Origin of the sequence: Vreelandella arctica, from assembly GCF_037070215.1 — a bacterium.
In the GTDB taxonomy this organism is placed as follows: domain Bacteria; phylum Pseudomonadota; class Gammaproteobacteria; order Pseudomonadales; family Halomonadaceae; genus Vreelandella; species Vreelandella arctica.
The window spans coordinates 1-57,671 of record NZ_JBANSN010000018.1; the positions used below are offsets into that span (position 1 = coordinate 1).

Annotated in this window: 45 protein-coding genes, 2 tRNA genes and 2 pseudogenes (1 of these 49 running past the window's edge); 19 read left to right on the plus strand and 30 right to left on the minus strand. The window is 55.7% G+C overall.

From position 1 onward, the window contains the following. Window positions 1-612: 612 nt before the first annotated feature. The 3 genes and pseudogenes from V8L70_RS15245 to V8L70_RS15255 all read right to left on the minus strand — a co-directional run. Window positions 613-822: pseudogene (locus tag V8L70_RS15245) on the minus strand (tRNA 2-thiocytidine(32) synthetase TtcA); the annotation flags it as partial. 105 nt (window positions 823-927) lie between these two features. Next, complete coding sequence (locus tag V8L70_RS15250; protein WP_336270065.1) at window positions 928-1,581, minus strand: 3'-5' exonuclease family protein; 654 nt, start codon at window positions 1,579-1,581, stop codon at window positions 928-930. Window positions 1,582-1,586: 5 nt separating this feature from the next. Further along, a complete protein-coding gene (locus tag V8L70_RS15255; RefSeq protein WP_336270022.1) occupies window positions 1,587-3,416 on the minus strand; it encodes a DUF294 nucleotidyltransferase-like domain-containing protein in 1,830 nt (609 codons plus the stop codon). Window positions 3,417-4,111: 695 nt separating this feature from the next. On the opposite strand from V8L70_RS15255, the gene V8L70_RS15260 reads away from it, so the two are divergent. From V8L70_RS15260 to V8L70_RS15275, 4 genes are all read left to right on the plus strand, one after another. Further along, window positions 4,112-4,372: a DUF4212 domain-containing protein gene (locus tag V8L70_RS15260; protein WP_007113808.1), complete on the plus strand. Its 261-nt coding sequence runs from the start codon at window positions 4,112-4,114 to the stop codon at window positions 4,370-4,372. A 6-nt stretch (window positions 4,373-4,378) separates the two neighbouring features. Continuing rightward, on the plus strand, window positions 4,379-6,160 hold the full coding sequence (locus tag V8L70_RS15265) for a sodium:solute symporter family protein (protein WP_101147541.1): 1,782 nt from the start codon (window positions 4,379-4,381) through the stop codon (window positions 6,158-6,160). 135 nt (window positions 6,161-6,295) lie between these two features. Further along, window positions 6,296-6,805, plus strand: coding sequence for a hypothetical protein (locus V8L70_RS15270; protein ID WP_101147542.1), 510 nt, complete (start codon window positions 6,296-6,298; stop codon window positions 6,803-6,805). Window positions 6,806-6,944: 139 nt separating this feature from the next. Further along, a complete protein-coding gene (locus V8L70_RS15275; protein WP_101147543.1) occupies window positions 6,945-10,886 on the plus strand; it encodes a hybrid sensor histidine kinase/response regulator in 3,942 nt (1,313 codons plus the stop codon). A gap of 55 nt (window positions 10,887-10,941) precedes the next feature. Here the strand turns inward: V8L70_RS15275 and V8L70_RS15280 are convergent, their stop codons facing one another. The 3 genes from V8L70_RS15280 to V8L70_RS15290 all read right to left on the minus strand — a co-directional run bounded on the left by V8L70_RS15280 (window position 10,942) and on the right by V8L70_RS15290 (window position 14,579). Continuing rightward, window positions 10,942-11,604, minus strand: coding sequence for a response regulator (locus tag V8L70_RS15280; RefSeq protein WP_007113812.1), 663 nt, complete (start codon window positions 11,602-11,604; stop codon window positions 10,942-10,944). A 231-nt stretch (window positions 11,605-11,835) separates the two neighbouring features. Continuing rightward, window positions 11,836-13,785, minus strand: a complete 1,950-nt coding sequence (gene acs, locus V8L70_RS15285) for an acetate--CoA ligase (protein ID WP_101147544.1) — start codon at window positions 13,783-13,785, stop codon at window positions 11,836-11,838. Window positions 13,786-14,030: 245 nt separating this feature from the next. Further along, on the minus strand, window positions 14,031-14,579 hold the full coding sequence (locus tag V8L70_RS15290; protein WP_101147545.1) for a SprT family zinc-dependent metalloprotease: 549 nt from the start codon (window positions 14,577-14,579) through the stop codon (window positions 14,031-14,033). Window positions 14,580-14,650: 71 nt separating this feature from the next. Between V8L70_RS15290 and V8L70_RS15295 the strand changes: the two genes are divergently transcribed. Further along, window positions 14,651-15,310, plus strand: a complete 660-nt coding sequence (locus V8L70_RS15295) for a YecA/YgfB family protein (RefSeq protein WP_008955962.1) — start codon at window positions 14,651-14,653, stop codon at window positions 15,308-15,310. A gap of 15 nt (window positions 15,311-15,325) precedes the next feature. Here the strand turns inward: V8L70_RS15295 and V8L70_RS15300 are convergent. From V8L70_RS15300 to ampD, 7 genes and pseudogenes are all read right to left on the minus strand, one after another. Next, window positions 15,326-16,437, minus strand: a pseudogene (locus tag V8L70_RS15300) (phospholipase D-like domain-containing protein). Window positions 16,438-16,473: 36 nt separating this feature from the next. Beyond that, window positions 16,474-17,217: a class I SAM-dependent methyltransferase gene (locus V8L70_RS15305; protein WP_101147547.1), complete on the minus strand. Its 744-nt coding sequence runs from the start codon at window positions 17,215-17,217 to the stop codon at window positions 16,474-16,476. Then, the gene (tsaB, locus tag V8L70_RS15310; protein ID WP_101147548.1) at window positions 17,214-17,912 is read right to left on the minus strand and encodes a tRNA (adenosine(37)-N6)-threonylcarbamoyltransferase complex dimerization subunit type 1 TsaB; all 699 of its coding nucleotides are present in this window, start codon (window positions 17,910-17,912) and stop codon (window positions 17,214-17,216) included. The genes V8L70_RS15305 and tsaB overlap by 4 nt, the downstream gene beginning before the upstream one ends. A gap of 123 nt (window positions 17,913-18,035) precedes the next feature. Further along, on the minus strand, window positions 18,036-18,689 hold the full coding sequence (gene adk / locus V8L70_RS15315) for an adenylate kinase (RefSeq protein WP_035562174.1): 654 nt from the start codon (window positions 18,687-18,689) through the stop codon (window positions 18,036-18,038). Window positions 18,690-18,943: 254 nt separating this feature from the next. Then, a complete protein-coding gene (gene aceF, locus V8L70_RS15320; protein ID WP_101147549.1) occupies window positions 18,944-20,980 on the minus strand; it encodes a pyruvate dehydrogenase complex dihydrolipoyllysine-residue acetyltransferase in 2,037 nt (678 codons plus the stop codon). Between the two features lie 58 nt (window positions 20,981-21,038). Continuing rightward, window positions 21,039-23,711, minus strand: a complete 2,673-nt coding sequence (gene aceE, locus V8L70_RS15325; RefSeq protein ID WP_336270029.1) for a pyruvate dehydrogenase (acetyl-transferring), homodimeric type — start codon at window positions 23,709-23,711, stop codon at window positions 21,039-21,041. 414 nt (window positions 23,712-24,125) lie between these two features. Then, a complete protein-coding gene (gene ampD, locus V8L70_RS15330) occupies window positions 24,126-24,695 on the minus strand; it encodes a 1,6-anhydro-N-acetylmuramyl-L-alanine amidase AmpD (RefSeq protein WP_336270031.1) in 570 nt (189 codons plus the stop codon). Between the two features lie 93 nt (window positions 24,696-24,788). Here ampD and nadC point away from each other — a divergent pair, with 93 nt between their 5' ends. Continuing rightward, on the plus strand, window positions 24,789-25,643 hold the full coding sequence (nadC, locus tag V8L70_RS15335; RefSeq protein WP_336270032.1) for a carboxylating nicotinate-nucleotide diphosphorylase: 855 nt from the start codon (window positions 24,789-24,791) through the stop codon (window positions 25,641-25,643). Window positions 25,644-25,649: 6 nt separating this feature from the next. Here nadC and V8L70_RS15340 read toward each other — a convergent pair whose 3' ends face one another. Then, window positions 25,650-26,174 carry a GNAT family N-acetyltransferase gene (locus V8L70_RS15340; RefSeq protein WP_176302335.1) on the minus strand — a complete coding sequence of 175 codons (525 nt, stop codon included), beginning with the start codon at window positions 26,172-26,174 and terminating at the stop codon, window positions 25,650-25,652. A 164-nt stretch (window positions 26,175-26,338) separates the two neighbouring features. On the opposite strand from V8L70_RS15340, the gene tsaA reads away from it, so the two are divergent. Further along, a complete protein-coding gene (tsaA, locus tag V8L70_RS15345; RefSeq protein ID WP_336270033.1) occupies window positions 26,339-27,076 on the plus strand; it encodes a tRNA (N6-threonylcarbamoyladenosine(37)-N6)-methyltransferase TrmO in 738 nt (245 codons plus the stop codon). A gap of 15 nt (window positions 27,077-27,091) precedes the next feature. On the opposite strand, the gene purC is transcribed toward tsaA, so the two are convergent. From purC to dapA, 3 genes are all read right to left on the minus strand, one after another. After that, window positions 27,092-27,808, minus strand: a complete 717-nt coding sequence (purC, locus tag V8L70_RS15350; RefSeq protein ID WP_336270035.1) for a phosphoribosylaminoimidazolesuccinocarboxamide synthase — start codon at window positions 27,806-27,808, stop codon at window positions 27,092-27,094. Window positions 27,809-27,840: 32 nt separating this feature from the next. After that, the gene (locus V8L70_RS15355) at window positions 27,841-28,824 is read right to left on the minus strand and encodes an outer membrane protein assembly factor BamC (protein WP_101147551.1); all 984 of its coding nucleotides are present in this window, start codon (window positions 28,822-28,824) and stop codon (window positions 27,841-27,843) included. Window positions 28,825-28,902: 78 nt separating this feature from the next. Continuing rightward, window positions 28,903-29,787, minus strand: coding sequence for a 4-hydroxy-tetrahydrodipicolinate synthase (dapA, locus tag V8L70_RS15360; RefSeq protein ID WP_008955949.1), 885 nt, complete (start codon window positions 29,785-29,787; stop codon window positions 28,903-28,905). Between the two features lie 283 nt (window positions 29,788-30,070). On the opposite strand from dapA, the gene V8L70_RS15365 reads away from it, so the two are divergent. Beyond that, window positions 30,071-30,547: a peroxiredoxin gene (locus V8L70_RS15365; protein ID WP_336270038.1), complete on the plus strand. Its 477-nt coding sequence runs from the start codon at window positions 30,071-30,073 to the stop codon at window positions 30,545-30,547. Window positions 30,548-30,600: 53 nt separating this feature from the next. Here the strand turns inward: V8L70_RS15365 and V8L70_RS15370 are convergent, their stop codons facing one another. Together V8L70_RS15370 and V8L70_RS15375 are read right to left on the minus strand one after the other, a co-directional pair. Next, entirely contained in the window at window positions 30,601-31,701 is a 1,101-nt protein-coding gene (locus V8L70_RS15370) for an AI-2E family transporter (RefSeq protein ID WP_008955947.1), read from the minus strand. Beyond that, window positions 31,698-31,961: a sulfurtransferase TusA family protein gene (locus V8L70_RS15375; RefSeq protein ID WP_008955946.1), complete on the minus strand. Its 264-nt coding sequence runs from the start codon at window positions 31,959-31,961 to the stop codon at window positions 31,698-31,700. The genes V8L70_RS15370 and V8L70_RS15375 overlap by 4 nt, the downstream gene beginning before the upstream one ends. A gap of 218 nt (window positions 31,962-32,179) precedes the next feature. Between V8L70_RS15375 and V8L70_RS15380 the strand changes: the two genes are divergently transcribed. Beyond that, window positions 32,180-33,643, plus strand: coding sequence for a M48 family metalloprotease (locus tag V8L70_RS15380; protein ID WP_101147553.1), 1,464 nt, complete (start codon window positions 32,180-32,182; stop codon window positions 33,641-33,643). 125 nt (window positions 33,644-33,768) lie between these two features. Here the strand turns inward: V8L70_RS15380 and nadA are convergent, their stop codons facing one another. From nadA to purL, 8 genes are all read right to left on the minus strand, one after another. Then, window positions 33,769-34,797, minus strand: coding sequence for a quinolinate synthase NadA (gene nadA, locus V8L70_RS15385; protein WP_336270039.1), 1,029 nt, complete (start codon window positions 34,795-34,797; stop codon window positions 33,769-33,771). 270 nt (window positions 34,798-35,067) lie between these two features. Then, window positions 35,068-35,143, minus strand: a tRNA-Lys gene (locus tag V8L70_RS15390). A gap of 92 nt (window positions 35,144-35,235) precedes the next feature. Further along, a tRNA-Lys gene (locus V8L70_RS15395) sits at window positions 35,236-35,311 on the minus strand. Window positions 35,312-35,458: 147 nt separating this feature from the next. Further along, complete coding sequence (gene rluB, locus V8L70_RS15400) at window positions 35,459-36,334, minus strand: 23S rRNA pseudouridine(2605) synthase RluB (RefSeq protein WP_008957531.1); 876 nt, start codon at window positions 36,332-36,334, stop codon at window positions 35,459-35,461. After that, complete coding sequence (scpB, locus tag V8L70_RS15405; protein ID WP_101147555.1) at window positions 36,321-37,160, minus strand: SMC-Scp complex subunit ScpB; 840 nt, start codon at window positions 37,158-37,160, stop codon at window positions 36,321-36,323. The genes rluB and scpB overlap by 14 nt, the downstream gene beginning before the upstream one ends. Further along, a complete protein-coding gene (locus V8L70_RS15410) occupies window positions 37,157-38,107 on the minus strand; it encodes a segregation and condensation protein A (protein ID WP_101147556.1) in 951 nt (316 codons plus the stop codon). The genes scpB and V8L70_RS15410 overlap by 4 nt, the downstream gene beginning before the upstream one ends. Before the next feature lie 99 nt (window positions 38,108-38,206). Further along, window positions 38,207-40,018, minus strand: a complete 1,812-nt coding sequence (gene radD / locus V8L70_RS15415) for a DNA repair helicase RadD (RefSeq protein ID WP_101147557.1) — start codon at window positions 40,016-40,018, stop codon at window positions 38,207-38,209. Window positions 40,019-40,039: 21 nt separating this feature from the next. Further along, complete coding sequence (purL, locus tag V8L70_RS15420) at window positions 40,040-43,993, minus strand: phosphoribosylformylglycinamidine synthase (RefSeq protein ID WP_336270040.1); 3,954 nt, start codon at window positions 43,991-43,993, stop codon at window positions 40,040-40,042. Between the two features lie 184 nt (window positions 43,994-44,177). On the opposite strand from purL, the gene mltF reads away from it, so the two are divergent. After that, on the plus strand, window positions 44,178-45,641 hold the full coding sequence (mltF, locus tag V8L70_RS15425) for a membrane-bound lytic murein transglycosylase MltF (RefSeq protein ID WP_336270041.1): 1,464 nt from the start codon (window positions 44,178-44,180) through the stop codon (window positions 45,639-45,641). 27 nt (window positions 45,642-45,668) lie between these two features. Here mltF and tadA read toward each other — a convergent pair whose 3' ends face one another. Next, window positions 45,669-46,136: a tRNA adenosine(34) deaminase TadA gene (gene tadA, locus V8L70_RS15430; protein WP_336270042.1), complete on the minus strand. Its 468-nt coding sequence runs from the start codon at window positions 46,134-46,136 to the stop codon at window positions 45,669-45,671. Between the two features lie 133 nt (window positions 46,137-46,269). On the opposite strand from tadA, the gene V8L70_RS15435 reads away from it, so the two are divergent. Continuing rightward, entirely contained in the window at window positions 46,270-47,088 is an 819-nt protein-coding gene (locus tag V8L70_RS15435; protein WP_101147561.1) for an acyl-CoA thioesterase, read from the plus strand. Window positions 47,089-47,159: 71 nt separating this feature from the next. On the opposite strand, the gene V8L70_RS15440 is transcribed toward V8L70_RS15435, so the two are convergent. Together V8L70_RS15440 and rpmE are read right to left on the minus strand one after the other, a co-directional pair. After that, window positions 47,160-48,431, minus strand: a complete 1,272-nt coding sequence (locus V8L70_RS15440; RefSeq protein ID WP_101147562.1) for a malic enzyme-like NAD(P)-binding protein — start codon at window positions 48,429-48,431, stop codon at window positions 47,160-47,162. 338 nt (window positions 48,432-48,769) lie between these two features. Then, window positions 48,770-48,985 carry a 50S ribosomal protein L31 gene (gene rpmE / locus V8L70_RS15445; RefSeq protein WP_035562478.1) on the minus strand — a complete coding sequence of 72 codons (216 nt, stop codon included), beginning with the start codon at window positions 48,983-48,985 and terminating at the stop codon, window positions 48,770-48,772. Window positions 48,986-49,143: 158 nt separating this feature from the next. Between rpmE and V8L70_RS15450 the strand changes: the two genes are divergently transcribed. The 8 genes from V8L70_RS15450 to V8L70_RS15485 form a co-directional block, all read left to right on the plus strand. After that, a complete protein-coding gene (locus tag V8L70_RS15450) occupies window positions 49,144-51,390 on the plus strand; it encodes a primosomal protein N' (RefSeq protein WP_336270044.1) in 2,247 nt (748 codons plus the stop codon). 124 nt (window positions 51,391-51,514) lie between these two features. Then, window positions 51,515-53,200, plus strand: a complete 1,686-nt coding sequence (gene argS, locus V8L70_RS15455; RefSeq protein WP_336270045.1) for an arginine--tRNA ligase — start codon at window positions 51,515-51,517, stop codon at window positions 53,198-53,200. 3 nt (window positions 53,201-53,203) lie between these two features. Then, window positions 53,204-53,938, plus strand: a complete 735-nt coding sequence (locus tag V8L70_RS15460; protein WP_336270048.1) for an SPOR domain-containing protein — start codon at window positions 53,204-53,206, stop codon at window positions 53,936-53,938. A 159-nt stretch (window positions 53,939-54,097) separates the two neighbouring features. Next, window positions 54,098-54,631, plus strand: coding sequence for an ATP-dependent protease subunit HslV (hslV, locus tag V8L70_RS15465; RefSeq protein ID WP_035562093.1), 534 nt, complete (start codon window positions 54,098-54,100; stop codon window positions 54,629-54,631). Between the two features lie 51 nt (window positions 54,632-54,682). Beyond that, window positions 54,683-56,005 carry an ATP-dependent protease ATPase subunit HslU gene (hslU, locus tag V8L70_RS15470; protein ID WP_336270050.1) on the plus strand — a complete coding sequence of 441 codons (1,323 nt, stop codon included), beginning with the start codon at window positions 54,683-54,685 and terminating at the stop codon, window positions 56,003-56,005. Window positions 56,006-56,117: 112 nt separating this feature from the next. Continuing rightward, complete coding sequence (locus V8L70_RS15475; RefSeq protein WP_035562088.1) at window positions 56,118-56,501, plus strand: gamma-butyrobetaine hydroxylase family protein; 384 nt, start codon at window positions 56,118-56,120, stop codon at window positions 56,499-56,501. 161 nt (window positions 56,502-56,662) lie between these two features. Further along, window positions 56,663-57,418, plus strand: a complete 756-nt coding sequence (gene ubiE / locus V8L70_RS15480) for a bifunctional demethylmenaquinone methyltransferase/2-methoxy-6-polyprenyl-1,4-benzoquinol methylase UbiE (protein WP_035562085.1) — start codon at window positions 56,663-56,665, stop codon at window positions 57,416-57,418. A gap of 31 nt (window positions 57,419-57,449) precedes the next feature. Further along, on the plus strand, window positions 57,450-57,671 hold the beginning of the coding sequence (locus tag V8L70_RS15485; protein WP_336270052.1) for a ubiquinone biosynthesis accessory factor UbiJ. 438 nt of this gene lie beyond the right edge of the window; the window shows 222 of its 660 coding nt (coding positions 1-222); its start codon is at window positions 57,450-57,452; the stop codon falls past the right edge of the window.

Genomic DNA, 57,671 nt, shown 5'->3' on the forward strand with positions numbered 1-57,671 from the left:
GCGGAGGACAGCGTCTGCTGTTCAGAGTCAGTAAGGGGAGCAACGAAACGCCTTAACATGGTTCCATCCGTTAGAGATATCAGACTCCAACGTTACACGAAAACTTAAGATCAGGCACTTAGCATTTCGCAGATGCTTATCCTCGACACCAAGAAAAGGTATTACGTGAGGCTCAAGTGGTGCGCTTTTTTGATGGTGGCAAAAATCAAAAAAACTTAAATACTCTGGGTATGAAATTAACCTGCCGTTTGCTACTCGGGCGGTCAGATCTATCGAGCGGTTAGTGAAATAACAAAGCGCAAACAATAGTTCGTTTGAGTATCTCACCGTTGTATTAAACGCCTTTCGAGATAATACGCTATTTATGTAAGCTGCCGCATAGACGTCTAAAGGACAATCGTTCTCGTCTACAATTGATACGAATTGGATGCCACCATAAAGATATTTTTTAAGTCTAATCCTTGACAAAATATGTAATCCTATAAACAGATTACAAAAATCTATTACTCTGACAAGTCTTTGTCAATTAAAACTCTTCAGATAGGCCGAAAAACGGGCTTTTGGGAGATGAAGAGGCAGGAAATAACTTTACAAAAAATATATGGCCTATAATTTGCCGCCGGAGAGACAGACCATGACGCGGTCGCCTTCATTGATCATCTGGTAATCAATAATCGCATTGCCTACTTCTCGGCGTAGGCGCTTTTGCAGCTTGTTAAATTCACGTTTCTGCTTTGCATCAGCCAGCTCTGGCGAGTCTTGCTCTACATCAGCGTGGGCGACTCCGAGGGAAGCCGGGTCAAAATGATCAAGAGATTGCATGGTATAAGCACTGCCGAGGGTGGAAGGCATTCAAGAAAAAGTGGCTACTATTCTAACAACACTCGCCGCCCTGACCCAACTACTCGTATACAGCGCTGCCTATGACTAAGCAGCCTCCGCCATAATGCGCTGCAGGCGCATATAGAGCAGCGCGCTGGAAGTGGCCTCACCTAACACACCCTGCATCCCCATCGCGGGTACTTGCCAGCACGCCAGCGCTTGGGCAAAGCTACTCGGCGCCTCTATCTCCGGATGCAAGCGCCGCAGCTGGCGCTGATGCAGCTTTTCTACGTCGACCTGGGCATTGGGCAGCGCGAAATCCAACCGCTTTCTCAGCAACGCATTTAACGCCCCAATCCGCTGGTCTAACTGCCAGCCGACAATAGGGCGATTGCCAATAAACTCTACTAACGCATTTAAATTGTCGCGGTTTGGCGCCGCCACCTCCCCCGCCTGACACAGCAGGTGATGGCGACGCAGCGATGCATTGCTAGCCTGCCCCTGTGCGCCTAGCGTCAGCACAAAAGCACGGCTAGTACGCACCTGCTGTTGGCTAAGCACCACGGCGGCCAAACTGATCACAGGTGACGTCGGCGTTGGCGTTGATGTGCAGGCAAGCGCTACTAGTTCTTCGCCCATATAGGGCTGAAAGAGCCAGGCGTAAGGAGAATCAGCACAGCGTCGCCGGTCGCTTTCGCGACGCAACAAGGTGCGTAAGGAACCGCTAAAAAGTGCCACGTGTCGATCTAACAGCCGCATTCCGCTCACGAATACTCCAGATGATAACGATGGGAAAGCCGCTGCTTAAAGTCTTTGACGATATGCAAAGCTTCACGTAATAAGTCGCGTTCTAGCGAAGAGAGGCTTTGCACCACGACACGATTGGTGCGGTTCGCCTCTTGCGATGTGCTACTTGCCTCTAGGGCCGTGAGCTGCTGTTTGAGACGCAGCTCGGAAAACAGCGCCAGCGCTTCGCCCAGGTCGTCGGCGAACCGGCGATCCAAGCGGCCATCGGCGGCCAGCGCGTCTAAACGATCCAGTGTTGAGGTCGCTTTGATTCGTCGCTCCAGCGCCATGGTGCGCACGCCGTGGACAATGGGGAAAATGCCGCCTTTCTTGATATCGATACCGTGCTGGGGCTTTTTCAACGACCCAAATAGCGTCAGCGGTGTTGAAAAGCGCAGTGCTGTGCGAGCGAAATAAGAAAGCAGCAGCTCATCACCTGAGCAGCGTTCAAAAAGCTCGTTACGCACGCTTTCAAGTAAACTGGGGTTGCCCGCCACGGCGTGTGCATCAAGCATAATCGCTAACTTCATTAAGCTGTCACCGTCACGCTCATGCGCCCATTTGGCAATATTGGCTTTCCACTGGGACACCGTGGCCACCCACTCGGGGTTCGATACCATGATGTTGCCGGGGCACGGCGGGTAGCCAAGCTGGATTAAGGTATCAGTGAGCGTTTGCATGTGGCTCATAAGATCTGGCCACTGCGCATCGTCGGCTAAAATCAAGCCATTATCTTGATCGGTTTTTAGTATTTGTTCGCCGCGCCCTTCGCTACCCATCACCATCATGCAGCTCTGTTCGCGGTACTTCTCAGCAATAGTGAATTCCCACGCCTTGCTCATGATACGGCCATTCAGCGCGGCGAGTAGATCCATCGCAAAGCGTAGCTTTACGCCTTGAGCCATCAGCGCCTTCACCAGCTCCGGTGTGCGCTGGCTGGCCGCCGACAGTGCTTCCAAACTGCCCGCCTGTTCGACTTGTAGACTCACCACGTAGCTGCGACTGGAGAAATAGCTAAGTACGTCGGTGAGTTCGACGACGCCTTTGAGAACGTTTTGCTTCAGCACCACTACACGCGTCACTTTATGCCGCGTCATCAGTACCAGCACTTCAAATAAGTATTGATCCGGCGCGACGGTGACCAGATTAAAATGGGCGATCTCATCAAGCGGTGATGACAACGCTCTACCGTGCAATACCAATCCATTGAGCAGGTCGGTTTTCGTCACCATGCCTAGCTTGCCTTGAGTCTCGACGAGCAGGCTGTCGGCGTGGCTGTCGTTGAGCTGCTTCACCGCGCTGGCAATATCAGTAGCCGCCGCCATTAACAGCGGCGCACGCATACATTCGCTTACCTTGGCTAACATAAAACCCGCCATGGTGACGCCACCTTCGGCACGCTTTTCAGTCAGTAAGCGTGCTTTATGCGTCAGCGATTGGCGAAAGAAATTACTGAAGTCCGGGTAATGACGGCACAACTGCTGAAACAACGCTTTGGGCAGCAGGTAACACAAGCACTCCTGCTCGGCCTTAAAACGATAGCGGCTTTTACCATTGAGAATGCTGATCGCACCAAATAGGTCCCCGGCCGTGTAATGACCAATACGCGAGGTAGACGAGGGCAGCGTGGGGTCGATTTCTGCCACTTCACCTTTATGTATTAGGTAAACAAACTCGCCCGCCTGTCCGGTCTCTAGGATTATTTCGTCGCGGTCAAAATACGCAAGGTCAATGCCTCGGCGAATGTGGTCACGACCTTCATCGTCAAGAAGCGTGAACGGCAGTTGGGATAGATCCACATCGACCATGGGTATGACCTCATTAAACAGGGCTACGACTAACCAGGCTTTGCCTTAAGACAAACTGGTAGACATAAGAAAAAACAAATAAATATCGTGACTCAATGCTGGCCCACTCCAACGCTTCAGAAAGCAGTTATCGATTATTATATGAAGATGACTATACGGGTATAAAGGATTCACTTCCCAAGTAGCAAGTAGAACCTTGTTATACCTTTAGCTATCACGCTAAAGTCGAAGCGACTTTAGATACGCGACCAAAGTATTGATAGTGACTAACGGTCACTGACCACTAAACGCAGCGCATGTACTTAAAGCAGCCAATAACTGCATTTATTTGCTTACTAGACTATTGTCCTATAGTGCTAAAAACACCTACAAAATCTGCTTAACCAGTGTCTAAAAACACCTATTTTCAACAACATACAGTTATCAAACAGCCACTTCTCTGTTTATTGATACCAAAGTCTGGGATTTATTTTTTAACGATTATTGCCCAGTATTAACAATGAGTCATGCAGGGTAATCGCACGTCACTAACTGACTCGACATTTCATATCGAATAATAAGGTGATGTGCCAAGAGAAGCTGACTCACCACTACTAACAATTGGGTGGCTTTAGACGTGCGATTGCCCTGATGGGTCACACGCTATTCCTCGTGAACTTTCCCAACCTTAAAAATCACAAGTGGAGAGCAACACAATGGCAGACGACAAAACCAATGCTGCTGAATACTGGAAAGCAAACGTCCGGTTAATTTTCGGATGCCTGGCCGTTTGGGCATTTGTTTCTTACGGATGCGCTATCCTGTTTCGCCCACTGCTCGCCGGCATTCCGGTTGGCGGCACTGACCTAGGCTTCTGGTTTGCACAACAGGGCTCTATCTTAACGTTTATCGTGCTGATCTTCTTCTATGCCTGGAAGATGAACAAGCTCGATCAAAAATTTGGCCTTGGGGAGTAAGCCGGTATGAGCCAGTTTGCAATTAACTTACTGTTCGTCGGCGCCTCCTTTGCCTTGTATATAGGCATTGCGATTTGGGCGCGCGCCGGCTCAACAAAAGACTTCTATGTCGCCGGGGGCGGGGTTCACCCCATCACCAACGGCATGGCCACTGCCGCCGACTGGATGTCTGCGGCGTCGTTTATTTCCATGGCGGGTTTGCTGGCCTCCGGTGGCTACGCTAACTCCACCTTCCTGATGGGCTGGACGGGTGGCTACGTTATCCTCGCGATGCTGCTGGCCCCTTACCTGCGTAAGTTTGGTAAGTTCACCGTGCCCGACTTCATCGGTGACCGCTTCTACAGCAACACCGCTCGCCTAGTGGCGATCGTGTGCTTGATTGTAGCGTCGGTGACCTACGTTATCGGTCAAATGACCGGTGCAGGCGTGGCGTTCTCGCGCTTTCTTGAAGTCAGCAACACCTGGGGTATCTGGTTAGCCGCGCTGATCGTTTTCCTCTACGCCGTATTTGGCGGTATGAAGGGCATCACCTACACCCAGGTGGCACAGTATGTGGTGCTTATCATCGCTTACACCATTCCGGCGGTGTTCATCGCGTTCCAACTGACGGGCAATCCGATTCCGATGTTCGGCATGTTCAGCACGCACACTGAATCCGGTGTACCGCTGCTGGAAAAACTGGATGATGTGGTCAATGCGCTTGGTTTCCAAGACTACACCGCCGATGTGGACAATAAACTCAACATGGTGCTGTTCACGCTGTCGTTGATGGTCGGTACTGCCGGTCTTCCCCACGTTATCATTCGCTTCTTCACCGTACCGAAAGTGGCCGATGCGCGCTGGTCCGCTGGTTGGGCGCTGGTCTTCATTGCCTTGCTCTACCTGACCGCACCGGCAGTAGGCTCTATGGCTCGCCTGAACCTGGCGACCACCGTGTATCCAGAGATGGCGGGGCAGGTTGAGAACTACGAAGAGGCTGCGCAAAACCCGATTCTGTACGAAGAGCGCCCAGGTTGGGTTCGCACATGGGAAGAAACCGGCCTGATCAGCTTCAATGATCGCAACAATGACGGCCGTATTCAGATGTATAATGATGCCGCCGACTACTCTGATCGTGGCTGGGAAGGCAACGAACTAACCGTTAATAACGATATCCTGGTACTCGCCAACCCGGAAATCGCCAACCTACCAAGCTGGGTTATTGGTTTGATCGCAGCCGGTGGTATTGCGGCGGCGCTGTCTACCGCGGCAGGCTTGCTGTTGGCGATCTCTTCGGCGATCAGTCACGATTTGATCAAGACCATGATCAATCCGAAGATTTCCGAGAAAGGCGAAATGTTAGCGGCGCGAATCTCCATGGGTGGCGCGATCCTGTTGGCCACCTATCTGGGGCTTAATCCGCCAGGGTTTGCGGCACAGACGGTGGCACTCGCCTTTGGTATCGCTGGCGCATCGCTATTCCCTGCGCTGATGATGGGGATCTTCTCCAAGCGGATGAACAGCCCAGGCGCCGTTGCCGGCATGTTAGCGGGCTTGGTTTGTACCTTGCTGTACATCTTCACCTATCTAGGCTGGTTCTTCATACCGGAGACCAACATGCTGGCCAACACGCCGGATAACTGGTTCTTTGGCATCTCGCCGCTCTCCTTTGGTGCGGTGGGCGCGATGATCAACTTCGCCGTTGCCTTTGCAGTTTCCAGAGTGACCGCGGCACCGCCGCAGGAAATTCAGGATCTGGTGGAAAGCGTTCGCTATCCGAAAGGTGCTGGTATGGCGGTAGATCACTAAGTCATACTCCATCCGGGCGGCTTATCGCACTGTTGTGATGTCGCTTAGGAATTGACCTTACCATCGGGCTTCCTTAGGGAAGCCCGATGGCTTTTATAGATAGCTTTTATAGACGGCTTTTTGAAAGGATATTTTATGATATGGCATTTGATCGCCGCCGTTTTTGCGGGCCTTGCAGCCGCAGGGATTGGGTTGATACTGCGCACCTTGAGCGGCAAACGTTTGCCCAAATGGATAGTGCCGGTGTGTGGCGCGCTGGGTATGCTGGCCTATCAAATTCAGGTGGAGTACAGCTGGTTTGAACACAAGCAGGCGCAGCTTCCTGACTCTGCCACGGTCATTTCAACCGAGAGCAGTACCGCCGTATGGCGCCCATGGACCTTTGCCTTTCCGATGACCACTAAGTTCAGCATGGTCGATAGTGAAAACGTCCGCATAAGCGAGCAGGATGGCGCCCGCTTAGCAGAATTTATCCTTTATCAGTTTGAGCGTCACCACACCGATATTTTGATCACCCAGCCCTATCTGCTCAACTGTGATAACCGTGAGCTAGTGCCGCTGGATCAAGACTCCCGCGAGCCTATTCTCGAAGAGATACGCACGCTGCGAGAAACATCGCCGTTACTCAACAACGTATGCGCATAGATAAAGTTAGCCGGGATAACAACAAGCCTACGTAGTGGTCGTACATGGCCCCCTATTTCGCCTAGAATGAAGCCTTTTTTTATTAGCGTACGTTTAGCGCACATATAAGTGGGTCGCACACTCTGGCGGGGAGAAAAGCATGTTTCACGGCGGGCTACTGGTCGCGGTATCGCTACTTTATATTGCCGTTTTGTTCGGTATTGCGTGGTACGGTGACCGCCGTGCGCGGACTCATGGCGCCTCCCGGCGGCGCCCGATTATCTATAGTTTGGCGCTGGCGATCTACTGCACGTCATGGACCTTTTACGGCGCGGTTGGCCAAGCAGCCACGGCGGGCTGGTCGTTTGCGAGCATTTTCGTCGGCCCGATATTGACGTTTTTGCTGTTCTGGCCGGTGTTGGCCAAAATGATTCGTGTCGCTAAACACCAAAACGTTACTTCGATTGCCGATTTTATTGCCTCCCGTTACGGCAAAACCCAGTCGCTGGCCGCCTTTGCCAGCTTGGTCGCCCTTGTCGGCACCCTGCCTTACATCGCGCTACAGCTAAAAGCGGTTTCTACCACTTTCAGTGTGCTCACCGATGCCTCCGATGTGACCCATACGCCGCTGTTTGGCGATACGGCGTTCTACGTTGCCATTGTGATGGCTATCTTCGCGATTCTCTTTGGTACTCGACATACCGATGCCACCGAACACCACGAAGGTTTGATTCACGCCGTCGCGTTTGAATCGCTGGTCAAACTGCTGGCCTTTGTGGTGCTTGGTGTCTTTGTCACCTGGGGAATGTTTGATGGCCTGGGTGAGTTAATGGGTCACGCCGAAAGCCAGCTTGAACTCCAGCGCCAGCTCGCCAACCAGGATTTTGGCCAGAGCTTCTGGGCGCAAACCCTGCTCGCCATGCTCGCAATTCTGTGCTTGCCACGCCAGTTCCATGTGGCGGTGGTCGAGAATATTCACCCCGACGACGCTACCAAAGCCCGCTGGCTGTTCCCGCTCTATCTATTGGCGATTGCCTTTTTCGTGGTGCCTTTGGCTGCTGCCGGGCTGCTGATATTTTCCGAAAGCGGAGTCGAGCCGGACACCTATGTATTGGCGCTATCCATGGCGTCGGGGCAGCAGTGGCTGACGCTGCTTACCTTTATCGGTGGTTTCTCCGCAGCGACCGGCATGGTGATCGTTGCCGCGGTGGCCGTGTCGATCATGATCTCCAACGAGATTGTAATTCCGGCGCTGTTCCGGCTGCGCTGGTTTGACACCAAGGCCCGGGATTATGGTCGCTTAGTACTGCGCGCGCGGCGTTTAACCATTGTCGCCGTCTTGGCCATGGCCTATGGCTTCTACCAACTGATTGCCGAGTTCACCTCGCTGGCCTCGATCGGCATGCTATCGTTCGCCGCCGCGGCACAGTTTGCCCCGGCGGTGATTGGCGGGCTTTACTGGAAGCGCGGTAATCGACTCGGGGTCATTGTCGGCATGAACGCTGGCTTTGCCATCTGGGTATATAGCCTGTTAATGCCCGCCATGATCAATGCCGGCGTGCTGCCAGCAATGTGGCTAGAAGGTGGCCCGTTAGGGCTTAACTGGTTATCACCCACGGCGCTGTTTGGACTCAACTTGGGCGACAGCTTCACCCACGGCGTCATGCTGTCACTCGGCGTCAACCTGTTCTGCTATATCTTCGTCTCTCAAGTCACTTCGCAGCGGGTGGTTGAGCGTATTCAAGCCTCGCTGTTCGTGGATAGCGTAGAAACTCGCCAGACCTCGGTCAACCGCCCCTGGACGGGCGCGACGACCGTGGGTGATTTAAAAGTGCTTTGCGAGCGCTTCCTCGGTGCCGGCCAAGTGGATCGCGCCTTTGAAGATTACGCCCGTCGTGCAGGCAAGCCCCTGGACAACGGTACCCGCGCCTCCATCGATATTATTCAGTTTACTGAACGTTTTCTGGCCTCGGTGCTCGGCGCTTCATCGGCCCGTATCGTGGTTAACTCGGCGCTGCAGGGGCGCGGTATCGGCATCTCAGACGTGATCTCGATTGTCGATGAGGCCTCCCAGGTATTGGAGTTCAACCGCGCGCTGCTCCAAGCCACCATCGAGAATATTAACCAGGGCATCAGCGTGGTCGACCAGAACCTGCGTTTGGTGGTGTGGAACCAGCGTTACCTGGAGCTTTTCCGCTTCCCTGACCACTTGATTCGTGTTGGCGCGCCCATTGATCGCATCTTCCGCTACAACGCTCACAACGGCGAATATGGCCCAGGTGACCCGGAAGAGCACGTACAGCTACTGCTCGACAATATCCGCGAGGGCCAGCCCCACCGCTACGTGCGCTACCGCCAGGATGGCAGCGTGCTGGAAGTACAGGGCAACCCGATGCCCGGCGGCGGCTTTGTGTATACCTACCAGGATATTACCCAGCAAAAGCGCATCGAAGAGGCGCTAATACGCTCGGAAAACAATATCCGTATCTATACCGATAACGTGCCCGCGCTGATTGCCTACTTCGATAAAGAGTGCCGCTACCTATTTACCAACCGCGCCTACGAACAAGCATTTAATATTGACCGTAACGCGGTGATTGGCCGCCGCTTTCAAGATGTTCTCCAAGTTAAACAGGCGGAAGAGCGGGCCCCTTGGGTGGCCCGCGCGCTGAACGGCGAACGGGTGAGCTTTGAGGTCTCGCTAAGGGTGAACGAGGTGATGCGTTATATGCTGGTCACTTACACCCCCCACTTTGGCGACAGCCAAGCAATTTTGGGCTTTTTTGCCCTTTATCAAGATATTACCGAGCGCCGCCATGCTGAGATCGCCCTCAAAGAAACCAATGAAACCCTTGAGGAGCGCGTGCGCGAACGTACCCAGGCGCTGTCTGAAGCCAATGCGGCGCTGCGCCAGGAGAACCGTGTACGCGCTGAAGCAGAACTCGCTCTGCGCCAAGCCAAGCAGTTGGCGGAAGATGCCAACGCCTCTAAAACACGCTTTCTGGCCGCGGCCAGCCACGACTTGCTGCAGCCGCTTAACGCGGCACGGCTGTTTACCTCCGCACTGATGCAAAACGTTACCACCACCGATACCCAACGTATCGTCGGCCACATCGATAACTCGCTGCAAGCCGCTGAGGAGTTGCTCAGCACTCTGCTAGACATCTCCAAGCTGGACGCAGGCGCCCTGACGCCACGCCGCAGTCACTTTGCCCTGGCGGATATCGTTCGCCCGTTACGCGCCGAGTTTGAGGTGATGGCGGATGATCGCGGATTGGACTTAGAAGTGGTTCCGACCCAGCTGTGGGTCGACTCAGACCCGCAGATGCTGCGCCGAATCGTACAAAACTTCTTATCCAATGCGATTCGCTACACCCAAGAGGGACGCGTACTGCTGGGCTGCCGCCGTCATAATGGCTGGCTCTCGATTGAAGTGTGGGACAGCGGCCCCGGCATTCCCGAATCTAAGCTCACCGAAATTTTTCAGGAGTTTCGCCGTCTGGATCAGGTGTCACGCCATAAAGAGAGCGAGAAAGGCCTGGGGTTGGGGCTGTCGATTGCCGACCGTATGAGCCGCGTGCTGGATCACCCCATTAAAGTGCGCTCGACGGTAGGCAAAGGCGCGGTTTTCTCAGTTAGCGTGCCGATAGTCACCGCCCGTGAGGCGAGCAGCAGCGAGCTAGAACCCCAGGCACGGCGTGGCAGCCATAAGCTTAGCGGTACGCGGATTGTGTGTATCGATAATGAAACGCTGATTTTGGAAGGCATGACCGCCATGCTTACCGGCTGGGGCTGCGAAGTATTTACCGCTACCAGCATCGGTGGGGCCAAATCGATTCTACGCAATATGGATGGCGACCCGGACGCTATTTTGGCGGACTATCACCTGGATAACGAAGTCACCGGTCTAATGGCGCTAGAAGCGCTCAGCGAGCGTTTTGAGGGGGCGGTACCGGGCATTGTCATCACCGCTGATCGTACCGAAGCGGTGGCTGAAGAGATCAAGCGGGCGGGCTATCAACTACTGCTGAAGCCCGTAAAACCCGCGGCGCTGCGGGCGCTATTGACGCGCACATTGCAGGCCAATCGCGCGGCGCGTTAAGCGCCGCGGTTCAGGTGCTAATTACTTAGATGCTAAGTATCAAGAAGACAGGTAGTTAGGAAACGACTTTTGGCGGTTCGACTTCCAGTTTCTGAGCCGCAATAACGGCCTGGGTACGTGAGTGCACGCCCAGTTTACGTAGAATCGCGGTCACATGGGCTTTGATCGTCGCTTCAGAAACGCTCAGTTCATAAGCGATCTGCTTATTCAGCAGGCCTTCGGTCAACATGTTCAACACGCGAAACTGCTGGGGCGTCAGCGACGCAATCGCCTCAGCAAAGCGCGATTCTTCTTCGCTGGTCTCTTCCAGCACGTTGGCCAATGCCTCTGGCAACCACACTTCGCCCTGCAGAATTTCACCGACGGCTTCAGCAATGAGTTGTAGAGACGATGATTTAGGGATAAAACCCGACGCGCCGTAGTCAATAGCACGACGCACCACGTAGGGCTCATCACTACCTGATACCACCGCCACGGGGATATCGGGCATCTGGCCACGCAATTGAATCAAGCCGGAAAAGCCGTGGGCTCCCGGCATGTGCAGATCCAGCAGAATCAAATCAGCGTCTGGGTGGCGGTTAACCACGTCAGTGGTGGCTTCCATGGTATCCGCTTCGACAATTTCCGCCTGGGGGGCCAACTGGCGTAACGCTTGGGTCAGCGCTGCACGAAACAGCGGGTGATCGTCAGCGACGATAAACTTATGAGCTACTGCCATGGATATTCCTCCGGTTCCTCGAGCAGCGGGGTTGTCTGCCGCCGCGACGCTAGGCTCTTACGGTTGTGAAGCATGGTACCCCATGGGCTTCATCATGCCCAAGCATCACATGCACAATTTGTAATAGATAGATCATACCAACAAAAACAACAGTGCCGACCTACACGGGTCGGCACTGTTTTCTAGGTAAACAGCCCTTATTAGGCTAAACAGCCTACTACGGTGTCGCCATTATTGATTGGCGCGATGCTCAATCAGCTCATCGACCACCGACGGGTCCGCCAGCGTGCTGGTATCACCCAAACCATCGCACTCGTTAGCGGCAATCTTGCGCAGGATACGGCGCATGATTTTACCCGAGCGGGTTTTCGGCAAGCCGGGCGCCCATTGAATAACATCTGGCGAGGCAATCGGGCCAATATCCTTGCGTACCCACTGGGTCAGCTCTTTTTTGAGCTCGTCAGACTCCTCAATACCGTCATTCAGGGTGACATAAATATAGATGCCTTGTCCCTTAATATCGTGCGGGAAGCCGACAACGGCTGCTTCAGCAACGGCGCTGTGCGCTACCAAGGACGACTCAATTTCAGCAGTCCCCATCCGGTGTCCGGAAACGTTCAGCACATCATCCACACGGCCAGTGATCCAGTAGTAACCATCTTCATCGCGGCGGCAGCCGTCACCAGTAAAGTACATACCGTCATAGGTTGAGAAGTAGGTCTGGATATAGCGCTCGTGGTCACCCCAAATAGAGCGCGCCTGCCCCGGCCAGGAATCGAGAATCACCAGATTGCCTTCAGTGGCACCTTCCAGTTTATTGCCTTCGTTATCGACCAGCGCGGGCTTGACGCCAAAGAACGGTACGGTCGCAGAACCGGGCTTGAGCGGCGTAGCGCCCGGCAGCGGGGCAATCATGATGCCGCCAGTTTCGGTTTGCCACCAAGTATCTACAATTGGGCACTTTTCGTTGCCGATAACGCGGTAGAACCACTCCCAGGCTTCCGGATTGATCGGCTCACCCACAGAGCCCAACAGACGCAGGCTATCGCGTTTACTGGAGTCCATGACGTTGTCGCCATGGGCCATCAGGGCACGCACCGCGGTGGGCGCAGTATAGAGAATATTGACGTTGTGCTTATCAACGATATCGCCCAGACGGCCATGAGTGGGATAGCTGGGAACACCTTCAAACATGACGGTAGTCGCACCGTTCGCCAAAGGTCCGTAAACGATATAACTATGACCCGTCACCCAGCCCACATCGGCAGTACACCAGTAAACCTCACCCTCTTGGTAGTCGAACACGTACTGATGCGTCATCGCAGCGTAGGTGAGGTAACCGCCGGTGGTGTGTTTCAGACCCTTAGGAGCACCGGTAGAGCCGGAGGTATACAGAATAAACAGCGGATCTTCGGCGCCCATAGCTTCGGTTTCACACTCGCTGGACTGCTTATCTACCAGCTCGTCAAACCACACATCACGGCCATCTTTCCACTCAATTTCACCGCCGGTACGCTTCACCACCAGAACGTTTTTGCACACGTCGGTGCCGTCACGGGTCAGCGCGGCGTCCACGTTCTCTTTTAATGGTACGTGTTTGCCACCACGCACCGATTCATCGGCGGTAATCACCAGCTTGGAGTCGGCGCCAATCACCCGCTGAGCAACAGCATCTGGCGAGAAGCCACCAAAAACGACCGAGTGCACGGCGCCAATGCGCGCACAGGCAAGCATCGCCATGGCAGCTTCGGGAATCATCGGCATATACAGCGTAACCGTGTCGCCTTTACGAATGCCTAGCTCTTTCAGCGCGTTGGCCAGCTGATTCGTACGTGCGTAGAGCTCACGATAAGTAATGTGCTTGGAGTCATCGGGATTATCGCCTTCCCAGATAATCGCCGTTTGATCACCGCGTTTCTCTAGATGACGATCCAGGCAGTTGGCGCTGACGTTAAGCAGCCCATCCTCAAACCAGCGAATATCGACATTATCACGCGCAAAAGAGGTGTTTTTGATTTTAGTGGGCGCTTTAATCCAGTCAAGACGCTTGGCCTGCTCGGCCCAGAAGCCTTCCGGATCGTCCATCGACTGCTGATACATGGCCTCGTACTTAGCTTTATCGGCCCAGGCATTGGCGGCGAAATCGTCGCGCACCGGATAGACGTTGTGTTGATCGCTCATAAAATTGCCTCTGTCCGTGAAAATGCACTCTTCTATAAAGTGCCATCTAAAGAAACTGTAGTCGATACACTAATTGAAGGCATTGTTCGAAGACGCTACTTGAAGACATTGCTGGGTGTTATTGACCATTATCAGGGGTATCGACTGCCATTAATGTTCCCCTAGCATAAACCTCCTCGCCCTGGCTTCCCTTTAGACATTGGTATTAGCATTTTTTATTTAAAAAACAAACATTTATATTTAAATTAAAGCTTATATCCTGGCCTGTAGACCAAGGTCTTAGCACAGTGACGGCAACGGTAACGACGGCCGTTTGCCACTAAAGCATGACGCCTGGGAGTAAATTGATGAATCCGGCAATCGCACTGGTAGCGATAAGGGGCGGGCTGCGCCTGCTGAATATCAAACTGATGGGTCACAGTGGGCACTAAGCCGAAAAGCTCGCGCATCACCGTTTTCCATTCACGGCCATGGGGTTTCAAACGCGGGCCATTATCTAAATGAAAGACCAACCAATGGGCCATTTCATGAGGAATAATGTCCTCAAAAAAAGCCGTGCGGTTTTCACTCAACAACACCGGGTTAAAACGCAAGCCTCCGTGCCCCAGATGCGCCTGCCCGGCCGACGCACCACGCAGGTTAAACCACACCTTTGGCGCTGGCAGCGTAGGGCATACTTCACAACAGCGCAGCCACGCCTGCTCCACGCGAACCCGCGCGGCGTGGTGCAACTCTGTTTCCGTCATGTCGGCCAGTTCAGCAGCTGGCCAAGGGGGCAGTGGAGACGTCTTCATTAGTGATAAACTAGCCGTTATGGTTTCCTAGTGACCGATGATTACCGATTCGCATTGATGAGGCTTTACTCATGGCAGAGCGCAGCGACACGCCCGACACAAACACGCCCCCGCAGCCACTGCTCGAGGATGAGCAACTGGACAGACTGGATGACTTCCTCGACTCTGATCAAGTGGATGAAGACGCCCTTGATCTGATCTCCGCTCATGGCTTTTTAGTGGCGCTTGCCGTCGCCCCTAGCGAAGTGCCGCCCGCCCAGTGGTTGGCAGAGCTTTTTCAGGGCGAGCCACGCTATGCCGACGACGCCGAGCGCGATGAGATTATCACCCTGCTCACGCTGCTGCGTGACAATGCGGTGGCAGTACTTGAACAGGGTGGCTTACCCGAACTCCCCTTTGAGCTAACGCTTGGCGGCGAGCCTGCCGAAGAAACACCGATAGGCGACTGGTGCGCGGGCTTTATGGAAGGCGTCTTCAGCGATGAAAGCGCTTGGTTTCAAGACGATGAAGAGGCCGCCGCCACGCTGCTGCTGCCGTTTATGCTGCTTTCTGGGCTGTTCGATGATGAACCCGACATGGCCGAGCTCGCTAAGGATCAAGCGCGCCAGGAGTCGCTGGTGGTGCAGTTGCCGGAACTCGTCTTGGACCTTTACCTGCACTACCGCGTCCCGCCGGAAACTTCCAAACCCAAGCCGCGCAAGAAAACGCCTGCCAAGGGCAAGAAACGCTAACGCTACCCGCGGCCCTTATTTAAGCCGCATGATGATCCCATCCAACACCCCGTAGATCCACTCACGAGCGCGCTGCCCCCAGGGGCGCGCCGCCCAGGCAGCGGCGTCTACTTCCTGGCTTGCGGCAAAGTTACGTACAAAAAGTTCACGCACATCCTCCGCCAATTGAGGGTCTAGCGCCTCTTGATTGGCCTCCAGGTTCCAGTGCAGATTCCAGTGGTCAAAGTTACACGAACCAATGCTTACCCACTTATCGGCGAGCACAAATTTGGCATGGATAAAGGTCGGCTGGAACTCAAAGATGCGCACCCCCGCTTTCATTAGCGAATGGTAAAAGCGTTGACCGGCAAAACGCACGCTAGGATGGTCATGCTTTGCCCCAGGCAGCAGCAGGCGCACCGCCGTGCGGCCCGCACCAAGCGACGCCGCAACGCGAAGGTAGGCACGAAATAGGGCGTACATAGCCACAGCCGCGTTTCCGCCTGGTTGACGCGCTCATGCAGTGAATGGCGTATTGCTTGGTATCGATAGCCCCGCGCCGACATCGCCCGCCCCGGCTGGCCATCGGCATGCGCTTGTGGCTCACGCCGTTCAGGCAGTGCACCCGCGCTATTATCACCCTTCTCAGCGCGAGTTAGCCGCGAGTTCCAGAGTCGTCTAAACAGCTGCTCCCAGTCCGCCACCACCGGTCCATCGATACGTAGCGCAATTTCATACCAAGCATTCAGGAACTCATCTACCGCGCCAAAGCCACCGGTAAACGCCAGTTCGCCGTCAATAACGACAATTTTGCGATGGTCGCGGCTTAAGTTAAGCGCTAAGGAGTGAAAGCCGATGGGATTAAAAAAGCGCAGCTTTACGCCGCCTTGCTTCAATCGCTGGCGGTCTTCGCTAGACAACCCCATCGAGCCATATCCATCCAGTAGTAAACAGACACGAACCCCACGCTGGGCAGCGTCAATCAGCGCAGTGCTCACTTGATCGGCAAGCTCTCCTGACTCCATCAAATAGAGCTCGACCAACACATAGTGACGAGCGCTATGTACTGCTTCAAACATGGCTGGCAGAAAGCGCGAGGCCTCTGGCAGCAGCGTAAATCGATTACCTTCTCGCCACGCGTTCTGCATGGGTGCTCCTTGCGGTACTGTCGATAAGCGAGCCGATTAGCGCACTAATGAGCGATGGACATACAAATCATAGCGGCTGGTTTTGCCTTCAAGCGTGTGCTGCGGTGCCGGGCCCTCAATAGGGGGTGCCTTGCGGGGCCGCTTGACTACCACTCGGTGGGTGGCTATCTCCAGCGCCGCTTCAAGCAAGCGCGGGGCATCGTCATCATCCCCGGCCAACTCACGAAACAGACGCATCTCTTTTTTCACCAGCGCTGATTTTTCGCGGTGGGGAAACATCGGATCCAGGTGTATCACCTGCGGCGCAAAATGAGCACTGGCAACAAGCGCCGCCAGAGATTGCGCCGCATCGCCGTGGCGCAGTGTCATTCGGGCGGCAATATCCACCGTGTCGCTATGCCTTAGGGCACGCTTCAGGCCATCGTCCAAAAGCGCCGCAATCGCCGCGACCCGTTCAATCAACAGCACCTGGGCGCCGAGACTGGCCAACACAAACGCATCGCGGCCTAGCCCTGCCGTTGCATCAACAATGCTAGGTGACACGCCCTTGGCTAGCCCACAGGCCTTTGCAACCAGCTGCCCCCGCCCACCGCCAAAACGTCGCCGATGGGCCGCTTTGCCCGCCACAAAATCGACGCTAAGCGGCTTGCCATAGCGTTTTTCATCACCGACCAGCGCCAATCCATCATCGCTTTGTACTAAACGCAGCCCGTCAGGCAGAGCAATGCACTCAACGTCGCTCTCGACATTGGTCTCAACTGGGCTCTTCACAAAGCTCATGCGGGCTTTTTCCAGGCGACGTCATTACGCAGATACACCGGTTGAACCAAGTGGGCCGCCTGCCCCAACCCAGCGGCAAAATCACGTGCCGCCAGCCACGCCATCTCTTCGGCGCGGGGCTCTAAGTCATCCAAATGCTGGGGCATGCTTAGCTGTAAATCGACGGTGAAGCGCTCCCACAGCGTAAAGCCGCTACCTACGCCCACCCAATCGGTTTCATCGCCTGGCAAGCGCAGTGCCTCTGGGGCCAGAACGGCCTCGGCGCTCATCGGCGTAATCGTATCTTTTAAACAGTGCCAGGTCGCGGCGTAGACCTCACCCATGCGGGCATCTAACGCCGTCACCACATGGCGAAGGTGATAGCGGCGGTGAGCCTGAAGCGCCAGTGCTTCCAACGTTGAGATACCCAATAGCGGGCAATCGAGGCCAAACGCCAACCCTTGAGCAGCGCCTGCGGCGATACGCAGCCCGGTAAACGAACCCGGGCCACGACCAAACGCGACGGCATCAAGCTGGGAAGGCGTCACCTGCGCTTCGGCAAGCACTTCATCCACCATTGGCAGCAACCGGCGAGTATGGGCGCGGGGCGTCATCTCAAAGCGCGCCAGGCAAGTAGCCCCCGTCTCGTCTTGGCGCAATAGGGCTGCAGAACACGCGCTAGAGGAGGCGTCCAGGGCAAGCAGATGTAACGGCATAGCAAGTGGCCACTCGAAAGAAAGATGGCGGCATTATACCTTTGTCACGCCATTACGACGATGGCCCGCCGAAGCGGGCCATCATTGGCAGGTAATACCGATGCGATTAATCAATAGCGTTTATTAACTTAGCGCTTCTTTCACCTGACGGGTGATATCGGTCACGCTGCCTACGCCTTCAATGCGGTGATATTGAGGAGCGCTCTGCGGATCCTGCGCGGCCCACTGCTGATAATAATTAACCAGCGGGGCGGTTTGATCGTGATAAACCGATAGACGATTGCGCACCGTGGACTCCTGGTCATCCTCACGCTGAATCAGCGTTTCGCCAGTGACATCATCTTTGCCCGGCTCTTTGGGCGGGTTGTGATCAACGTGATAAACCCGGCCCGAGGCTTGGTGAACACGGCGGCCCGCCAAGCGGCTCACGATCTCTTCATCGGGAACGGCAATTTCCACCACGTGATCCAGTTTAACGCCGCCCTCTTTCATGGCGTCAGCCTGGGGGATCGTGCGTGGGAAACCGTCGAACAAAAAGCCATTTTCACAGTCTGGCTGGCTAATACGCTCTTTGACCAGATCGATGATGATGTCGTCAGACACCAAACCACCGCTGTTCATGATCTCTTTTACTTTCAAGCCCAGCTCAGTGCCATCTTTAATGGCCGTGCGCAGCATATCCCCGGTGGAAATCTGCGGAATCTTAAATTGCTCGCAAATAAACTGAGCTTGAGTCCCCTTGCCCGCGCCGGGGGCACCCAACAGGATTAAACGCATGGCTCTGCTCCTTGAAATTCTTAGTATGAAGAATGAGTACGAAAATGAGTATGGAAAATCTGTTAACTGACAATAACCGCGCCTCTCAGGCGACACAACTCCCCAAAAGCCTGAGAGACCCGCTTTTATTTCAATTTTTTTAAATTAAAACAGCCAAGTGCCGTAAAACTACCACTTTGGTAGCGCTGCTAGCCATTTAGCAAACACAAGCGGCGCCCCGAGGGGCGCCGCTTTTAAGACTCTATCGCTACCAATTACAGCAGTAAACGACGGATATCGGTCAACACATCTGCCAGGAAGGCGGTGAAGCGGGCTGCGTCAGCGCCATTGATGGCACGGTGATCATAAGAGAGTGACAGCGGCATCATTAAGCGCGGTTGGAAGGCACTGCCGTCCCATACCGGCTTCATCTGCGCTTTAGACACACCCAAAATAGCCACTTCCGGCGCGTTAACGATTGGCGTGAACGCCGTGCCACCGATCGAGCCGAGGCTCGAAATAGTGAAGCAGCCACCGGTCATCTCGTCACGCTTGAGCTTTTTGGTTTGTGCTTTCTTACCCAGATCCGCCATCTCCTTGGCAATCTCCACCAAGGACTTTTTATCTGCGTCGCGCACCACCGGCACCATCAGGCCATCGGGGGTATCAACCGCGATACCGATATGGACGTAGTTCTTCCATACCAGCGTTTCGCCATCGCCCTTCAGGCTGACGTTGAACTGCGGGAACTTACGCAGCGCAAACGCACAGGCTTTGACCATAAACGGCAGCGGCGTCAGCTTGGCGCCTTGGGCTTCCACTTCGGCCTTCATCGCCTTGCGGAACGCTTCCAGCTCGGTAATGTCCGCTTCGTCGAATTGCGTGACGTGGGGAACATTGAGCCAGCTACGATGCAGGTTAGTCGCGCCCATTTTGAGCAGGCGACCCATCGGCTTCTCTTCCACTTCACCAAACTGGCTGAAGTCGACTTCCGGAATAGGCGGAATACCCGCACCACCGGAGGCCGCAGCTGTGCCGGGCTGCGCTTTGCCTTGATTGGCAATGGCTTGCTTCACGTAGGACTGTACGTCCTCTTTAAGCACACGATCTTTCGGGCCGCTCGGCTTTACCAGTTCCAGGTCGACGCCCAGCTCACGGGCCAGCATACGTACGGCGGGGCCAGCGTGAACCAATTTGCCGTCACGCGGCTTGTGGGCCGCCATCTGCGCTTCTGGGCTGGGGGTGCCCGCTGGCGACTCAGAAGGCTTGGCGCTAGCCTTGCTCTGCTGGGCCTTTTCGGGCGCTGCTTTCTCAGGGGCAGCTTTTTTCGGCGCAGCTTTCTTACCACCGCCGCTGCCAGCCACTTCGATATAGCCAATGACATCGCCTTCCGAGACGGTGTCGCCCTCTTTGACGGTTAGCTCAAGGAGCTTACCTTTGTAGGGGCTGGGCACATCCATAGAGGCCTTGTCGGACTCTAAGGTAATCAGCGGGTCTTCTTCGTTGATCTCGTCACCGACCGCTACGCCGATTTCGATAATCGGTACGTCAGAGGCGCCAGAAATATCCGGTACGCGAATTTCTTTACGCTCCGGTTCGCCACTAGCGGCTTCTTCCTGATCATCTTCTTCAGCGGGCTCTTCCGGTTCGCTGCGGGCTTGGCTAGCGGCTTGATCATCAGAAGCTTCTTCTGCGTCATCGCCGCCTTCGCCCGCAATCTCCATCTGGCCGATCACATCGCCTTCAGAAACCGTGTCGCCTTCTTTTACAGTGAAGCTGACGATTTTGCCGCTATGAGGGCTGGGCACGTCCATGGAGGCTTTATCAGACTCCAGGGTAATCAGCGTGTCTTCGGCTTCAACCTCATCGCCTTCACTCACCGCGACTTCGATGATTTCAACGTTATCCGAGCCACCCAAGTCGGGCACCTTGATATCAACGGTTTGCTTACCACCGGCTGATTTCTTGGCAGCAGGCTTCTCGGCCTGCGGCTTTTCTTCTTGGGGCTTTTGCTTTTCTTCTTTCGCTGGGGCTGCTTCTGGCTCAGCGTCTTCGCTACTGCTGTCGCCGCCGCCTTCAACTTCCAGCTCAACGATATCGTCACCTTCGGAGACGCTATCGCCTTCCTTGACCAGCACTTTAAGTACCTTGCCGCCTTTCGGGGCCGGTACATCCATGCTGGCTTTGTCAGATTCCAGAGTGATCAGGGTGTCTTCCGCTTCAATGACGTCGCCTTCTGACACCGCAATCTCGATGATTTCGACATCGGTATCGCCACCGATATCGGGAACTTTGATGATTTCGCTACTCAAGGTCGCGCTCCTTCCAAATCGGATCGAGCCGGTGAGCATTCGCCCACCGGGCAGCGGTTTAGCTAGTCAGCGGGTTAGGCTTATTAGCGTCAATGCCGTACTTCTTCAACGCTTCGCCGACAAGCTTGCGATCAATCTCACCGCGATCAGCCAGCGCACGCAGCGCGGCTACAGTGACGAAGTAGCGATCCACTTCGAAGAAGTAGCGAAGCTTCTCGCGGGTATCTGAACGGCCAAAGCCATCGGTACCCAGTACAGTGTAGTCACCCGGCACCCAGGCGCGCACTTGGTCCGCATACAGCTTCATATAATCAGTTGAAGCGATAACCGGGCCATCGCGCCCTTCCAGGCACTTAGTCACGTGAGGCTTATTGGCCTCCGCATCTGGGCTTAGGAAGGCTTCACGGTCGAGCAGTAGCGCTTCACGACGCAGCTCGTTAAAGCTGGTCACGCTCCAGATGTCGGCGCCGATGCCCCAATCGTTCTCAAGCAGGGTGGCAGCCTCTTCGACTTCGCGCAGAATCGTGCCAGAACCCAGCAGCTGAACGCGGCCTTTGTCACCCTTGGTTTCGCGCAGCAGGTACATACCCTTGACGATATCGTCGGCCGGTACGTTCTCCAGTGCAGGATGTTCGTAGTTTTCGTTCATCACTGTCAGGTAGTAGAAGCAGTTCTCCTTGTCGGTGAACATGCGCTTCAGGCCGTCCTGAACAATGACCGCTACTTCATGACCATACGTAGGGTCGTAGCTGCGGCAGTTGGGAATGGTTGAAGCCTGAATCAGGCTGTGGCCATCCTGGTGCTGTAAACCTTCGCCGTTAAGCGTGGTGCGCCCAGCGGTGCCGCCGACCATAAAGCCGCGCGCCTGCAGGTCGCCCGCCGCCCAAGCCAAATCACCAATGCGCTGGAAGCCAAACATCGAGTAGTAGATGTAGAACGGCAGTAGCGTGACGTTATTGTTGCTGTAGGAGGTCGCCGCGGCGATCCAGGCCGACATCGCGCCCGCTTCAGTAATGCCCTCTTCGAGGATCTGACCTTTCTGATCCTCGCGGTAGAACATGATCTGGCCTTTATCGACCGGCTCGTACTTCTGACCTTCCGAGGTGTAGATACCCAGCTGACGGAACATGCCTTCCATACCGAAGGTACGTGCCTCGTCAGGGATAATCGGCACCACTTTTTTGCCAAGCGTCTTATCTTTCACCAGGCCATTCAGTACGCGCACAAACGCCATGGTGGTGGAGACTTCACGCCCTTTCGAGCCACCCATTTGCGAGGCAAAGGTTTTATCTTCGAGGCTGGGAATCTCCAGCGCCTCAAAGTCGCTCTGACGGCTGGGCAAGTAACCACCCAGGCGCTCGCGCTGCAGGTGCATGTACTTAAGCTCGGGAGAATCATCTTCCGGCTTGTAGTAAGGAACGTCTTTGAGCTGCTCATCGGTGATCGGAATACCAAAGCGATCGCGGAAGGTCTTGAGCGCTTCGTACTCCATGCTCTTAACCTGGTGCGCTTCGTTGGCCGCTTCACCATCGCCGCTACCCATGCCGTAACCTTTAACGGTATGGGCCAGAATAACCGTTGGCTTGCCGTTAGAGGTGTTAACCGCCTCGTGGTAGGCCGCATAAACCTTGAACGGATCGTGGCCGCCGCGATTGAGCTTCCAGATATCTTCGTCAGAGAGGTCTTTGACCATCGCTTCGGTTTCTGGATATTTGCCAAAGAAGTGCTCGCGAGTGTACGCGCCACCATTGGCTTTGTAGTTCTGGTATTCGCCGTCGACCGCTTCGTCCATGCGCTTCTGAAGGATGCCTTTCTTGTCCTTCTCGAACAGCGGATCCCAGTGGCGGCCCCAGACGACCTTGATCACGTTCCAGCCAGCGCCACGGAAGACGCCTTCGAACTCATCCATCACTCGCGAGTTACCGCGTACCGGGCCGTCAAGGCGCTGCAGGTTACAGTTGATGACGAAGATCAGATTGTCGAGGTTTTCACGGCCCGCCAGCGAAATAGCGCCCAGGGATTCCGGCTCGTCGCACTCGCCGTCGCCCATGAAACACCAGATCTTGCGGTCATACATATCTTTCAGCTCACGGTGATGCAGGTACTTCATCACGTGCGCTTGATAAATGGCCTGAATGGGGCCAAGACCCATCGATACCGTAGGGAACTGCCAGTAGTCCGGCATCAACCACGGGTGCGGGTAGGAAGAGAGACCATCGCCATCGACTTCCTGACGGAACTTATCCATCTGCGCTTCGCTCAGGCGTCCTTCCAAATAGGAACGGGCGTAAATGCCTGGCGCCACATGCCCTTGGATATACACCAAGTCACCAGCAAAATCGCCTTGGGGCGCGCGAAAGAAGTGGTTAAAGCCTACATCGTACAACGTGGCAGACGACATGAAGCTGGCAATGTGCCCGCCCAGGCCCGGCTTGGCGCGGTTGTTACGAATCACCTGTGCGATGGCGTTATAACGGATCAAGGAGCGGATACGGCGCTCCATGAACAGATCGCCAGGCATCGGTGCTTCGCGGTGAACCGGGATCGTATTACGGTGCGGGGTTGTCACCGAGAAGGGTACCTTCATCCCGTCCCGGCGCAGGCGATCCGCCAGGCGGGTCATCAGGTAGCGGGCACGATCTTCGCCCTCACGATCCAATACCGACTCTAGGGAATCAATCCATTCCGTAGTTTCGATCGGATCGAGATCTTCTCTTGTCTCCAGACTCATAGAGGTCTCTCCGAATGACGATAAATGACAATTAGCCCCGCTACCCTAATGGGCCTGGGGCGGCGGTGTGGAAGTCCACCACGCGCCAACATTCAGCCGGTGAATAAACGCCGGATAGGGGTTTTAGCTCTACATTCAACAAGCTACGTACCGTTTTATGTAGTAAAGCTACACAAATGTCGTAAAAGTTAGCCTTTTGTATAGGGGAAGATACCGCAAAGTCGTCACGCTGCCAATTCTGTCGGGGCGGAAAAGCCTATCGAAAACAAACTATTGCACTGCAACATAAGCAAATTAAAGACCTCATTCTTCAGTATCAAATAAGCCAACAATTGTAATTAAACTACTGTTTTATTGCTTTGTTATTGAAGCACTTAGTTATTAAAACACCTAATCGCCCCCCTACTTCTCAGCCTATGACGTTAACTGCTGCTGGAAATAAACCCAGTCAAATGCTGGGCCTGGATCTGTTTTGCGCAGCGGCGCGACATGGGCATGGCTGGTGATACGGCGGCTATTAAGCTGTGGATAGCGCGCGATTAGCCAAGTCGTTGCTTCTACCAAGGCGTTGTACTGGGCTTTGGTGTAGGGGGTAATGTCGTCCCCTTCAAGCTCAATGCCTACCGAGAAGTCGTTGAGCGCTGTTCGCCTTTTTAGCTGATATGCATCCCACCAGCAAGAGCGCCCGGCGTGCCATGCGCGCTGATCCGTATCAACAAATTGAACGCACTCTCCATCGCGACGTATTAGCAGGTGCGCAGAGACTCTCAGATGGGTTATTTCAGCGAAAAAGGGATGTTCATCGGCTACCAACTGATTGGTAAACAGCGCTTCGATAGCATCACCGCTAAACACGCCTGGGGGCAGACTGATCGCATGCAGCAGCAGCAGCGAGACTTCGTCGCTTGGGCGAGCGTCGCAGTTGGGTGAGACCACGTGCCGAGCGCCTTCCCACCAGCCACTTAACGGTTGTTTCTCTTCCACGCGCACGCTCTCCTCTATATTAGCGCTCTCTTTCACTGCTCATTTTCACTATAATACTGGTCACACTTGACGACGTTCTGAGAACTCACTGCCATGCATTATCAATCCGCTCTTGCAGAAGAAATCCGCGCCAGCGCTGCTCGTCTGCTAGCCGAAGACGTGGGCCCAGGTGATATTACCGCGCAATTGATCCCTGAACACCAGTGGGCCAGCGCCGATGTGATTACCCGTGAAGCCGCGGTGCTGTGCGGTGCACCTTGGGTGGATGAGCTGTTTCGCCGCCTGGATAACCGGGTAAGCCTGAACTGGCACGCCGCTGATGGCGATAAACTTGAGGCTGGCCAATGTTTTTTAACCTTGGAAGGCCCCGCCCGCATCCTGCTCACCGGTGAGCGTGCGGCGCTTAACGTGCTGCAAACGCTGTCTGCCACTGCGACTGCCACCCGTGCTTATGTCGACCTGATTGAAGGCACGTGCGTACGCCTGCTCGATACCCGCAAAACGCTACCCGGCATGCGCTTGGCGCAAAAATATGCCGTTACCTGCGGTGGCGGCCATAACCACCGCATTGGTCTATGGGACGCGTTTTTGATCAAAGAGAACCACATTGCCGCCTGTGGAGGCATTCAAGCAGCCGTTGCACAAGCACGCAAGCTGGCCAGCGACCTGCCAGTGGAAGTGGAAGTGGAAACCTTTGAAGAGCTGGATCAGGCGTTGGCAGCGGGTGCCGACATTATTATGCTCGACAACTTCGCCATTGAAGACCTGCACGTTGCGGTAGAAATTAACGGCGGCAGAGCCACCCTGGAAGCATCAGGCAATGTGGACGACGCTACGCTACGGGCAATCGCCGATACCGGCGTTGACTGTATCTCTAGCGGTGCGCTAACCAAGGATATCGCCTCAATCGACTTATCGATGCGCATAACCCGCAGCTATAGCGTGTAGCTAGACTTACGTTTCCACGGCGTTAAGTGCCTTGGAAAGTCGATACCGCTTGAGCGATTCACCACTGCGCTCCACCCACTGCTCGCCGTGGTTTTCCCAGCCGCGGCGCATTAGACGCTCGTAAAGCACCGAACTGGCCTCAATCTCCACCTTGCCTTTGCCCTGTTCGAGCAGCATACGCTCAGCGTGAACCAGCAACGTGGTGCCAATGCCGCGACCAGCAAGAGAAGGCCAGACATAGAGCGTTTCAATTCGCCCGGCATCTAAATCTACTTCCAAAAACCCCACGCAGCGTCCATCACAGGTAGCAATTAACGTGGTATACAGCGCTTGCCGCACTGCCCAGGCACTGCCTTCACGGGGTAGCGCTTGCGCCCATGCCCGCCGCTCATCTAGCGTATAGTGGGTAGCAGCCCCTTGCATGACGGCGTGGTAAAACACTTCTGCCTGATCGGCGGCATCGCGTGCCAGTGCCGCGCGATACATAACCCGCGCACTCGTTGGCGCTTGCTGCTCATCGCTATTACTCATGCGTCACCTCTGCACTGTTCAGCTAACATTTGGTCAATGCCTATTCAAGCAAGACCTCTTCGATCACGCCGCTTTAGATCACACCCTATTGGGTCACGCTTAAGCCATCGGCTGCTTTATACTGTTTTATATTACGCCAATAAATCCTAGCAAAAGGCAGTGTGATGGACGATGCCCCTAACAGCGAGCACTTTACGCTATCGCCCATTGGCCACATGGCCAGCGACTACCCTGACAAATTCGGCATTCCGCGCCAACCAGGGCTCGCACCCGCGGCTAACGCCAAGCTTGTGCTCGCCGCCCCCTACAATGACCCTCTCGCCGTGCGTGGTTTAGAAGACTTCAGCCACCTGTGGTTAAGCTTTATATTTCATCAAAGCCCGCAACGCTGGTCGCCGCTGGTGAGGCCGCCACGGTTGGGCGGTAATAAAAAAGTGGGCGTTTTTGCCAGCCGTAGCACCCATCGCCCTAATCGTCTGGGGCTATCACTGGTAAGGCTAGTCGGTATCGACACTCAGCAAGGCGTCGTTTTGGCGTTACAGGGCTGCGACTTAGTGAGCGGCACGCCGGTGGTTGATATCAAACCCTACTTGCCCTGGGCTGAATCTCAGCCTGATGCAAAGGCTGGTTTTGCGCCGCAGACGCCGTCACTGTTGGCGGTGTCGTTTCACCCAGCGGCACTGGACACCCTCACCCAACGCTCAGACAGCGCCACGCTGCATGCATTAATTGAGCAAGTACTAAGCCAGGACCCACGGCCCGCCTATAAGCAAAAAGAGTTAGCGTCTGATCGACTTTACGGGGTACGCCTACGCGATGTAGACGTTAAGTTTCGTCAGCGTCAACAAGGCGAAGCCACCACCTTAGAGGTGATGGCTATCGAACCTTACGACGAGCGATAAAACAATGATGACGTTTTAAGCGGGAAAGGTAATACCCAGGCGGCGACCAACTTCTTCATACGCCTCAATCACGCCGCCCAACCCCTGGCGGAAGCGATCCTTATCCAGTTTTTCACGGGTGTTAGCGTCCCAAAGGCGGCAACCATCCGGCGAGAACTCATCCCCCAATACCACCTCACCCTTGAAGACACCAAACTCAAGCTTGTAGTCCACCAACAGCATATCGCCCTCGGCAAACAGCGCCTTGAGGATATGATTGACCTTGAAAGTCAGCGTCTTCATCTTGGCTAACTGTTCGGGGGTTGCCCAACCGAAGGTCTCCGCCAACGACTCGTTAATCATCGGGTCGCCCTTCTCGTCGTTCTTCAAGAACAGCTCGAAGGTAGGCGGTGTTAGTGCAATACCCTCTTCCACACCTAACCGTTTTACCAAACCACCGGCGGCGATATTGCGCACTACGCACTCCACCGGGATCATCTGCATTTTTTTGACCAGACTCTCCGTACTGGAGAGCTGTTTTTCAAAGTGAGTGGGAATGCCCGCTTCCTGCAGCCGCTCCATAATGAAGGCGTTAAAGATGTTATTGACCATTCCCTTACGGGCCAGCGACTCCACTTTTTTGCCATCGAAGGCGCTGGTGTCATCACGAAAGTTAAGCACCAACAAATCCGGATCGTCGGTGGTATACACAGATTTCGCCTTACCGGCGTAGAGTTCTTGGCGCTTTTCCATGGGGGCTCCGTAAGGGATCAAGGGTCAATAAATTAACGTAAATAACCGGAGACACGCTCAAGCAGCTCGCGCTGATCATCGGCGCTGAATGCCCGTTCGCTGGCGTTGATGGCACGCAGGATCGTCTTGTCGCCGTCAGGCTGTAAGGCAAGGCGGATCTCTTGGGACATTTTGCGTACGTCCGCGCTGAATACCATTTGCAGCGGGTTACGATTGCGCTCGGTTTCGGTCATATATTCAACCAGGAACTCGTGGCTACTGGGGTCAGAGGCAAGCAAGTCGCGCTGTCCTTCCTGAGCAAAATCCAGTTCAAGGTAGTGGTTCAGTTCAGCCCATACGCGGTCCACCGGCTGCGGAATAACCACTTCCCACTCTTCACCCTGCTGGCGAACTTGTAACGTTTGCTCATCGGTAAGGCGCTGAGCGGTCCAGGAAGATGACACGCTGGCAGAAGCGCTGCGTGCACTTAGATGGCTTTCCAGTGCGTCCAGACAGCTAGTCATGGTTTGCCCACCGCTTTCACAGCGAACTTCGCTACTGCCTGCGCGCAGCGCACTCTGCAGGCGTATTTCCCCCTGGGACGTCACGATAACGCCCTGGGACGCGCTGCTCTGCAGCACATTCAGCTGTCGGCTGCGTACAAACTCTTCCAACTGCGGCCACACCGTACCGGTGTCGGCGGCCACCACTAGCCAGGTTTGATCACCGACTTCGCGGCGCTCAACGTACTCAGGCTCTAAGCCACTGCCAATAGCCAGTGATTGGGGCGGACGAATTTCTGCCGCTTCGTCAAGCCGTGTCCCTTGGGTGGCGGCTTGAGGAACCGGCAGCGCATCGCGGTAACGTTGGGGATTACGGGTCTCTGGCAACACCAACGGAGGCGCCGGAGCAGCCTCGGTGTAGTCCAGGTTACGGTCGTGGTAAAAACCATCCCGTGCGCAACCAGAGAGCGCGACAGCCGCTGCGAGTGCCAGCGGAACCCATTTAAGCGCACGTATTTCAAGCACAGAGCTCATCAAGCCACCTTAAGTCAACAAATCAGGTACCCAGCTCAACTTATCGCTGAGCTGGGTAGCAAAGGGTATTGCGCCAGGTTACTCCTCTACGACGCCTGCCATCTGCAGCGCTTCGCTCACCGTGGCGTGGTACTTTTCAGACAGCCAGGTTAGCGGTAAACGAAGGCCTGCGTCCGCATAACCCATGCGATTAAGCGCCCACTTCACGGGAATAGGATTCGACTCTATGCCCAAATTGGTGTGTAGCGGCATCAGACGGGTATTAATCTGGTGGGCTTTATCAGCATCACCGGCCACGGCAGCGGTGCACAGATCATGCATCGCCCGTGGGGCAACATTCGCCGTCACGGAGATATCGCCATGGCCACCCATCAACATAAAGTCACAGGCGGTCGCATCGTCGCCGGAGTAGAGCATAAAGCCACTGCCCTTTAGACGTGAGATTAGATCTTCCGCACGCTCCAGGTTCCCTGTTGCGTCTTTCAAACCAATAATATTATCGACATCGGCCAAGCGTAAGACGGTCTCGTTGTAGAGATCAGAGCAGGTACGGCCCGGCACGTTATACAGAATCACCGGCAGTTTGCTGCCTTCCGCGACCGCTTTAAAGTGCTGATACAGGCCTTCCTGGGTGGGCTTATTATAGTAAGGGCACACTGACAAGCAGTAATCGGCCCCGACTTCCCCGGCGTAACGCGCCAGCTCAACCGCCTCAGAAGTGGCGTTAGCCCCCGTCCCTGCGATAACCGGAATACGACCATTGACCTCTTCGACAACGCTGCGAATCACATCAAAGTGCTCCGCGAAGGACATGGTAGTAGGTTCGCCCGTCGTGCCAGCAGCCACAATGCCATCGGTGCCATTTTCGAGATGGAAGTTCACCAGACGACGAAGCGCCTCCCAGTCGATGTCGCCATTGACCTTCATAGGCGTCGCCAGGGCGACAATGCTGCCTGTGATCATCCGTTTATTCCTCACCAGCCAAAGTGTGATATCAACTATCTGTGTTTTAAGTGCTATGTATTTTACGTGCTATGTCTTTAGCAAACTGGGCGCCATCGCGATACTTTGTATAAGGCGCTGGCGTTCCACAGAGAGCAAATGGTACTCAGGCGATTCGAGCCTGTACAGCGTAAAGCGGTGCAAGTTTGTCACCGGCCTGGTTTGAGCTTTGACAACTGCCCCTGGCTTTCGTGTAATCGCGCGTGACTACTAATCTTAACACCCACCCTCAAAAGGACGCCTTATGTCTGTTGAAATTGGTCAACCCGTTGCTGACTTTTCCGCTACTGCAACTGGTGATTCCACCGTGACGCTATCGGAACTGCACGGCAAACAAGTGGTTATTTATTTCTACCCCAAAGCCAGCACCCCAGGCTGCACCACCGAGGGGGGTGACTTTCGCGACCGTAAAACCGCCTTCGATGCTGCCAATACGGTCATCCTCGGCGTCTCTCGCGACGGCCTACGTGCGCAGGAGAACTTTAAAGCCAAACAGGATTTTAATTTTGATCTTATCTCTGACAAGGACGAAAACGTCTGCACGCTGTTTGACGTTATCAAGCTCAAGAAAATGTACGGCAAGGAGCATCTCGGCATAGAGCGCAGCACCTTCTTGATTGATAAAGAGGGCAAGCTCGCCAACGAATGGCGTGGTGTTAAGGTGCCTGGTCATGTTGATGAGGTACTCGCCGCGGCTGAACAACTTAACTCTGCCAGTTAACCCCTATGCCCGCGCTGAGGATACCCAGCGCGGGCCGTGTTTAAGCGCTACGCTTACTCTTTTGCTGGGGCTTGCAAGCTACGACGCTCCTCTCGCTCCTGCATACTACGCGGCCAAGCGTAGATCAGCGCTTTCAGCAGCGTCGCTAATGGAATAGCAAAGAAAATACCCCAGAACCCCCAAATCCCGCCGAAGAACAACACCGCCACAATGATAGAAACCGGATGGATATTGTTAGTTTCAGAAAATAGTACCGGGGCTAATACGTTGCCATCCAGCGCTTGAATCACTCCATAAGCTACTAGCACATACACAAACTCCTCGCTGAGCCCGAAGTGAAACCCAGCGACCGCAGCCACCGGCAGTGTTGCCACCGCCGCCCCGATATACGGCACCAATACAGAAAACCCCACCAGAACGGCCAACAGCGCCGTATAAGGCAATCCAAAGAAGGCAAAGGTAAAGAACGTTACGGTGCCCACGATAATGATTTCAATGAACTTGCCGCGGATATAGTTGGCAATTTGATCATCCATTTCACGCCAAATACGTGATAACAGCGTGCGTTTTTGGGGCAGCAGCGACAGCATAAAGCCAACCAATACATCGCGATCCTTGAGCATGAAGAAGACCAGAATCGGCACCAGCACCAGATAAATAATCAGCGACATAATATTGCCTAGCGATGCCAGCGAAAGCGTTAAGGCGCGCTGCCCTAACTGGCTGATCTCGCGGCTCGCCACGCCTATCCAGTTCTGCATCTGGTCCGGCGTAATAATGTTGGGGTAGCGCGCTTGCAGCTCATCCAGCCAGCCTTGACCACTGGCGAACATCCTCGGTGTTTCTTGTACCAACCCCACTAACTGATTCCAAATCAGCGGCATTAAAATAAACGCCAGGGTTAACAAGACACTAATAAACGCCAGGAATACCATGATCACCGCCAGCAAATGCGGCAACCCACGGCGGGTAAGTGCGCTCACCACGCCTTGTAGTAGAAACGCAATTACCAGTGCAGTGAAAAACGGTGCCAGCATACGGCCAAACCAAATGATCGCCGCAAAACCTGCCACCAATACTACCAGCAGAATCAGCGCCTCTTCGTCGGAGAAGTAGCGCTCAACCCAGCTTTTTAAAATCGTACGCAGGGTCATGAGTGACCATCCCCGGCTTTACGAATCCAGTACACATAAACATCGTCACGCTGTTCACGGCCTTCCAGGGTATGCGCACTTTGATCGGTAAACGACGCCATATCCCGCCACGAACCGGCGTCCGTTGAACGCACCTCCAGCAACTGACCTGCTGCCAAGGTAGCTAAGGCTTGCTTAGCTTTCAGCAGTGGCAATGGGCAATGCAGCCCACAAGCGTCAAGCACCGTATCGGGTTGAAAGCCCCCGGTTTGCTCAGACATATACTCTCCCTCAAAATGACCTGCCTATTCACGGCATAGATTTGTAAATGTTGCTGCATATACATTGTGTAATAGACGCTGCCGCATAAACTGTCTTGTTAGCGATTGATTTCACTAGGTCGTCGATTTAACGGCACTTCCCCGTCTTTATCAATGTCATAGTATTAATCAATGTCATACCCTGACTGTAGCGTTTAACCATCACCCATGAGGATGCCATGCCGACCTTTCCTACCGCTTACCCAGGCTGGATATGTGCGTTCGCTTGTGCCTGTGGCAGTTTACTTTTTAGCCCCCCAAGCGTTGCCATCAACGATTACGGCCTGCCAAGCCTGGGGGCGGCGTCTACCTCGGTCAGCAATGAAGAGTACCGCCTGGGCCGCGCGTGGTTACGACAGTTTCGTGCTCAAGCCCCCCAGTGGCAAGATCCTATTACCAGCGACTACCTGGAAAGCCTGATTGCCCGGCTCGCCCCCCATAGCAAGATTAATGGTCTACGCACTATTACCGTGATGGTGGATAACGAATCGCTTAACGCCTTTGCCGTGCCTGGCGGGGTGGTAGGCATCAATTCAGGGCTGTTCGCGTTTGCCGAAGATGAAGGTGCCTTCGTTTCAGTGCTGGCGCATGAGTTGGGCCATCTCTCTCAACGCCACTATGCGCGGGGAAGCGCACGGGCAGCACAAACCCAACTGCCCGCCATGGCGGCCATGCTAGCCGGCATGCTAATTGCCGCGAGTGGCGGCGGTGATGCGGGCATAGCGGCCGCCATGGGCTCCCAAGCAGCGCTAATACAGGATCAGCTCAGCTATTCACGTTTATTTGAACAGGAAGCCGACAACCTAGGCCTCCAGGCGATGGCCGATGCGGGCTACGACCCAGAGGCCATGGTGCGCATGTTCGCCGCTATGCAGCGCATGGCCCGTCTGCAGGGCGATACACCGCCGGAGTTCCTGCTTAGCCACCCGGTCACCGATAGCCGCTTAACCGCTGCCCAGGATCGCGCTGCCCAGCTCAATGTCGCCGATGCCTATACCAGCGACACCCTTTACGACATGATGCGCGCCCGCGCCCTGTTGAGCATTTATGCCAACACGCCTGAGCAAGCGGCTTCGCGCCTTGCCCAAGAAGGCGCTGACGAGACTGCCCAGGACTATCTGGACGCCTTGATCGCTGCCCGTAACGGCCAGACTGATAATGCCTTACAACGCCTTGATCAACTTGCCAGTCAGCAGCCTGACTTTGCCATGCTCCCCGCCTCTGCCGCGAGCGTCGCCTTAGAGGCCGGTCAGTACGATGAGGCCATCCAGCGCAGCCAGCGATTGCTGCGTTTTATGCCTAACTACCTGCCTGCTCAACTGATATTGGCCGAAGCACAGCTACAGCGTGACCCTCAATCGGCTTACAACGTGTTACGGGACATGGCCGATCAGCACCCAGAAAACCCTCAGGTCTTCAATCTATTAGCTGAAGCCGCCGGACGCAGTGGTCATGATGGCTGGGGGCATTTGGCTCGCGCTGAGCACCTGCAATTGACGGGCCGGGTAGACCGCGGCATTCGCCAGCTCTCCATTGCTCGCGATGCTGCGGAACGTGAAAATGATCAGCAGGTAGTAGCCAGGATTGAACAGCGCCGCGAGGCCTTTATTGAATATCGCGAAGCGCTGGAAGATTTCAACTAAATCTAGGTCAACAAAACCTGTGTCATTGCGAGGAGCGCAGCGACGCGGCAATCTTAACCAGCGGTTGCAATATCCCCAAGATTGCTTCACTTCGTTCGCAATGACATTCGGTTAATCTTTTCTCGCTAGGCGTTGAAATTAAGCATCCGCTCCAGCGGCATCAGGGCCTTCAAACGCATCGACTCATCGACCTGAATCTCACCACTTCCCTCGCGCAATGCACCCGCCAGGTTATCCAGCGCGTTCATGGCCATCCAGGGACAGTGCGCGCAGCTGCGACAGGTAGCGCCGTTACCTGCGGTGGGCGCTTCAAACAGGGTTTTATGGGGCACCGCCTGCTGCATCTTGAAAAAGATGCCTCGGTCCGTCGCCACAATCAGCTTATCGTTAGGTAGCTCTTTAGCGGCCTTGATCAACTGCGAAGTGGAACCTGCCACGTCGGCCAGCTTCACCACCGGCTCGGGCGACTCGGGGTGCACCAAGACAGCCGCATCGGGATAGATCCGCTTAAGGTCTTCAACGCCTTTGGCCTTGAACTCTTCATGGACGATACAGGCGCCGTCCCACATCAACATATCGGCACCGGTTTTCTTCTGAATATAGCCGCCCAAATGCTTATCGGGCGCCCAGAGAATTTTCTCGCCCTTGGCCTGCAGGTGCTCAATCACCTCTACCGCAATCGATGAGGTCACCACCCAGTCAGCCCGCGCTTTAACCGCCGCCGAAGTATTGGCATACACCACCACGGTGCGATCCGGATGAGCATCGCAGAAAGCGCTGAACTCATCGGCAGGGCAGCCAATGTCCAGCGAACAGGTTGCTTCAAGGGTGGGCATGAGTACGCGCTTTTCCGGCGACAGTATCTTGGCGGTCTCGCCCATAAAACGGACACCGGCGACAACCAGCGTGGTGGCGTCGTGACGGGCACCAAAGCGTGCCATTTCTAGCGAATCGGCAACGCAGCCGCCGGTCTCTTCAGCGAGTTGCTGAATAGCATCATCGGTGTAGTAATGCGCGACCAAAACAGCGTTATGAGCTTTCAATAGCTGCTTGATTTCTTCGACCCTTGCCAAATCTTCCGCCGGAATCCGGGTCGGACAGTACGCAACGGGCAACGGAGCACTCAGCTCTGCTTGAGTAGTCATAATAGTCATCGTGTCTACCACTGTGACGAGCAGGGAATCCCCCTGCTAAACACTGGGTCACGGCACAGGCGCGTTTCGCTCTATTCCCGCACCGCTCGCGTGCGATCGGCCGCTACGTCTCTCGTGGTGGCCTATCGTCTGAATATCTATTCTAGCCCATTCTGATTGGAAATAGCTGCCCACTGCAAACAGATTGTCACGTAGAGGCATTACCCAAAAGTGCTTCTCACCCGCATAGCAAAACGCCCCTGGCAGCTATGCTGCCAGGGGCGTTGAATCTGGTGGGTCGTGCAGGATTCGAACCTGCGACCAATTGATTAAAAGTCAACTGCTCTACCAACTGAGCTAACGACCCAAATTTGCGCTGCTACATCATCATACTGTCTTCGTTCACAACCACCCGACGCCACTTGCTGTTTAAACATATCGTAAAAACAACGGCTTCAATGGTGGGTCGTGCAGGATTCGAACCTGCGACCAATTGATTAAAAGTCAACTGCTCTACCAACTGAGCTAACGACCCGCCTGAACGGATGCATATCCTACGCTTACACCCTTTTGATAGCAAGTGTTTTTTAGTCTCGGATAACAGAAATGAATCATACAACGTGCCTGACTGATCAATATAAACCGGTTCAGGCACGTTCACTTACCTATTTAGCGGGCTTTGTTAACGGGCTTTGCTTTTCGGTTTACGCATCGCTTGAACCGGCTTACGCTTGTGCTTATCGCGGTTCCAGCGGTTCTTTTCATCAGGCGTCAACGCAGGCACTTTACGGGTTTCTAAGTTAGCCAATGTCGCTAAGTCGTCCACCTCATCCTGGTTAAGTTCAACCCATTCACCGGCTTTAGCGCGCTTATCGAGGAAGATGTTGCCGTAACGCACGCGTTTCAGGCGACTCACCGTGAGGGCTTGCGACTCCCAAAGGCGCCGCACTTCGCGGTTACGACCTTCCAAAATTACCACGTGGAACCAGGTATTGATGCCTTCGCCGCCAAACTCCTGCACATCCGTGAAGCGAGCCGGGCCGTCTTCCAGCATAACGCCATCGACCATCGCCAGGATATGCTCCCGCTTCACTTCACCCATTACGCGAACGGCATACTCACGCTCCACCTGGGTAGAGGGATGCATCAAGCGGTTGGCCAACTCGCCATCCGTGGTAAACAGCAGCAAACCGCTGGTGTTAATATCCAGGCGACCAATCGCAATCCAGCGCTCGCCTTTCAAGCGCGGCAAGCGTTCAAATACGGTGCGCCGACCTTCCGGGTCTTTGCGTGTGCACAACTCGCCTTCCGGCTTGTTGTACATAATCACTCGACGCGGCACTTCCTCTTCAGGGCGCAGCGATACCGGGCGGTCATCAAAGCTGACTTTATCCCGCGCTTCAACACGGTCACCCAGCTTGGCCACCTGGCTATTCACCTTTACACGGCCATCGGAAATTGCCGTTTCCATCTCACGCCGTGAGCCAAGGCCTGCGCGGGCCAGGACTTTTTGCAGCTTTTCGCTGGTAGGGGGCGTGGTGCTATCACTCTGACTCATGGTCGTCTGACCTCACATCGGTAGTCTGCGTGCGCTCGCGCTCTTCTTCGTTCGCGCGCTGCGCACGTGCCGCCAACCGTGCCTGTAAATCGGCAAAGCTTAGCGGCTGGGTTAACGCCGTCTCGGCGTGCGTATCGGCTGTTTCAGCCGACGTTATGTCTTCTTTCTGGGGTGGCGCATCCTGCACCGTTTTGATCGTTTCGTCTAGTGCTTCGTGGTCTGAACCGGTGTCTTGTTCTTCCTGGATGACAGTATCATTGGTCATCCCTGTGTCTTCAGGTATTTCGCTCTCGTCCCAGTTCGCCAGGGTGTGCATCGGCGGCAGCGCATCGAGCGTTTTTAATCCAAAGTCATCTAAAAAGCTCCGCGTGGTGGCATATACCGCCGGGCGCCCCGGCACATCCCGGTGGCCCACTACGCGAATCCAACCGCGCTCCGCCAGGGTGCGCATGATTGAACTGCTTACACTGACCCCACGCACCTCTTCGATATCGCCACGAGTAACCGGCTGGCGGTAGGCGATCAGCGCCAGCGTTTCCAGCAGCGCCCGTGAGTAGCGCTGGGGGCGCTCGTCCCATAACCGCGACACCCATTGCGACAGACGCGGGCGAATGCGTAGCTGATAGCCTGAGACCGTTTCCAATAACTCTAGTGCCCCAGCCGAATGGCGCAGCTGTAAGCGCTCAAGGACATCGCGAAACTCCTTGCGAGTCGGGCATTCGCCTTCAAGAAAAAGCGTTTCTAGACGTTCAAGGGGTAACGGTTCACCAGCGGCCAGGAGCGCTGCTTCAATAATGTCATCTAACGCGTTGGCGGCGTTACTCATGGCGTCTCTTCTCCAGGTTCAAAGGCGGACTCACCATAGGCATCGTCTTCTATCTCGTTCTCCTCAAAAGCGCCCTCTTCGTCGTCGGCCAGGGCGGCACGCCGAGCACGTACGTGAATCGGCGAAAGCGGTGCATTCTGAACAATTTCAATCATGGCTTCTTTGGCCAGCTCTAGAATTGCCATAAAGGTCACGACCACGCCAGCCCGCCCTTCTTCTAAGGTGAACAGCGCTTCAAAGGGGGTATAACGTTGATGCGCATCATCGTGGCTGAGTAACTCCATAATCTTGAGCATGCGCTCGCGGGTAGATAGCACCTCGCGACTGATCTGGTGGGCTTGCACCAGCTCGGCGCGCTTGAGAATATCCGAAAGCGCGCTGAGCAATTCATCCAATTCCACCTCAGGGTGAATCACACGAGATTCCAGCGGAGGTAAGCCCGCCTGCACGCTGAACCAGTCACGCCCCATGCGCGGTAGCGTATCCAGTGTCTCGGCTGCCTCTTTGAGGCGTTCGTACTCCTGCAGGCGTCGGATAAGCTCTGCGCGAGGATCCTCCTCATCATCGCCCTCAGCCTTCGGTGGGCGCGGCAACAGCGTTCGCGACTTGATCTCAGCGAGCATAGCGGCCATCAGCAGGTACTCACCCGCCAGCTCGATCTCCATGGCCTTCATCAGCTCCACATACTCGATGTACTGGTGAGTAATGGTGGCCACATTGATGGTCAGAATATCCAGATTCTGACGCCGAATCAGGTAGAGCAGTAAATCCAGCGGGCCTTCAAAAGTCTCCAGAAAGACGCGCAGTGCCTCGGGAGGAATATACAAATCCTCCGGCATTTGCGTTATCTGCTCATTGAACAGGCGCCCAAACGAAACCGCCACTGGGTCAGTGGTCGCAGCGTCAGGATTTTCTAGCTCAGTCGTATCGCTTGGCGTCTCGCTCACGCGGGTCGGCTCTCCTGGTAAAAGGGGATCAACACAATCGCACAGTTTAGCAAAGTCGACACCCTTAGCGACGCCCAAGTCGCAGGTAATGAAAGCGCATCACCCTGCCTCCACCGCTTTACGATAGCGTCCTTCGTAATCAAACAGCTTGTCGCGGATTTGGAAATGCCGACCCACTTTACGGCCTACGACAAAATCAGGATGGCGCAGGCGGCGCTGCTCGGCGACTACCTCATCAGCGCTCAACGGCTGCCATTTGCCGCCTGGTGCGCGCAGGTGATAGCGCAGAAATGCGGCATAAAAGGCGCGCCGTTGAGCAGGCGTTTCCAGTGCGAACCACTCGGAGAGCTGGGTGCCATCTTCATCGTGGTAAGTCACTTTCAAACGCGGCAGGCCACGACCATTGGTCGTCGCTTCCAGTTGCATACCGCTTACTCGCAATACTTTGGCATCTTTCAGCTTTAGGGCATCTTTTAGCTTGTCATCTGCGTCCACCAACAGCTTGTCGCAGCCATGGCAGCGCCGGGCAGCGATATCATTTTCGGCACCGCACTCATCGCAAACTTTAAAGCGAAACCGGAAGTCACACTGATGGCGCTTACCCTCATCATCTTCCATTAGCCCCTGGCACCGGCGGCCAAAGTGCTCGATGACGATGTCACCATCTCGCTTGCCCCAGTATAGGTTGGCATGGCCGCAAGCGGGGCACTCGACTTGAACCGGCTCACTATCGCTATCTGGCTTCGGTTCGCCCACTTCCGGCGCGAAGATATCCCAGGGATTACCGGCGTAATCCAGAATCAGGCAGTCGTTTTTGCCCGGCGACAAACGCAGTCCTCTACCCACCATCTGTTGATAAAGGCTAACCGACTCAGTGGGGCGTAAAATAGCGATCAGATCCACGTGGGGAGCATCGAAACCGGTGGTCAGCACCGCGACGTTAACCAGATATTTCAGCTCACGTGCTTTGAAGACATCAATCAGCGCTGTGCGCTCCTGGGAGGGGGTCGCACCGGTGATAAGCGCCGCTTCGGCTCGCGGCAAATAGCCGATAATTTCTTCGGCATGGGCCACCGTGGCGGCAAAGATCATTATCCCCTGGCGATCAGCCGCGCGTTCGACGATTTGCCCGATAATACCCGGCGTTGCCCGGCTACCCGCCACCACGCGATTGAGTTCCTCCTCCTGAAAAAAACCGCTTGAAGAGGGATTAAGGGCTGAGAAATCATAGCCCTCAATGGCCATATCCAGGCGTTTGGGGGCCGCCAGATAACCCTGCTTCACCATCAGCCGCAGCGGCTGCTCAAAGACACAGTCGCGAAAAAAGCTCTCTTCACTGCCCCTGACCATACCGTGGTGATGGCGGTAATAGATAAACCCCTGCCCTAACCGATACGGCGTCGCAGTGAGCCCGAGAATTTTAAGCTGTGGGTTTTGGCTCCGCAGGTGTTCAATCACCTGGCGGTAGCTTGCGTCCTCGTTAAGCGATACGCGGTGACTCTCATCGATGACCAGCAAGGTAAAATTAGCGTCATTAAAGCGATCTAAGTTGCGCACCACCGACTGCACCGAGCCAAAGACCACTTGCCGACTCGCCTCTTTACGCTTTAGGCCCGCGCTAAAAATATCGGCCTCAAGCCCATAAGCCTGATACTTGGCATGGTTCTGCTCCACCAGCTCGCGTACGTGAGCGAGCACCAGTACACGCCCACGCGCAAGACGCGCCAGCTCGGCAATCACCAGGGATTTACCGCTGCCGGTAGGCAGCACCACCAACGCCGGCTCACTGGAAGCACGAAAATGCACGACCACCCGTTTTACCGCTTCCTGTTGGTAGGAGCGCAATTGGGGCGTCTGGGCTATGGATGAGAAAGGCGGCCCTGAGGCCGCCTTGTGGTGTTGCGTCATCATTCACCTATGCGGGTGTATCCGTTAGCCCAACCAAACGCGAGCGTTGCGGAATAGGCGCAGCCAAGCACCATCTTCAGTCCACTCCGCCGGACGCCAAGAGTTGGTGACCGCCCGAGCGACACGTTCAGGGTGCGGCATCATGATAGTCACGCGGCCATCGGGCGTGGTTAGCCCCGTAATACCCGACGGCGAGCCGTTAGGGTTCGCCGGGTAGCGGGTCGTCACTTGGCCATAGTTGTCGATGTAGCGAAGCGCAATCTGGCTGCTCGACTGCATGCTACGCAGATGAGCGCTGTCACGGAACGCCGCCTGCCCCTCACCATGAGCAACCGCAATGGGCAGCTTGGAGCCTTCCATGCCGGCAAGCAGAATCGAAGGACTCTTCTCAACCCGCACCATGGAGACCCGCGCTTCAAACTGCTCAGACTCATTGCGGACAAAGGTCGGCCAATTTTCAGCGCCAGGAATCAACGATTTGAGCTGAGAGAGCATCTGACAGCCATTGCAGACACCCAATGAGAAACTATCGTCTCGGGCGAAGAACGCCGCAAACTGTTCACGGGCGCGTTCGTTGAACAGCACCGATTTAGCCCATCCGCCGCCTGCGCCTAGCACGTCGCCATAAGAGAAGCCGCCACAGGCGACAAGGCCCTTGAATTCATCCAGCGAAACACGCCCTTCAAGGATGTCACTCATGTGTACGTCAACTGCTTCAAACCCGGCTTTATCGAAGGCCCAGGCCATTTCCACCTGGCCATTGACGCCCTGCTCGCGCAGTACGGCCATGGCAGGTTTAGCGGTATTAACAAACGGTGCGCTTATGTCGTCGTTGATATCAAACGTGGGCGTCGCGGAGAGCCCTGGATCACGGCTATCGAGCAGGTTGTCGAATTCGTTCTTGGCGCACTCAGGGTTATCGCGCAGCGCCTGCATGCGATAACTGGTTTCAGCCCAGGTGCGCTGAGTGAGCAGACGCGTGGTTTCCAGCAAGGGCTCTTCAAATAGCGTGACGCGCACTTGGTCGTCGTAACGGGGACGAGCAATCACGCCACAGGTTTCGATACCGGCCACGGCAAACTGCGCCAGCACTTCTTCAGTGTGTTGGCGATTGACTTGAATGACCGCGCCGAGCTCTTCGGAGAACAGTGCATTCAGCGCCTCTACCGGTTCATCGATCATCCAATCGAGCTTGATCTCAAGCCCCGCATGGGCAGCAAAGGCCATTTCTAACAGAGTGACCAACAGGCCGCCATCGCTGCGATCGTGGTAGGCCAATAGCTTACCGTCGCGGTTAAGGCCCTGAATGACCTCGAAGAAGGCTTTAATATCCTCCGGATCGTCTACATCAGGGCAGTCGTTACCCACCTGGCCGTATACCTGCGCCAAGGCAGAACCACCCAAGCGGTTCTGACCGCTGCCCAGGTCGATCAAAATCAGATCAGATTCATCTTGATCCAGATTGATCTGCGGCGTAAGCGTTGCCATTGCATTGGTGACCGGCGCGAAGCCCGTGACGACCAGCGAAAGCGGCGACGTTACGCTCTTGTCTTCGCTTTCACCTTGGTCGTTCTCATCAGTCCAGGCGGTGCGCATGGACATCGAATCCTTGCCCACCGGAATCGCAATGCCCAATGCCGGGCACATCTCCATGCCCACGGCGTAAACAGCATCATAAAGCGCTTGATTTTCACCGGGGTGGTCAGCAGCGCTCATCCAGTTAGCGGAGAGTTTGATATCGCTAAGCTTGGCAATTGGCGCGGCCGCCAGATTGGTAATTGCTTCGGCAACGGCCAAGCGAGCGCTTGCCGCGGGGTTGATCAACGCCACCGGCGGACGCTCCCCCAACGCCATGGCTTCACCGGCGAGGGTGTCATAGCTTGCCGTGGTAACCGCCACATCGGCTACCGGCACCTGCCAGGGGCCGACCATTTGATCACGGGCCACTTGGCCGGTAATCGAGCGATCGCCAATGGTGATCAGGAAGCTTTTGGAGGCGACTGTCGGCAGGCGCAGCACCCGATCCAGCGCTTCGCGAAGGTCAAGATTATCGAGCATCATGCCCGAGAGTTCGGGATCGTGGCGTTCAAACTCACGCTGCATTTTGGGTGCTTTGCCGAACAGCACGCTCATCGGCAAATCGACCGGCTTGCTGCTGAAATGGCCATCGCGCACTTCCAAATGGTGCGCTTCCATCGCTTCACCAACTACGGCATAAGGGCAACGTTCGCGCTTACACAGCGCGTCAAAGGTGTCCAGGTCTTCGGGCGCGACGGCTAGCACGTAGCGCTCTTGCGCCTCATTGCACCAGATTTCCAGCGGGCTCATGCCCGGCTCAGCATTTGGCACCGCGCGCAAATCAAAGCGGCCGCCACGGTTGCCGTCTTTGACAAGCTCCGGCAAAGCGTTGGAAAGCCCGCCTGCGCCCACATCGTGAATAAAGCGGATGGGGTTGTGATCGCCCAGCGCCCAGCAGCGGTCTATGACTTCTTGAGCGCGACGCTCGATTTCCGGGTTTTCGCGCTGTACCGAGGCGAAATCCAAATCGGCGCTGGAGGTACCGGACGCCATGCTGGAGGCAGCACCGCCGCCCAGACCAATCAGCATCGCCGGGCCGCCCATCACAATCAGCTTGCCACCGACCGGGATATCGCCCTTTTGGACGTGATGAGCACGAATATTGCCATAACCACCGGCGAGCATGATCGGCTTGTGGAAACCGCGCCGCTCAATACCGCCTTCGTTCAGGGATTCCTGCTCGTAAGTGCGGAAATAGCCGGTTAGATTGGGGCGACCAAACTCATTGTTGAACGCGGCCCCACCAATCGGGCCTTCGAGCATAATGTTAAGCGCCGACTCCATGCGCCCCGGCTTGCCGTAATCAAACGCTTCCCAAGGCTGCACGAACTCAGGAATGCGCAGGTTGGAGACAGTAAAACCTGACAGACCGGCTTTGGGTTTACCGCCGATACCCGTGGCGCCCTCATCGCGGATCTCCCCACCCGAGCCGGTTGCAGCGCCGGGGAAGGGGGCAATCGCGGTGGGGTGATTGTGGGTTTCGACCTTCATCAGGATGTGAATAGGCTCCTGATGCGTGGCGTAAAGAGCACGCTCGTCCTCTGCTCCTGTCAGCGGCGTTGCAAAGAACCGCCCACCCTGGCTGCCCTTGATGACAGCGGCATTATCACTGTAAGCGGAAAGCACATTGTCCGGCGACGACGCAAAGGTGTTCTTGATCATCTTGAACAGCGAGTGGCTTTGCGGCTCGCCGTCGATGATCCAGTCGGCGTTGAAAATTTTGTGACGGCAGTGCTCGGAGTTGGCCTGGGCAAACATCATCAGCTCAACATCGCTGGGGTTACGCCCTAATTCGTTGAAGGCATCTACCAAGTAATCAATTTCATCTTCTGCCAGCGCCAGCCCCAGCGCTTGGTTGGCTGTCGCTAAGGCTTCCCGGCCCCCTGCTAGAATATCCACACTACCCAACGGCGCCGGGTCGTGCTGGGCAAACAACTTAGCGGCGTCTGAAGCATCGGATAGCACGGTTTCAGTCATACGGTCATGCAGCAGTGCCGCCAGCGCGTTCAGGCTCTCTTCATCCGGCATGTCGGTAAAGCTGACCCGATAATCGATGCCGCGCTCGATACGGCTAATCTGGCGCAATCCGCAATTGTGGGCGATATCGGTCGCTTTAGACGACCAGGGCGACTGGGTACCCAAACGCGGCACCACTAAAAAACGCTGGGCGTTTTTCGGAACCTCAACGCTTGCGTGAGCCGGCACATAGTCCAGCAACTGCACCAAACGCGCGTGGGCGGTATCATCCAGCGTCTTGCTGTGGTTATGAGCGTTAAGATCGATGAAATGAACATAGTGGGCAGACAGCGCTTCCACCTCGGGAACACGTTCACGCAGCACCGTTAACAGCCGAGCATAACGGAAGGCAGAAAGGGCGGGCGCGCCTCGCAGTTCGAGCATATCCTGAAGCCTCTAGAGCAGGGAAATTCGAGCAGGGAAATCACCGGGCCGCTAGGCGGCCGTGCTTTTATGATAGCGAAAAACGCCTATGATACTGGAAACCAGCCACCACACGAAATCAACAAGGTGACAGCGTGACCTGGGCTGGGTATCGTGGCAGCTTGTTTCATGCCGACAAGACGCCATGCTGACGTTGATTTGCCGACATTTTATTGCCCGTGCCAGCGCTTATTATGCGTTAACTGCCGTTACGCTTTTGACCATGGTACCCACTCTCTCTCTTGTTCCCCCAGGCGAGCATTTAACGCATATCAGCACAAAAGACTTTATTACCGTTCACACCCGCAATACTCCCACGACCTATTACGAAGGCCGCCAGGGCCCTACCGGTTTTGAGTATGAGTTGATGCATCGCTTTGCTGACTATCTGGGAGTGAGCCTTAACCTTGATGCCAGCCACCACCCAGAAAGCGTCCTGCCTGCGGTGCGTGATAAAGGAGACCTAGGTGCAGCAGCGCTGCCACTGCTGCCTGACAGCCCCGGTATTCACTACACTCGCCCCATCATTCAAATGCAGCCGCTGGTGGTTTACCGCCGCGGCCTGAATGGCATTAAAGAGCCGAGTGACCTTGTCGGCTTAGAACTTGGCACGCTCAGCGAAGCCGGTACCGATGAAGCGCTGCGCGACCTTCAGCGGCGTCATCCTACCTTGAGCTGGAAAGAGTCTCACGAGCTTGAAGTCGCCGAACTGCTGGCGCGCGTTGAAGACGGCACCCTGGATGCCGCGGTCATTTTCGAGCATCAGTTTCGTTTAAATCGGCTTTTTTTCCCCAACGTAGAACGTGGTTTCATACTCGGGGACCCACTTTCCATGGCATGGGCGGTGCCTAGCGGTCGCGGCTTAGGATTGCTTGAAGCCGCCAATCGCTTCCTACAAGACCTTCAGGAAAGCGGCACGCTTGATCGGCTGGTAAGCCGCTACTTCGGCCATGACGACTATTTAGAGTATGTCGGCACGCGCACCTTTCTTGATCACCTTGATGCACGCTTGCCCCGTTACACGGAACTGTTCCAGCAGGCTGCCCGCGAAACAGAGTTTGACTGGAAGTTATTAGCGGCAGTGGGGTATCAGGAATCCCACTGGGACCCAGACGCCGTCTCGCCAACGGGCGTGCGTGGTTTGATGATGCTGACCAACCCCACGGCGGGTGAAATGGGCGTGACGGACCGCACAGACCCCGCCCAGAGCATTGACGGCGGTGCCCGCTATTTACGCAGTATTAAAGACCGCTTACCGGAAGGCATCACCGGCGATGATCGCCTGTTTATGGCCATGGCGGCCTACAACGTGGGTCTTGGCCACCTTTATGACGCGCGTAAGATTGCGGAAATGCGTGGCGGCGACCCCGACAGCTGGCAAGATGTGCGCGCGGCGCTACCGCTATTACAGCAGCGTGAATGGCATAGCCAAACGCGTCACGGCTACGCCCGTGGCGGTGAGCCGGTGATATACGTACGCAACATCCGTCGTTATTACGAAATGATTCAATATGTGGAACGTAGTCGTCAGCAATTTTTTCAACTAGAACAAACATCTGTCAACGATGACCCGCTGGTATTGTTTGAACTTGTGCCGCCGCTTGATTAACAGCGTCGTAGCATTTCCAATTCAGTATTACTGATTCAATTGCTTGCGCCGGGCGGCGAAGAAACCCTTCAGCAGCTTTTGCGAGGCTGCGCTCAATACCCCACCGGTCACCGCGATCTGATGATTAAACCACGGCTGTGCCAACAGGTTAGCCTTTGATTCGACCATGCCCGCACGGGGTTCGGCGGCCCCGTAGACTAGGCGGGCCAGACGAGCATGAATCATCGTGCCCGCACACATCATACAGGGCTCCAGGGTGACAAACAGCGTGCAGCCTTCAAGGCGATAGTTGCCCTGGTGCTTGCCCGCCTCGCGTAGGGCACGAACTTCCGCATGGCCGCTAGGGTCGCAGCTGGCCACCGGCGCATTACACCCCACACCAATAATCTCTCCCTGCGCATCGACAACCACTGCCCCTACAGGCACCTCGCCCGCCGCCGCGGCCAGGTGGGCTTGGTCAAGCGCCCGGTGCATGTAAAATTCATCGCTGCGCATAAACGTAAACTCCGCTAAGGTAGCAAAACGATCGTATGAAAGGGGTGCCCGGCGCCGTGGCAACTCATTACTTTCACCGATAGCATTCTTTCACCGACCGCATTCGATAGAGACAGCCGCAAGGATACCGAGAATGACAGACGCGCTGAACAAATTGGTAGCGTTACTAGAGCTAGAAACGCTGGAAGAGACGCTATTTCGTGGTCAGAGCCAGGATCTAGGCTTTCCTCAGCTTTACGGTGGCCAGGTTCTTGGCCAAGCGCTGGCGGCCGCCGCGCGCACTGTGCCAGACGAGCGTCGCCCGCACTCTCAACATGGCTACTTTCTGCGCCCCGGCGACCCCCATCGCCCCGTTGTCTATCAAGTGGATACCATTCGCGACGGCGGCAGCTTTACCACCCGCCGCGTTACTGCCATTCAAAAAGGTCGGCCGATCTTTTTCTGCAGCGCCTCTTTTCAGAGCGAGGAAGCAAGCTTTAGCCATCAGCGCGACATGCCGAATGTCGCCACCCCCGAGGCGCTGCTAGAGAGCGGCGATGCCAAACATGACCGCTTTCCCGGCCACCCCATTGAGTTTTTGCATCTCACGGGCAACCCCGACAACGGCACGCCTGCAGGCCAGTGTTTGTGGTTTCGCCTTTCAGGCACACTGCCAGACGACCCGGCCCTGCATCGCCACCTGCTCTCGTACGCCTCTGACTTCAACCTGCTGACCACCAGCCTGATTCCCCACGGCATCGAGTACCGCGACCCCAAGCTGCGCATCGCCAGCCTAGACCACGCCTTATGGCTACACCAGGACACACGCCTGGACGATTGGCTGCTGTATGTTATCGATTCACCCTGGGCAGGCGGCGCTCGCGGGCTGGCGCGGGGGCATATTTATAGTCGCGACGGTCGATTAGTGGCCTCTACCGCTCAAGAAGGGCTAACGCGTTATTCACAAAACTAAACAGATACTCTCTCAAACATTTACGCCCGCTTATTAGCGGGCGTAAATAGTTACCAGAATGCTGCGGTTTATTAGCCACCGTAAACGTCGTTGATAGACGTTAGCGGATAGTGCGCAGGAAACGGTTTGCGCGCCACGCCAGAGTCAACCGCGGCTTGGGCAACCGCCGAGGTGACTCGCGCCAACAGGCGAATATCGACAGGCGTGGGAATGATGTACTCGCGGCCAAAACTCATCTCGGTGCGCTCGTAGGCATCCAGCACTTCCTGAGGAACCGGCTCTCGGGCCAGATCTTTCAGCGCATGCACGGCGGCCAGTTTCATCTCTTCGTTAATGCGTGTAGCACGAACATCCAGCGCACCACGGAAGATAAACGGGAAGCCCAGCACGTTGTTGACCTGGTTCGGGAAATCCGAACGGCCAGTGGCCATGATCACATCCGGGCGCGCTTCGCGGGCAACGTCAGGATGAATTTCCGGATCCGGATTAGTGCAGGCAAAAATCACTGGGTCTGGCGCCATTTTCTTGACCTGTTCAGCGGAGAGCAGGCCCGGGCCGGAAAGGCCGATAAATACGTCAGCGTTGTCGATGGCATCATCCAAGGTGCGCATCTCGGTATCGCGGGCGAATTCAGCCTTGTATTCGTTGATGCCTTCGCGGTCCGTGTGAATGACACCACGGCGATCAAGCATCACAAGATTGTCTTTACTTGCGCCACAGGAGACCAGCAGGCGCATGCAGGCAATCGCCGCCGCTCCTGCGCCCATGCAAACAATCTTAACGTCTTGGATACGTTTACCAGCGATCTCCAGCGCATTGAGCATGCCTGCCGCCGTGACAATCGCGGTGCCGTGCTGGTCATCGTGGAAGACCGGAATACTGCAGCGCTCAATCAGGGCTTTTTCAATTTCAAAGCACTCCGGCGCCTTGATATCTTCAAGGTTGATGCCACCCCAGGTATCGGCAATGCGCGCGACGGTATCGATAAACGCCTGTGGGCTTTCCGCATCCACCTCGATATCCACCGAGTTAATGCCAGCAAAGCACTTAAACAGCACGCCTTTGCCTTCCATGACTGGCTTACTCGCCAGTGGGCCCAGATTACCTAAGCCAAGAATAGCGCTGCCGTCGGTGATAACGGCAACCAGATTACCCTTGCCGGTATAGCGGTAGGCATTTTCCGCATCCCTGGCGATTTCAAGCACTGGCTCAGCCACGCCTGGGCTATACGCCAGCGCCAAATCCCGTGCCGTTGCGGTGGGTTTGGTCAACTCCACCGACAGCTTACCGGGAATCGGTTTTGCGTGATAATCCAAAGCAGCCTGCTTAGTTGCATCCGTCATGGTCAGAGTCCAGTTAACATAAAGTAGATAAGTCGTTTCAGAATATAGAAAAAACCTATGCGCCTCAAGCTCGCCGTCAACTCATATCAAAACGCCCGTTTAACTGAATTTTACCTTCATATTCGCCACATTTCGCAGATATTTGCTGAAACTTATGTAAAACAGCGTTAGTCATAACGCTTTACTTATTGCTGTACCGCAACATTAGCGCAGCATTTGTGAAAATTTTTTCCACAAAAATATAGCTGGTTTTTTAGCGAGACAACAAAAAACCCACGCCGCGGCGTGGGTTTTGCGCAAGTACGACCTGTACTTGCGATATGGCTATCCGAGTTGGATTAGCCGCGCTTAACAGCAGCGCCGAAACGCTTGTTGAAGCGCTCTACGCGGCCACCAGTGGTCGCTTGCTTCTGCTTACCAGTATAGAACGGGTGGCAGTTGGAGCACACATCCAGAGAGAAGTCCTGACCTGAAGTAGAACCTACCTGGAAATTAGCACCGCAAGAACAGTTGGCGGTGACCGTGTTGTAATTCGGGTGGATACCTTGTCTCATCTCGAACCTCACGAAGCTATATGCCGCCACCTGATCTCGTGCCAGGCACCGCATACGGGTTTGGAAAAACTACTAACCGGTTGGCCGCTCTTTCGTTACGATAAGATCGCTAAGATTGAGCGGTCGCATATTCTAGCAAAACTAACGCCGGAGGCCAATTGCCTGATTCTGTTTCTTCGCGGGTACCGCCTCAAGTGCTTAACCAAATACTTAAAATAGCGCTGCCCTCACCGCTGCGGCGCCTGTTCGACTACTTGCCGTCTAACGTGACTCCCGCTTGCGGTTGGCAGCCGGGACTGAGGGTGCGGGTGCCTTTTGGGCGCCGCGAAGTCGTCGGTGTGGTCGTGGAACTTACCGACCACACCGACCTGCCGCGCAGCCAATTGCGCGCGGTAAGCGAGACGCTGGACGACGCGCCGCTGCCAGCAGACTGGCTCTGGTTATGCCGCTTTGCCGCCCGCTACTATCAGCACAGCCTGGGCGACACCCTGCACCATGCCATGCCCGCGCGGCTACGCCAGGGACACGCGATGGCCGGTCGCACGCAAACACTTTGGATGGCCCAAGGTGACGGCGCGCAGGAAACCCTCAGCCGAGCGCCTAAGCAAGCAGAGCTGCATGCGCTTTTACGCCAGCACCCCCATGGCCTACCCGGTCGTGCGGTTAGCGCCCATGGCTTTGCTCGCGACCAGCTATTAGCGCTAGAGAAGAAAGGCTTGGCCACTAGCCAGGAACATATTCTCACTGCACCTACGCCGCCAAGTGGCAACTTACTCGCGACTCCCGCGCTCCCCCTAAACCGTGAACAGGCCACGGCGCTGGCCGCGCTGCATGAAAAGCTTGAAAACTATCACCCTTGCTTATTGGAAGGCGTTACCGGCAGTGGTAAAACGGAAGTCTATCTGCAGCTGATTGAAGCCGTGGCCGCCAAAGGTAAGCAGTCGCTGGTGCTGGTGCCGGAAATTGGCTTAACGCCGCAAACGCTGGCCCGCTTTAGAAGCCGTTTTCGCGTGCCCGTGGTGGCGCTGCATTCGGGCCTTACCGACCCTGAGCGCTTAGATGTATGGGAAGCCGCCGCTAGCGGCCGGGCACTGATTATTATCGGCACCCGCTCGGCCATTTTCACGCCATTGGCTAACCCCGGTGCGATTATTGTCGATGAGGAGCATGATGGCTCCTACAAGCAGCACGACGGTTTGCGCTATCACGCTCGCGACCTTGCGGTTGCACGCGCGCATTACCATAAAATCCCGCTGCTCATGGGCAGCGCCACGCCGTCCTTAGAGAGCCTGCATCAGGCGCTTAGCGGCGCCTACCGCCACCTCCGCCTGACCCAGCGCCCCAGCCGCCACCCACCGGCCAAGCTGGAACTGATCGACCTGCGCCACCAGCGCCGCCAGGGCGGCTTGCTGCCGGGGGCAATTAAGGCGATCAAAAGCACCTTGAGCGCTGGCAAGCAGGTGCTGATTTTTATCAACCGACGCGGCTTTGCCCCGACGCTTGCCTGCCACGCCTGCGGCTGGATGGCCGAGTGCGGACAGTGCGATGCACGCATGACGCTGCATCGTCAGCCCGCGCTGCTAGCCTGCCACCACTGCGATAGTCGCCGCGCCCTGCCGGACGCCTGCCCCGAGTGCGCCAGCGGCGACCTGCGCGCCTTGGGCAGCGGCACTGAACGCACGGAAGAGACGCTCCAGACGCTGTTTCCAAAGACAACCATTCACCGCATTGACCGCGACAGCACTCGGCGCAAGGATAGCTTCGAGCAAGTGTTAAAAGAGATTCAGCGCGGTGAGCCCTGCGTGTTAGTCGGTACCCAGATGCTCGCCAAGGGCCACCACCTGCCCCACGTTACCTTGGTGGTGGTAGTCAATGCCGACGGCGGACTGTATGCCGCCGATTTCCGCGCACTAGAGCACAGCGCGCAACTGCTTGAGCAAGTGGCAGGCCGTGCGGGTCGTGCCGCCCACCCAGGCCGGGTGCTGGTACAGACACTGCATCCTGACGACCCCCATTTAGGCCAGCTCGCTGAGCACGGCTACGGGGCGCTAGCGCGCAACATGCTGGAAGAACGGCGTATCGCCCAGCTGCCTCCGTTCTGCTTTATGGCGCTGCTACGCATCGAAAGCCCCAAAGAGGATGCCGCCTTGGCCATCGCGCAACAGGCCGCTCAGGCCCTGCGCCAGTGGCTAAAAGAAACAGGCGTAGCGACCCGCTGCCTGGGACCGGTGCCGGCACCGATGGAAAGACGCCAGAATCGTTACCATTTACATGTCATGCTATCGGCCCATAAACGTAGCCAACTTCATCTCGCTGTTAGTTGGCTGGTGCAATGGCTGGAAGTAAATCGCGAGGCACGCAAGGTGCGCTGGTCGATCGATATTGATCCGCAAACGCTCTCCTGACATCGGCATGCCATCACATGGCTTTGAAACTGCGGCTCAATTGCTGATAATAGCCGCTTTAACGACGCACCAGTAACAGGTTCGCGTAAGCACACGCCGCCACCGACGACACCCGGATACCTAAATGAAAGACACCATAGTTTCTCTGCTCGAAGGCGCGGTTACCGCGCTCAAGCACCAAGGCGTGCTGCCGAACGACCTTCAACCCACGATCAAAGTCGACCCTACCAAAGACAAAGCCCACGGTGATTACGCCACCAACTTAGCGCTTATGCTGGCCAAAACGGCTGGTAAAAACCCACGTGAATTGGCTAATTCGCTGGTGGCCGCGCTTCCCGAAAGCGACGCTATCCAAAAAACCGAGATTGCGGGGCCCGGCTTTATCAACTTTTTCGCCGCCGCCGATGCCGCCGCACAAATCGTTGCCCAAGTGCTCGACTGTGGCGACACCTTTGGCCGCAGCCTAATCGGTAAAGGTGGGAAAGTGCAGGTTGAGTTCGTATCTGCTAATCCTACGGGCCCGCTCCACGTCGGTCATGGTCGTGGCGCGGCGATTGGCGATTGCCTATGCCGCCTGCTCGAAGCCACCGGTTATGACGTTACCCGCGAATTCTATTACAACGATGCGGGCGCCCAGATCGCTAACCTGGCGCGTTCTGTACAAGCGCGAGTAAAAGGCTTGGGGCCTGACGACGCTAGCTGGCCCGAAGATGGCTATCGCGGCGAGTATATTCTTGATGTCGCCAACGACTATTTGGCGGGTAAAGCGGTGAGCGCTGACGACCGCGAAGTCACCGCCAAAGCCGATCCAGACGACCTGGACGCTATTCAAGAATTCGCGGTGGCGTGGCTACGCCGCGAGCAGGACCTGGATCTAAAAGCCTTCGGCGTTGAGTTCGACGTTTATTTCCTTGAATCATCACTGTACGAAGACGGCAAGGTAGACGCTACCGTTGAGAAGCTGGTGAGCGCAGGCCACACTTATGAAGATGACGGCGCCATGTGGCTGCGCACCACCGATTTCGGTGATGACAAAGACCGCGTGATGCGCAAACAGGACGGTGGCTACACCTACTTCCTACCCGATGTGGCCTACCACCTGGACAAGTGGCAGCGCGGCTTCAAAACCGTAATTAACGAGCAGGGTGCCGATCACCACTCCACCGTTACCCGTGTGCGCGCTGGTTTACAGGCGCTGGAAGTGGGCATTCCCAAAGGCTGGCCCGACTACGTGCTCCACCAGATGGTGATGGTCACCCGCTCCGGCGTCGAGGTAAAACTCTCCAAGCGCGCCGGTAGCTATGTCACCGTGCGCGACTTGATCGACGAAGTCGGCCGCGATGCCACGCGTTTTTTCCTCGCCGCCCGCCGCGCTGACTCCCAGCTCACCTTTGATATCGACCTGGCGCGCTCGCAGTCGAACGACAACCCGGTTTATTACATTCAATACGCGCACGCTCGGGTATGCAGCATGCTGCGCAAAGCACAGGATGCCGACCAGCCGTTTGATCATGCATTAGCCATAGCCAATCTAGCCCTGCTGGATAGCGATCAGGAAAAAGCCGTTCTTAACCGCTTGGCACGCTTCCCTGAAGTGGTGGAAACCGCCGCTAGAAACCGCGAACCACAGCAGGTTGCCCAGTATTTGCTCGATCTTTCCGGCGACTTCCACACCTGCTATAACGCCGTCAAGGTAATGGTTGAGGACGACACCCTACGCAACACGCGCTTGGCACTCGGCCTCGCTACCCGTCAAGTGCTGCGCAATGGGCTTGATTTAATGGGGGTTAGCGCCCCAGAGGAGATGTAATCAATGGCTAGCCCGCGTAAAAAGCCCGCCTCCCGCCGCGGAGCCACTTCGCAGCGCAAATCCCCCCGTAGCTCTAGTGGCGGCTTTCGCCTTCCTGGTTGGCTATGGGGCTTGGTCGGCATGGCGGCAGGTTTTTTCTTGGCGCAACACCAGCACGGCACCGCGCCTTGGCAAGAGCAGAGCGAAGCGCCTCAGGCCACGGTTCTGCCCAAGCCCGCGGGTAGTGAGGAGCGCGCTGCGGCTCGGGAAACCGAAGAGGCCGCTGAGCCATCAATGCCGACCTTTGAGTTTTATACACTACTGCCGGAAACCGAGGTCATTGCCCCTGGCGTCACGCTGCCGTCAAGCGTTGTGCGCCCGGAAGTTCCCGAGCAAGCGGCCGAGAGCGATACCGCCTCTGGCGCGGCCAGCGACGACCCCATCGCCCAGGTCATTGCCGCTAACACCCGGCCTGAAGACCAGATTTCAGCAGCCAAGGAGAGTGAAGCGGCTACCAACACTCCCGGGCGTTATATGCTTCAGGCCGCTTCATTTCGTGAGGCAAGTGACGCCGAACAGCTGCGCGGCCGACTGCGCAACTTAAGCCTGTTGGCGGAAGTTAGCGAAGTCCAGGCGGATGGTAATACCTGGCACCGTGTTCAAGTGGGGCCTTACGAGGATACCCGCGAGCTGAACCGCGCTCAGGATTTAATGAACACCCAGGGTATCGAACCACTACTTATCCAGCTGCAGAACTAATAATCCCATCTTGAATACCCTGCGGGCGGTTGATTTTTTATCAGCCGCCCGCATTTTGTTGTGAACGCTTACACAATGGTCGCTTCCAGAAGCAGTATGTTAAAGAGCAAGTGACCTGCCAGTCATCGGGAGCGCGCCTCCCACCAAGGAGTTATCTCCATGACCACTATTGTCTCCGTTCGTCGTGGTAACCAGGTCGCCCTCGCTGGCGACGGTCAAGTTTCGCTGGGCAATACCGTAATGAAGGGTAACGCCAGCAAAGTACGCCGCCTCTACCGCGGCAAAGTACTAGCCGGGTTTGCCGGTGGCACCGCAGATGCGTTCACGCTATTTGAGCGCTTTGAAGCGCAGTTGGAAAAATACCAAGGTCATCTCACCAAAGCAGCGGTCGAACTCGCCAAAGACTGGCGCACCGACCGAGCGTTGCGCCGTTTAGAAGCACTGCTGGCCGTGGCTGACCATAGCGCCTCGCTGATCATTACCGGTAACGGTGATGTGGTCGAGCCTGAGCGCGGCATTATTGCGATTGGCTCTGGTGGCAATTTTGCCCAGGCCAGCGCCCGAGCGCTGTTAGAAAATACCGAGCTTTCGGCGCGTGAAATTACTGAGAAATCGCTGGCGATCGCTGGTGATATCTGTGTGTTTACCAATCATCACGTGACGCTCGAAGAGCTGTCGATTGACGATCGCTAATCACTTTACGCGACTCGCAAACGCCGCTCATTGCCCACAAAGGTTACTTATATGACTCAGATGACACCCCGCGAAATTGTTCACGCTCTAGACCAGTACATTATTGGCCAGCAAGATGCTAAACGCGCCGTTGCAATCGCCCTGCGTAACCGCTGGCGCCGCATGCAGCTCGATGATGACTTGCGCCCAGAGGTCACGCCTAAGAACATTCTGATGATTGGCCCCACCGGTGTGGGTAAAACCGAGATTGCCCGCCGTTTGGCCAAGCTGGCCAAAGCACCGTTTATTAAAGTTGAAGCGACCAAGTTCACTGAAGTCGGCTATGTTGGCCGTGACGTTGAGTCGATTATTCGCGACTTGATGGAAGCCGCGATTAAGATGGTGCGCGAACAGGCGAAAGAAGAAGTTGGCAACCGTGCCGCGGATGCCGCCGAAGATCGGGTTCTAGATGCCCTTCTTCCGCCTCCCCGTGGCCAGGAAGATAAGCCACGTGAAGAAGGCAGCACTCGCCAGTCCTTCCGTAAAAAATTGCGTGAAGGCCAGCTGGACGATAAAGAGATCGATATTGAAATATCCTCTCACGGCCAAGGCATCGATATCATGACCCCGCCGGGCATGGAAGAGATGACCAGCCAACTGCAGAGCATGTTCTCCAACATGGGTCAGCAGAAGCGTCAGAATCGCCGCGTAACGGTCAAAGAAGCGCTGGTTCTGCTGCGTGATGAAGAAGCGGGCAAGCTGGTCAACGAGGAAGAGATCAAGGCGCGCGCGGTTTACTCGGTAGAGCAGCACGGCATCGTCTTCCTGGATGAGATTGACAAGGTGGCCAAGGGCAGCGGCCAGTCTAGCGGCGGCGAAGTATCTCGCGAAGGCGTTCAACGCGACCTGTTACCGCTGATTGAAGGCTCCACCGTGTCCACCAAGTACGGCATGGTCAAAACCGATCACATTCTGTTTATCGCTTCTGGCGCCTTCCACCTATCGCGCCCGTCGGACCTTATTCCTGAGTTACAGGGCCGTCTGCCGATCCGTGTAGAGCTTGATGCACTGACGCCCAACGACTTCAAACGCATCCTCACCGAGCCCTCTGCCTCACTGACCAAGCAGTATCAAGCGCTGCTGGCGACAGAAGGTCTTGATGTGGAGTTTACTCCCGACGGTATCGAGCGCATCGCGCAGATCTCTTGGCAGGTCAATGAAGGCACTGAAAACATCGGCGCCCGCCGCCTGCACACGGTAATGGAGCGGTTGTTAGAAGAAGCCTCCTTCAAAGGCGGCGATATGGAGAGCCCGCTGGTCATCGACGCTGATTACGTCAATGCCCAGCTTGGCGAACTGGCGGTCGACGAAGACCTGTCGCGGTATATTTTGTAAGCTGCGCCTGCGGTTATTATCAGCGCTGGCATCGTCAGCAACAGCAAGCCCGCTCTTCGCGGGCTTGCTGCTATGACATTTAGCCATGGACACTTAGCCATGAGGTCTCATCATGAACGCCCCTACCCCCACTCGTGTTCACTACCATAAGCAGTCCCGTGAGCTGGAACTTGGCTACGCCACTGGTGAGAGTTTTCGCCTCCCGGTTGAGTTTTTACGCGTCTACTCGCCATCTGCCGAAGTGCGCGGCCACGGTGGCGACACCGCCGTTCTCCAGGTAGGTAAAAAAGATGTCGGCCTGCAGAATATTACCCAGGCAGGCAACTACGCGCTGAAGCTTCACTTTGACGACGGTCATGACAGCGGCCTGTTTAGCTGGAACTACTTATACGATCTGGCTACTCACCAGGAAGCTTACTGGAACAATTACTTACAGCGCTTAGAAGACGCCGGTGCCTCGCGCGAGCCGGCCAGTATTCAATTCAAGCAACTGTGATGGCATAACTCACGCCACTGCAACAAACTAGGCAGGGACGCTAGGCAGACAAGCCAGGGCGGACAAGGCTACAATGACGCTAACTTTTTAATCGCGTCGGCCCTCAGTCAAAAGACCAAAGGTCGATCTGCCATCGCCTAAAATTCGGGAGCTACCGCCCAATGAGCCCCACAGAAAAACGCACGACTCATTTTGGTTACCAGGAAGTACCGGTTGATGAGAAAGCGTCACGAGTAGCTGACGTATTCCACTCGGTAGCCGCCCGCTACGACGTAATGAACGACTTGATGTCGATGGGTATCCACCGGGTTTGGAAACGCATGACTATTGAGCGCGCCGGTGTGCGCCCTGGTCACCACGTGCTTGATATCGCTGGCGGCACGGGCGACTTAACCCTCAAGTTTTCCCGCCTGGTTGGCCCGCGTGGCAAAGTAGTGCTGGCGGATATCAACGCCTCGATGCTCAAAGTCGGCCGCGACAAGCTGATGGATAATGGCGTCGGCGGCAACGTAGAGTACGTTCAAGCCAATGCCGAAAACCTGCCGTTTCCCGATAATAGCTTCGACTGCATTACGATCGCTTTTGGGCTGCGCAATGTCACCGACAAAGACGCTGCGTTGCGCTCCATGGCGCGCGTTCTTAAACCCGGTGGGCGCCTGTTGGTATTAGAGTTCTCCAAACCCAACAACCCTTTGCTGTCTAAGGCTTACGACGAGTACTCCTTCCGCCTGCTGCCCAAAATGGGCGAACTGGTGGCGGGGGACGGCGAAAGTTACCGCTATTTGGCGGAGTCGATTAGGATGCACCCCGACCAGGAAACGCTCAAAGCCATGATGGAAGCTGCCGGGCTAGAGCGGGTCGAGTACACCAATCTGACGGGCGGTATCGTTGCACTACACCGCGGCATTAAGCTATGAGACTTCAGACGCTACAGACCCAGAGGCCAGCATGCTGGTAACCCCGACCCTGCTGTTGGCCGGATGTGAACGCACGCTCAATGCCCTACTCGCCCGCGACCCGGCAGCCCCCGCACGGCTGGCAGCGCTGGTGGGCAGCCGTTTGCTTATACGCCTGGAGCAGCCACATCTTGAGCTTGTGATCCACTACCACCACGCAGGCTTAGACCTGATGCGTGGCGTAGGTGTTGATGAAACCGAGGTAGATGCGGTC

Bases quoted from the DNA above. Each gene is read 5' to 3' on its own strand.
- tsaB (WP_101147548.1), bottom strand. From the start codon at position 17,912: ATGCCGTTACATCTGCTTGCCCTGGACGCCTCCTCTAGCGCGTGTTCT.
- V8L70_RS15375 (WP_008955946.1), bottom strand. From the start codon at position 31,961: ATGTCTGAGCAAACCGGGGGCTTTCAACCCGATACGGTGCTTGACGCT.
- scpB (WP_101147555.1), bottom strand. From the start codon at position 37,160: ATGAGTAACGCCGCCAACGCGTTAGATGACATTATTGAAGCAGCGCTC.
- V8L70_RS15475 (WP_035562088.1), top strand. From the start codon at position 56,118: ATGAACGCCCCTACCCCCACTCGTGTTCACTACCATAAGCAGTCCCGT.
- V8L70_RS15355 (WP_101147551.1), bottom strand. From the start codon at position 28,824: ATGAGCTCTGTGCTTGAAATACGTGCGCTTAAATGGGTTCCGCTGGCA.
- dapA (WP_008955949.1), bottom strand. From the start codon at position 29,787: ATGATCACAGGCAGCATTGTCGCCCTGGCGACGCCTATGAAGGTCAAT.
- aceE (WP_336270029.1), bottom strand. From the start codon at position 23,711: ATGAGTCTGGAGACAAGAGAAGATCTCGATCCGATCGAAACTACGGAA.
- V8L70_RS15265 (WP_101147541.1), top strand. From the start codon at position 4,379: ATGAGCCAGTTTGCAATTAACTTACTGTTCGTCGGCGCCTCCTTTGCC.
- purC (WP_336270035.1), bottom strand. From the start codon at position 27,808: ATGGAAAAGCGCCAAGAACTCTACGCCGGTAAGGCGAAATCTGTGTAT.
- V8L70_RS15365 (WP_336270038.1), top strand. From the start codon at position 30,071: ATGTCTGTTGAAATTGGTCAACCCGTTGCTGACTTTTCCGCTACTGCA.
- mltF (WP_336270041.1), top strand. From the start codon at position 44,178: ATGCTGACGTTGATTTGCCGACATTTTATTGCCCGTGCCAGCGCTTAT.
- nadA (WP_336270039.1), bottom strand. From the start codon at position 34,797: ATGACTATTATGACTACTCAAGCAGAGCTGAGTGCTCCGTTGCCCGTT.
- hslU (WP_336270050.1), top strand. From the start codon at position 54,683: ATGACTCAGATGACACCCCGCGAAATTGTTCACGCTCTAGACCAGTAC.
- V8L70_RS15255 (WP_336270022.1), bottom strand. From the start codon at position 3,416: ATGGTCGATGTGGATCTATCCCAACTGCCGTTCACGCTTCTTGACGAT.
- radD (WP_101147557.1), bottom strand. From the start codon at position 40,018: ATGATGACGCAACACCACAAGGCGGCCTCAGGGCCGCCTTTCTCATCC.
- acs (WP_101147544.1), bottom strand. From the start codon at position 13,785: ATGAGCGATCAACACAACGTCTATCCGGTGCGCGACGATTTCGCCGCC.
- nadC (WP_336270032.1), top strand. From the start codon at position 24,789: ATGCATTATCAATCCGCTCTTGCAGAAGAAATCCGCGCCAGCGCTGCT.
- V8L70_RS15370 (WP_008955947.1), bottom strand. From the start codon at position 31,701: ATGACCCTGCGTACGATTTTAAAAAGCTGGGTTGAGCGCTACTTCTCC.
- V8L70_RS15250 (WP_336270065.1), bottom strand. From the start codon at position 1,581: ATGCGGCTGTTAGATCGACACGTGGCACTTTTTAGCGGTTCCTTACGC.
- V8L70_RS15280 (WP_007113812.1), bottom strand. From the start codon at position 11,604: ATGGCAGTAGCTCATAAGTTTATCGTCGCTGACGATCACCCGCTGTTT.
- ubiE (WP_035562085.1), top strand. From the start codon at position 56,663: ATGAGCCCCACAGAAAAACGCACGACTCATTTTGGTTACCAGGAAGTA.
- V8L70_RS15295 (WP_008955962.1), top strand. From the start codon at position 14,651: ATGGCAGAGCGCAGCGACACGCCCGACACAAACACGCCCCCGCAGCCA.
- tsaA (WP_336270033.1), top strand. From the start codon at position 26,339: ATGGACGATGCCCCTAACAGCGAGCACTTTACGCTATCGCCCATTGGC.
- rluB (WP_008957531.1), bottom strand. From the start codon at position 36,334: ATGAGTCAGAGTGATAGCACCACGCCCCCTACCAGCGAAAAGCTGCAA.
- V8L70_RS15440 (WP_101147562.1), bottom strand. From the start codon at position 48,431: ATGACGGATGCAACTAAGCAGGCTGCTTTGGATTATCACGCAAAACCG.
- V8L70_RS15305 (WP_101147547.1), bottom strand. From the start codon at position 17,217: ATGAGCTTTGTGAAGAGCCCAGTTGAGACCAATGTCGAGAGCGACGTT.
- argS (WP_336270045.1), top strand. From the start codon at position 51,515: ATGAAAGACACCATAGTTTCTCTGCTCGAAGGCGCGGTTACCGCGCTC.
- V8L70_RS15275 (WP_101147543.1), top strand. From the start codon at position 6,945: ATGTTTCACGGCGGGCTACTGGTCGCGGTATCGCTACTTTATATTGCC.
- V8L70_RS15260 (WP_007113808.1), top strand. From the start codon at position 4,112: ATGGCAGACGACAAAACCAATGCTGCTGAATACTGGAAAGCAAACGTC.
- V8L70_RS15270 (WP_101147542.1), top strand. From the start codon at position 6,296: ATGATATGGCATTTGATCGCCGCCGTTTTTGCGGGCCTTGCAGCCGCA.
- purL (WP_336270040.1), bottom strand. From the start codon at position 43,993: ATGCTCGAACTGCGAGGCGCGCCCGCCCTTTCTGCCTTCCGTTATGCT.
- V8L70_RS15340 (WP_176302335.1), bottom strand. From the start codon at position 26,174: ATGAGTAATAGCGATGAGCAGCAAGCGCCAACGAGTGCGCGGGTTATG.
- rpmE (WP_035562478.1), bottom strand. From the start codon at position 48,985: ATGAGACAAGGTATCCACCCGAATTACAACACGGTCACCGCCAACTGT.
- V8L70_RS15435 (WP_101147561.1), top strand. From the start codon at position 46,270: ATGACAGACGCGCTGAACAAATTGGTAGCGTTACTAGAGCTAGAAACG.
- V8L70_RS15290 (WP_101147545.1), bottom strand. From the start codon at position 14,579: ATGAAGACGTCTCCACTGCCCCCTTGGCCAGCTGCTGAACTGGCCGAC.
- adk (WP_035562174.1), bottom strand. From the start codon at position 18,689: ATGCGTTTAATCCTGTTGGGTGCCCCCGGCGCGGGCAAGGGGACTCAA.
- tadA (WP_336270042.1), bottom strand. From the start codon at position 46,136: ATGCGCAGCGATGAATTTTACATGCACCGGGCGCTTGACCAAGCCCAC.
- hslV (WP_035562093.1), top strand. From the start codon at position 54,098: ATGACCACTATTGTCTCCGTTCGTCGTGGTAACCAGGTCGCCCTCGCT.
- V8L70_RS15380 (WP_101147553.1), top strand. From the start codon at position 32,180: ATGCCGACCTTTCCTACCGCTTACCCAGGCTGGATATGTGCGTTCGCT.
- V8L70_RS15460 (WP_336270048.1), top strand. From the start codon at position 53,204: ATGGCTAGCCCGCGTAAAAAGCCCGCCTCCCGCCGCGGAGCCACTTCG.